Below are 57,164 nucleotides of genomic sequence, written 5' to 3' on the forward strand. Positions count from 1 at the left end.
AGGGCACCATCCTGCGCAAGATCGTTGTGCGGAGGGCCGAACCTCGGGGAGGGCACCATCCTGCGCAAGATCGTTGTGCGGAGGGCCGAACCTCGGGGAGGGCACCATCCTGCGCAAGATCGTTGTGCGGAGGGCCGAACCTCGGGCGGGAGTACCAAAGGATGGGAACGGGGTTGACCAGCAATTTTCGGTCGGAACTCTGATGATCGAGTGCCAGTTCGAGCTGTTCTAGTCGATGCGTTGCTTCGTGTGGGCGGATCGAGCGGTCCGCCCACACTGGGGTTGCGGCTGCGGTGTCTGGAGCGCAGTGCACGTATCACCAGCATCGGGCACAACAGATTCGCGCCGAGCGAAGGCATGTCGGGTGCGCGACGTGTGGCGGACTACTTCGGTTATGAAGGCGTCACCGGGGTGTCGGTATGGCGTGAGACCGCCCAGCTTGCCAAGAGGCGCAGTGCGTCGTCGCCGGGAGAGCCTGCTGGGCGGGGTTCCTCGGCGCGGAGTTCACTTCGGCGTATGCGGCGGCGAAGTTCGGCCTCGAAGGGTGGATGGAGTCCCTTGCACCGGAGGTCGCGCCGTTCGGGATCCGCACCATGATCGTCGAGCCCGGTTTCTTCCGCACCGACCTGCTCACGCCGGAGTCGACCAGCTACGCCGAGTCGAGCGTCGACGACTACGCCGAGCGCACGAAGCAGACCGTGGCCACGTGGAGGGGTATGAACGGACTGCAGGGCGGCGACCCGGCGAAGCTCGCCGCCGCCCTGGTGCAGCTCATCGGTTCCGTCGAGCCGCCGGTGCGTTGGGTTGCCGGCGCCGATGCGGTCGGTGCCCTGGAGCAGAAGGCGAAGACCCTGCTGGAGCAGGCCGGTGCCCACCGGGAGCTGTCCTCGTCGCTGGCCCACGACGCCTGAGCACCACCGCATGCCGCTTCGTCGTGCTGTTCCTCGGCGGCAGCAACCTCATCGTCGCGCTCGCCGGAGTGGGGCTGTGGGGTGTTGGACCCGCCGGCGCGGTCGTCGTCTACTGGCAAGCCATCTTGCTCACCGGCTCCCGCGCGCCCGAGACGGCGACCAGTATCCCGGCCGACTACTCCGCGCCGCACCTCCGGGCCGCGCAGGTGCACCTGAACGGTGTGCGGCTGTCCGGACCGGACCAGCTGCACGTGCCGGCGCTGCGCAACATCGGCGTGGACACCACTTCTCCCGACCACCTGCGCGGTGTGTTGGAGCACCTGGGTTTCGTGGACCTGCCCGAGTCGGTCGTGCTCGACGAAGACGCAACCACGTCCACAGTGGACGCCGTGACCACATGCTTCGACTTCGACTTCGACTTCGACGTTGCGCGTTGGCTCTCAACGGACCTGGTGATCGGCGACCGGGCGCGCATCGCGATGGAGATCGGGCCGGCAGATCCGCGTGCACCGCAACTGCGCACGTGCACGCTGTGGCTGGACGGCGCCATCGCGACTCCATACGACAACACGGTGTACGTGCCACAGTTCGCGCACTCGCTGCGGACGGACGTCGGCCACTACTGGGCGGGACGATCACCGGACTTCGCGTGCTGGGGTCCCACGACCGACGATCTGTCCGCTGAGCTGCACCCGGACGGCACGCTCGCGTACCGGCTGCGCTCGCAGATCGACGGCGTCGGCGACCGCGAAGGAGCGGTGCAGTTGAGCATCGACGAGATCATCGCGGTTCTGGAGGAGACCGCCGACGAGCTGGACAGGCCGTGAGGTCACGGTCGTGAGTACGATCGGGCGGTGGATCGAGCGGCAGCGGGTGGGATGGCTCACGCGCAGGTGATGGCTCACTGCGGAGCGGACTTCGCGGCAGCCGTGCATTACGTGACCTGCGCCATCGCCGCCGAGCCGGAGCCCTACGCGGTCGTCGCCGAGTGATGGTGTGACAGGGCGTTCGAGCTAGGTCAGGTCCTCCAGAGCGCTCCCTCCCTGCAGAACGCGGTCGCGCAGTCGTACGTCAGCTTTCTCGAGAGTGATGTGGATTCCGCCACGATGACGATCGGGTCGATTGGCACCCACACCGAAACCGGTCCTGACGGCATGTCCCCACAGTATAGAAGCTTGATCGAAGAGTGGCGTCGAGCACCCGCAGCGGGAACGCGGCCGCGGCGACCGGACCTCACCCTCGAGCGGCGCTCCTGGGTGACGTCGTCGCAGGAGGTCGTCCCAGACGACGTGCCGACCCACTACGTCGATTCGGCGAACGAGACTGAGTTCCCGCGCAACGCAATCATCCCGAAAGACCTTGCGGCCACGGCGTTGATCGAGTTCGCTGAGACCGGCGTGCGGTCGGAATCCGTTCAGTGGCAACCGTTCGACACGTACTGACTGGGCCTCAAAAAGCGCGCTGATCAGCGCGCAGACGGTGCAGAGGAACGCGTCCACATCCCACGCCGTCAGCACCCCGCGCTCTTCAGGCCGGGCGCGTGGCGCTGTCAGATCGCGCGTGCATCGTTGGATATTCAGTCAGCAAGCGATTTCGTCCTCGAGCGGCTCGGGTTCGTTGGCGTTCATCCGGTCGGCGCGATCACCGTGCAGGACGCGGAGCTTCGTCGGCTTGGCTGCCGGGCCGCGCTCGCCTGCCGACACCATCTCGCAGGCAGGGCTTCCAGCGCGACGCGACAACGAGAGAGGCCCGCGTGGCCGACGATCGCCTCGTCGTTGAGCCCCTCCGGCAACGAGGGGACGAGCTCGTGGGCCATCGCCGTCGCATCAGTTGCACGACACCGCAAGGCGGGTCTTGAGGAGGTTGCCACCGCGCTGCAGGCTTTGACTGGTGAGCCGCACCCGCTGGCGTTGCCTGGGTCGCGGACGGTCGAGGCGTGCACCCGCTGCAGGAGCCGAGCGGAGATCGGCACGGGATCGCGGTGCGGTCTCAGCGTGCCGGCCGTTTGTCGGGACGGGGAGCAGGTATCCAGAGAACCTGGGGCGGCTCCTGCCGCAGACCATGTGCCGCCCTCGGAGGAGGGCACACAACTGCGGTCTACCGGCAAAGGTTGACTTAGGAGGCGCTGCTACCCTCACCGACGTCCAACGTCCCCGTTTAAACGGGGAATAGGGCAAAGAGAAAGGCGGGTGCCGCAGTGCGACACCCGCCAGGGCGGTCAGTTCGCGCTAGCGTCCAAGCACAACGCGAATGACCTTCAGCACCAGCTCGGTTGCCCACGTCGGCACCGGGCTGGTGCCATCTTTGGGCAAGCACATAACTGCCGCCTCTGCCGACCTCAGCAGCAGCACCAGCCAGGCCGGTTTTCTACCTCGCAAACCCATCTGCATCTCCCATCCGCCGCCGCGTCTGCGCCGGCTTCCCCGCCAGAACAGGCCAAGCGGCCAAGGCTTCGGAAGGTGCTGCTGGTCTCGCGAGCAAAAATTTACCGGACGAGTTTCTGTCGCCACTCGGGGGGTTGGGTTTCGCCGGGGCGTGTCGGAAATCCGAGACGCTGCGCCCCATCGAGCGCCCCTGCCGCTGCGGCAAAGTGACGTCAGTTTTGGCGACAAAACGGCCTGCGAGACCAAGCCGGTCGCACCATGGACGGCCTGCCTCGGTGAGGCGTCCACACTCACCGCCTCTTAGGTCAGAAGCGCGGTCATGCCCGCTGACCTGGGAATATTCGTCAGGCAGGGTGTGATGTAATTGCACCCCCCGAATGGATGAATGTGAATCCCTTCGGGGAATGGCGCATGTTAGCCGTTGGCGCGTCAGCTGTTGCTGACTCAGTAACGTTACGACGTAATCGTTACTGAAGGACCCGGCTTCGCACTGAAGGACTTGGCTTCGCACTGAAGGGCGGAACAACCCTGTGAATAGGTGTGTTAATGCGATGATGTGATTCATCTCAGCAACCGCCAACGTCTTGCGGCGCGGCAGGTCAGCGGGCCGAGAGGGCGCCATCGCTCCCTGGAACGGCAGCTCACGAGCAGGGCGGCTACCTCCTGGATAGCGCGTCGCATCCGGGTCCAACCTGCTCCGCCGAGATCCTGCCTGCCGTGTCTGCGAGCACCGCCGCGCGGTTGGGGTCGACCACATTCAGCCCGGTGACAACCACGACGAGTCGAACCTGAAGGGCATTTGCGCCGAGTGCCACGCAATCCAGAGCGCACGCGAAGGCGGAAGAGCGTCAGCGGCGCGACGAAGTTCTGCCCACCGCCAGACGAACCACATCCAGGCCTGCGGTAAAGCACGTTGGCCGACGATTAAGGTGCACCCCGTACAGGTGAAGATTCGTCTTCTCGCTCCGCTCGCCGATCACCCGATCGGCGGAGTGCTCGACCGCGACGAGTTCGGGGTGGGTTGGCAGATCACAGCCCGGCTTGCCCAGGCCGACGAGGTCGAGCCCGATGCCGACGACGTTCCCGACGATCGGGCTGACGACGCGGAGTGCCTAGAGCAGTCCTCGGCGCCTCGGACTCGCACCCGCCCTGGGCTTGCTCGACGGTCGCGACGACCTGCGGGCGGAGAGAAGCGGCGGAGACCAAGTCGTCGGCCGCCCCTTCGAGCTCACGCGACGCGCTCTGCACCTGGTTCGCGACGGTGCGGACGCTGCGCTGCTGTGCGGTGGAGAACTCGGCGTCTACGGCCGTCGTGGGTGCGGTCACGGATATCACCACCAGGTCACCCGGTCGAGGCCATGCCGTGCCGGACCGGCTCCGAGGTCGCAGAATCAGCGGGTGAAGGCTGACGACCGCGTGTTGCTGATCGACCTGGAGAACGCCGTGGGCACGATCCACGTGCGCCCGCGCATCCTGCGGGCGAAGGTTCACGCGCTGTTGCAGGCTGCCGGGTCGGTGCATCACGCTCTGGCCAGCTACGCCCAAGCCGATCCGGCAGGGGACACGGTGGTGAGCGTGCTCGGCGTTGCGGCCTGGCGGGTGGCACAGCACGACAACGCCGCCGAGCACGCGCTAATCAGCCACGCCCGCTACGCCTACCAGCAGGGTTGCCGCACGTTCACGGTCGCCTCAGCGGACCGTGCGTTCACCGCGCTGGCGGACCTCGGCATGTTCGACGTGCTCGCATGGGAGGGACAGCAGGTCGCGGCGAAGCTTGAAGACCGCGCGCAGAATGTCATCCGCGTGGCGCGGTCGGCGGCTACCGAGCTGGTACCGGTTCGATGAACTGCACGGCGGGCGACGGGAGCATCTGGCCGCCGAGCTACCCGGCCGGACGACGCGGCGAGGAGATCGACGGGGTCGCGGGCTCTAGTCGACGTGGCTCGGGGATGGACTTCGCCCGAACTCGGCGGACTGGTCGGCGTCCGCGACGCGCGGATTCGCAGCCTTTCAGGGGTTGGGACGATCATGATCCGGGCTGAGCGGTCACCGAGTCGGTGTGGTGGCCGCTGATCATCGGCGTGGTCATGCGGGGTGCCGCCGCCGGCGTGACGGCCTGGGCAACAGCGGCGGCTAGGTCCAGATCGAGAACGCTCCGCGCGGCACCGGAACGGGCGGACGCCAGAGCTTCAGCTCATCGGCGGTGAAGTACAGGCCGCCACCGTCGTGCGCGAGGGTGCGCGTGTGCCCGCCGATCGCCTCTTCCTCCAACCCCTCGGGCGGAGCGGCGAACGCCCGCAGGACGACGGCGCTGACCACGCCCACCGCCGTGGCGGGCGGCGGGTCGGGCATCGACGGGACGAGCGTGTACGCCATCGCCGAGGCGTCCGCGTACAGGATTGTGACGCGGGCGCGCTCGGTCGGCGTGAACTCGTGCTCGGTGCGGGCTTGGACGTCGTCGGCTGTGGCCAGCGGGGCAGGGGCAGACATGGCACCACCGCGCAAACTCAAGGGCTGGTTTCAGCCGTAGTTGTCCACAGGTGGCGAGTTATCCACAGATCAGTGATCGAGTCCGCCGCCGTGTGCGGTCTGCCTCAACACTGCGAAGCGTTGAAGGGCATGCGCAGGCGTCCGCTTTTCGTCTGGCAGGATTGGGCGTGGGGAGCTTCGAGGTCGCCTTCTTATGCGTAGACGCATCGTTACGATGCGAACGCGTAGGGTGATTGCCGCAGCTCCATCCCCTTCAACTTCTGTTGCGTTGGGTTGAAGGGATCGTGCCCATGTGGGCCTGGTTGGTCGGCGGCTATGCCGTTGTGCTGGCGTTGCTCATCGGCTTCGCCGGGTTTGTGGCGTCCTGGGTGGACGATGAGAAGAAGCGCGCGGATGCGTTCAAGGTCCTCAAGCTGGTGCTGGTGGCCGTCACTGGCACGAGTGGCCTTTTCGCCGCGGCGATGGCCCTGCATCAGGCGGGCCTGATGTGACGACTACCAGCAGCGGATCAGCTCGGCCGGTGTCGGGTGCGGTCACGCAAGAGACCTCCTCGGGTCACGGAGTGGCAGGGGGAACGCCATAGGGAATCTGTGGCGTGCGAAGGGACGCCGCAGGGCTGAGCGCGCGGCGGATCAACAGGCCGGCGAACAGTCGCGCGGCGCGGGGAAGCCCCGTGCCACCATCCGTAGTGCTGTCGATCACCGCGCGCGGCGGGCGGTCGAATCCGGACGGCGAACGGTAGGCGGGAATTTCGGCAATAGCCGGTGGCAGAAGGGGGTTTGACCCACAAAAAACGCCGTCTGGAAACCGGGCTTGAACAGGTGGTGCGAGTCGTTCGGCGGCCTTGCTGCCCCAGAAACACCCCCCATGCGGAGGGGGTGTCTGACCTGCGAAAACGCCCGTTTTTGCTTCGGTGGAGCTGATCGGGGGGACCGATATCCGCGCGGCGGCTCGCCGTAAGACTTCCACCGGTGGGCGCTGTGACGTCTCGTTCCGCTTTGGACTGCGATTAGGTAGGGATCGAGCCCCGGCAGTTCGGCGCGTTCAATGGCTTGAACAGCGCAAACGGCCCCCTTCTGACAAAGGAGGCCGTTCGCGACCTTCGCCGGGGTTGTTCCTACAGGTGCGGCGTGGACCCGATTTGAGACCCGGCCACGCTGCACCGCCCATCCGACGAAGGAGATCTACCGCCTTGACCGTAGGACGCAGACCAAGCGACCCGCCACCCCAAGCGGGTGAGGCCCCCGCTCCGGTCGGTGAACGGCATGAATCCAGTCCACAAAATTGGGCGGGGCTGATGGGCCAAGCCATCGCCAACTGGCCCGCCACCCTGCGACTGGCCGCACTCATCGCGCTGGTCGTCGTGCTGGTGTTCGGCGCGTTGTGGCTGGTGCCGCTCAATCTCACGCTCGGCCCGATCGAGATCGGCCAGTTGTAACAGCGCAGGCAGCAGCGGGCGGCGGGCTCTTGACCCGCCGCCCACTCAGCGAGCCGCGCCGCAGGTCAACAGGCCGGACCGGCGCGGGCGCCCCGAACTCGACAGAGTCGGGTTAGCGATCGTGGAGGCCAAAGCCGCCGCGCTCGTTCCGCTGGCCGCCACGGGCATGCACCATGTGCTGCCGCGACGCTCGGCCTCGTGCCCTGCCTATGTTGCGCCCTCACAAGCGAGCCGCCGAAGCCGGGCTGGTGGAGGCGGCTGTTTACCGGCGGCGTGGCAGTGCCGCTCTCCACAATCGAGTCAGAGGGCCTGGTAAACGAATGCCGACGAGGCGACTCGCACCCGTTCGCGGATCGACCTTCTTGTGCAGCCGCACGGTTGGTGCAAGCCAGGCTCGCCAGCAAGGTTCTGACGTATCAGTGTCACCAAGGATGGCCTGCAGCCAGGCGTGCCTCACCCGCGCCGGAGCTCAAACCACGCTGCGGCAGCTGCGGCAGCGATGCGCTGCCAACAATTGCGGGCCGGCCGTGCACCGACCGGGTTCGCCAGGGCGGCTTTGACGGTCGCCGCGTCGCGGCGGGCGGCAGGTTCGGGCGCGATCAGAGCGAGGACCGCCAGTGCGCGGATCGCGGCCGCGGCGTTGAGAGCGTCGATGTCGTGGGTGAACCCGTGCGCGGTTAGGTTGCGCACGTTGGAGCCGTCACCGAGCAGGAAGGTGCGTAGGAAGCGTTCCCAGTCGGGGTCGAAGCCGTTGTCCGCGAGATAGGACAGCAGGACGCCCAGACCGGGAAATGTACCGGTAGCGTCACCGACCGCCGCCCGGTAGACCGGCTCGTTGAGCTCGAGCAGCAGCGCCCGCGCGGCGGCTTCGACCTTGGGCACGGCCAGGTGCACGGCCGAGTCGTACTCGGCGAGCCAGAAGTGCTGCATCGCGGTGGCGAGCACGTTCATCAGCGCGGGGTCGCCGCCGGAGCCAAGCAGAAAGTCCTTGATGTCGGCGCGCGACGGGATCCCGAAGCGGTCGGCGATCATGTACAGGGCGTTGGCCAGGTAGATGCCGTTGATGCCGAGGTAGTGCAGCTCGGTGTGGGCGAGGTCGCGCGCGAAGATCTCGTCGTCGCCGGTGAGGGTGCGCGCCGGCATGTCGTTGTCGCGGAAGACCACCGTGGTGGCGAGGTAGCGGATCACCGAAGCCTGCTGCGTCAGCCGGGTGGTCTCCAGGTTGGTCTCGTGACGACCGGTCGGCGCGGTGGTGTGTAGCCAGATGCCCAGCGCCTCCTTCCAGGTCGGCGCCTTGTGAAAGCCGGGCAGGTACATGTCGAAGAACGACGCGGGCGCGGTGATCGAGTACCGAGTCGATTCCCAGGTCAGCGAGGGTGCCGCCTGTAGCTCGGCAATCGCGATGCGTTCCAGGTCCATGACGCCGAGCTGCCGCGCCACCGAGGCGGCCTCGTTGAACCGCGCACGGATGACCATCGGTTCGGTGGCGGCGCGTGCCTCGTTCAGCATCGTCTCGATGAGCCGCCGGTTGACGGTGTCGATCCGAGTGCTGTCTCCAGGGGCCCGCTTCCGCACGATGGCGGCAAGGTCTCTGAGGACATGCGTCTGCGGGTAGGTCTCCAAGGCGCGGTTGAGCACGGCGTCGACCGCGGGATCGATCGCGTCTGGCTTGCGGCCTCGGGGCGGCGTGACCAGCGCGCACAGCATCGGAATGACCGCGTAGGGGTACTCGTCGCGGTCGACCAGGTCGCCAGCCACGCAGAGCATGACTTCGGTGATCTCCTGCTCCAGCGCCGTGGCTCCCACTGAACGGGCCAGCGTCCAGGCACGGACCAGGCCGTAGGCCTGGGCTTGAGCGTTCTGGCTGCCTCCGACGCCGTCGAGGTAGGCGCGTGCCGCCAGCTCGGCGGCCTGGCGGCTGTTGGGCATCAGGCGCAGCGTGAACACGATGTCGTAGAACCGGGCCCGCGCTACGGGATGGGTGACCTCGCCGGCGAGCGCCAGCCATGCCTCCCGCACGTCGCTGGAGGCGTCGCGCATCGCGATCGGAAGCAACGCCGGACCGTCCATCGGCGCCAAGGCCGCCCCGGCCTGCGGGATCTCTTCGCCGTGCAGCGTGTAGAGGAACGCATTCACCAGCACGTTGACCACAGACCGATCCAATGGAGGGTCGTTGCGCTCGGCCAGCAGCTGCACACGCCAGCCCGCGTCGTGCGGATCGCCGACGTCTCGGGCAGCGGCGTCGGCCAGCTTCGCCATCACCGGCACGAGAGCAGGATCGTGCTGATACGGCTGCGCCGGCCTGCTCGCATCGATCGGCGGAACGGCTGCTGACGGCTCGGGATCGGGCTCGGTCACGTTCGGTCTCCATCACAGTGGCAAGACCGATCAGTCAACCAGTTGGCAGCGGGCGCTCAAACCGAGTTATACGCGAAACCAACAGGACCGATTCCGTCGATTGCGGATACCGAGGCCTTGTCGAGCTGTCTGTGAGACGCCGGGGCTGCGGCGCAAGATCATCGCTGCTCAGCGAGCTGGTCGTGGATCATGGCGTGCTGAAAGCGGTAGCGGGTTCCTGATGCGCGAAGGATTCCGCGTTCGCGGGCGTTCTCCAGCGCCTCACTCAAGCTGCGATCAGGGGTCGGTATCCGGCGTGCCAGCACCAGGCTCCATAGGCACCACCGGCTCCAGGCCATGCCGGGTATCCGTCGTTGCACTCTTATGGAGAGAAGGAGGGTCAGTACCAGCATCCACGAGAACTCAGACCACTGTCCCAGCGTCGCGCAGTACAAGGCGGTGTAGGCGAGGGGGAGAGGGAAGTGAGCGAGCAGCGCCAGGCCGTCCGCGCCCAGCGCGTCGAGAGGTTCAACAACTTGGCCGTCGTCCAAGGGTTCGGTAAGGCTGTGCCGGCCGAACACGCTCAGGGCAGCGAAGAGAAGGATGAGGACCACTAGACCCACCACAGTTTCTAGCCTGAGTTGCGCGGTGTTCTGGGGTGAGAACACAAAAAAAAAGCTCATGATCAACCCCATGCTGACTGCGCTCCCGGCGCCACCGAGGACCCGTCGCAGCTTAATCCTCAAACGGAACGGCGTGGCTTCGTCGACCTGGCGGTAGGCGAGTCCCAGGATCACGTAGCCGACCAGAACGGCCGTCCACACCAAGCAACCAGCCAGCACGTCCGCACGTGAACCGCTCCAGTCGACCAGCTGACCGAAACCGGCCGCGAGCACCGCAGCACCTCCGCCAACCACGAAGGCCACCGCGAATCCGCGCAAGCGACCCCAAGCCGCAGGTATCAGCGGTCCGCTCACATCCAGATGCCGCGATCCGCGCCGAGCAAGATAGCGGGCGAGGCCGACGAGCCAGGCGAGGCTGTCGTCCCGCCTGTACGCGGCATCGATCAGGTGACGTTGCACAGCGTCCGCTGTACTCAGGGCCAGCAGCTCGTCGGGGTCGGAATCAATGCGGGCGTAGGCAGTACGTGCCAAGCCGCTCACCAGGGGCGACGCCAGCGCCTCGCGCAGCGGCCCCTGCTCGCTCAGCCGCGTCGTCACACGAGCCCACCGGCCGTCGACGTCGGCGATGCCCGCTGTCAGGTGTGTGACGATTTCTGTGAGAGGCAAGGGAGCCAAACGCACCACGAGTGCTCGAGCAACCGTCACGCCGGTGGCGCGGATCGCCTTCTCGTACGCCTCCGGCGAACTCGTCAGCACGAACGGGCGGCTCCAGGTCCGCACCTCGTTGATCACAGCCTCCCGCAGGGGCGCGGGCATCTCGTCGAGACCGTCGAGCACCGGCACGAGTTTGCCGTGTTCGACGAGCCGGGAGGTGACGACGCTGGCGGCTGCCACCGACAGTTCTGCAGGCAGGACTGCCCTCAGTCTGTTGATCATGTGATCGTCCAGGCTGCGGACATCGGGATCCCACTCGGCCAGATCGACGATGAGCGGAACTCGGCCCGCCTTGAGCATGTGCAGGGAAAGCAGCAGCACTGTGGACGTTTTGCCGGACCCTTCTTCGCCTAGGACTACCACTTGCCGAGATGGCAGGGCATCGACGACCCCGGCAAGGGTGGTCACGTCTCCGCGCAGCCGCAGTGCGGTGCGCCTAGCGCCTGGCAGCCGGCCCAGAACCACGTCCGGAGCGGCGGCAGTCGGCCCGTCCACCGACGACCACGGCACCCGCAGAGGTTCGGGAAACACCAACCCGCGGACTGTCGCCTCCTGTCGAACATGCGCAAACACACGCTCCGCAAGAGTCCCCACGGCGGAGACTGCTATCTCGTCGTCGACATGGCCCTGTGGTCTTGACGTGGCCCATGTCAGCGCCAGCGTGATGGCACCGACCAGGCAGCTGACGATGCTGGCAACCTTGTCCCCGACATCCAGCGCGTCGAGAGCGAGACCAATCCCGAGTACGACTGCCGTCAACGCGAAGAACAACACCCACGGCCACCAGAGCGCGCGTCGAGAACTCACCTGCCGCCCTTCCGCATGTTCAGAGCGGCCGATCGTAGCGAGAGGCAGAAAGACGATAGGGAAGGCGTCGACCTCGGCCCAATCCACGCGAAAGCGGAAGAGCGACAGCGGGGCGACGCAGTTCTGCAGGGCATTGCCCGTCCCGCGTCCGACACCCACCTCGGTGGCGCGGTGCGGAACGGCGAGATCGTTCGCGAGTCGCCGCCCGCACGAGGTGGCGCGCCACGGCCGTGCGCTGTTCACCGGTCGCGCATGCCCTGTATGCATGCATGCCCCGGACGCGCGCCGCGCGCCACGACCGGCCGGCACGCCATGAAGCGAGACCCTCCGCGCGTTGTCAGGTCGAGAACGCGACAAGGGCGGCCAGGGTTTCCGAGCGGATCTGGTTCTGCTGATCTGTCTTCAGCTCGTCCCACGAGAACCCGCGAGAATGGGCCACGGATACTGTTGCCTTCTCCAGCCGCCGAGCCCAGTGGGCGGCCTGCTGCGCGCCGTCCTCTTCCTGTGTGACCACGTCCGGGTGGGTCCCGTGAAGCAGCCACTCGGCAAGCCTCAGGATGTGGTCGACGGGGGTCTCCCTTCCCAGAAGGGTGCGTGCGTCCGAGAACGCCAGATACCGCAGATCTTTGGAGACGGACATAACAGCGTAAACCTTCCTGTGAGGCGACCGGGTCCATGGCGGCACGGCCGGGAAAGTGTGCCCAACTGATCAACATGACGGCCGCGCGGGCCCGGAATTCACGGGTTCGAGCACCGTCCCTGTCGCCACTCTCGTCGGCCGGACCACTGGCCCTTCCGCACACCGTGGCGACGCTGTGCGCTTGGACGATCACCGCTGACGACCCCAGCGAACAGGCTCGTCCTGTCCGCTCTCGCCCGGCGGCCGACGTCAGGGTGGCGTCTGCGATGCTCGCAGACGGGCCCGGTGCGTTAGATCCAGACTTCTGCTGGTGATCATGGCGCGCCACACCACGGTCCGGCAGGACGCAGAGCCCACGCCGTGCGCGGGTCGTTCGCGGCCGTGAACCAGCCCGTTCACGGCCGCGACTAGACGCCTGTGCCCGACGTGGCCTACGTTTCCTTCCGACGATCGCCTTGTCGGGCAGCACCACCGTGTCCTCATAGGAGGAGGCGGGCGGGCACACCAGGTGGGACCGCTTCCGACGACGTACCTCTGCCGGAGCACCCTCTGGATCCCCTCGGGTCGGCCATGTGCAGGCATCGCTCCACGCCTCACAAGGTCCATCGGGGGCCGTACGGGCAACGGAGGTCGCCGCAGCCCGCGGGTTCGTTCCCGAACCCAGGTGTCACGGGACCACCGTGACACGGCACCGCCAGTGCGGTGGTGTCGACCGGACGCCTGTCCGGGCCTGCACCGAAGGGAACACGTTGGTGGAAATCACCGACCTTGAACGCACCGAACCCGCAGTCGGTCTGCCGATCTCCGCATTCGACTGGATCCCGACTCCCGCCGCGCACAGCGCGGTCACGAAGGCCTACGAGTCGGCCCGCAAAGCCGGGCTCGCGGACGACATGGCGTTGGTGCTCGCCGAGGCGGCAATGGACCCCGCACGGCTGCGGGCCGACCTCGGTAATCCCAAGCAGCGGCACTTCGACGGCTGCACGATCACCTACATCACGACCGACCTGTGGTCGCCTAGTGTCGTGCCAAGCCTGGAGAACGTGCGTTTCGAGGACACCCGCGGTCACTGGCTGTCGGCCCCGGACACGAAGCTGTTGCCGCGCTTCGGCTCGGCGGAGGACGCCGCCGTGCTGACCCTGGCCGCGGACAGCCCGGAGCACGTCGTTGATGTGGTGTCCCCGCTCGTCGTGAAGGCGCTCGCGTCCAACGAGAAGGTCAAGACGATTCCGCTGCGCGGGGTCGAGGAACCGGTCATGCTCGCGTTCGCCAGGGTGGCCTTCCGTGACCAGGATCCGGTCACCGTGCTGGAGCCGGTCGACGGTTTCTGCCGCGTCGCACAGACACACGACACCCTTGGCGTCCGGCTGCGCGACGCCCTGGTCACCTTTAACGTCAGGCCCGCCGAGCGGGCGACCCTGATCAAGACGGTCCTGGGCAAGGGCCGCGACGCCGTCGCCGATCCGGACGACGACGAGGCCGCCGCGAAGAAGAAGGCCGTGGCCAGGGCGCGGTTGCGCAGCCTGGTACTGCAGCAGGCGGTCGTGATCATCGGGTTCGAAGGGCCCGACCACGTACCGTTCGACCAGGCTCGCCGGCGGCTCGTCGGCCGGTTGCACCTGTCGCCGCCCCTAGGCTTCACACCTGAGGCCGTGTACAGCGCGAAGGCCCGCGCGGCCGTGGACGCGCTCGCCGCGCGCGGCCGGCTGCCTCAGGTAAACGGCCTGAGCATCAACCAGGTCGAGTACGCCCTGCTGGGCGACGCCACCACGCCGGTGCCTGCCGACGGTGCGCCACGACTGCATACGGACGAACTCGCCGCGCTCGCGCTGCGGACGATGAGGCCGCGTGCGGAGGCCGCTAACAACGACGTGCGGTACGCCCTTCGAGACCTGACCGGGCAACTGCCCACGGCACCCGAGCGGTTGCAGGTCGCCGCAGAGATCGGCCTGCGCGCCGCTCCTGGCATCACCGCGACCGTCGCCCAGCGGGCGGCCCTGGCACGCGCGTGGGAGGTCGGCGCGTTCAGCGGCCCGTCCTGGGCCGTCACGCGCCGCCCGGTCACCGAGCTCCTCGAGGAGGCACTGGAGGAGCACACGAAGGTGCGCCGCGGGACCATGAAGGTCGGCCCCGCCATCACTGAGTTGGCCGCGCTCGCGTCGTGGTACCTCGTGACCGCGGACCCACATCCGCTCGCCCGCTCGGGCTTCGGCACTAAGCGGACCGCGGCCCGCGGCGAGAAGGACAACCGGGAGCCGAACACGCTGCTGCGGGCGATGATGCAGGACACGGACGGCATCAAACAGCTCGCCCAGGTCGTCTACGACGGGCGGGCGGGACGCGTGCTCAAGGTGCTGCCGCGCGGCGGGCGCCCGCTCGACATCCACCGAGCCGAGGCTCCGAATCTCGACGAAGGGGCGCTGCGCCACTCCGTCTCACCCGCCGCCCGGTCGAGCGGTGGCACCGACGGCGCGCAGCACCGCACGGCCGAGGACGACTGGACCGACGCGCAGACGGTCGTCCAGGAAGCCGCCGCCGAATTCCACCGTGCGGTACGCGCGCTGTGCGAAGTCAAGACCTCCAGCGGGCAGAACTTCGCGACCACCGTCGGCTTCCGCGACCAGGACATCAACGACCACCTGGCCAACACGCAGAAGTTGCTGCACGGACTCGACTTTCAGCGCGACAGGTACCTGGAAACGCAGGGCATCGAGCGCGCCTTGGCCGACCAGAACGACGAGGGCACGGCGTGAAGCTCACGCCCGGCACGGAAATCGAGCTGTACCACCGGCTCGCCGACTGCGTCGGTGACACCCTGCTGTCACAGCGCTGGCCGACCCGCCGACTGATCGTCGACGTGCTGACCGCACCCGGCGACGAGCGCTCGGCGGTCTACGTGGTGATCGGCGGCTCTGGCGACGTGCTCTACGTAGGCAGCGTGTGCCGAGCGGCACCCGGCGCGGTCGCCACCCGGCTCCGCGAGCACCTGGCGGAGGGACACAAGGCCGCCTCCTGGGACAGCGTGTGGACGCTCCCGATCCACCTGGAGGGTTCCCAGGAACAGGTACGGCTGGCGGAGGGCCGGGTGGCGACCTTGACAGGTAGACCGCCCCACTGCCGGGCTGTGCCGAACCGCCCACCCCCGTCGCGCGGACAAACACCGGCTCTGCCCGCGTCAACTCCGTAACCAACGAATGGGGCCCTCGGTCGTGGCCAGCGTTAGCCACGACCCGGGTCCTAAGCGGATAGATGCGTCTCCGGGCGCGGGCGCAGGTACTCGCTACAGCAATCCAGCTTGATGCGGGCGGATCGCGGCGGCGATGACACCGCTGCCGCCGAGGACCGCGGTGAGCACGATCTTGAGCATGGTCACGGCGCGCTCGGGGTCGGTTGTAATGAGGCCACCGCCGCCGCAGCGGCAGGTTTTCGTGGTGGGTCCCGCGTGACGTATCCCGTGTTAGGTGATCGCTCGCTGTTACTGCTAGCCTCCCGAACATGACTTCCCGTATTCAGATGAATACGGGATCTGTCCCGGGTTTGAGTGTTGGAATTCCAGTTCTTCAACCTGCTGGACGACCTGTCGGCGCTCGACAACGTCGCCCTCGCCGCCCAGCTGACCGGCATGAAAGCGAGTCAGGCCCGCGCACGCGCCCTGGAGTTGTTCGGCGAGCTCGGCATCTCCAGCCGCAGGAACATCTACCCGGCGCAGCTCAGCGGCGGCGAACGGCAGCGCGTCGCGGTGGCGCGGGCGTTGATGAACCGCCCCGCGCTGCTGCTCGCCGACGAACCGACCGGCGCCCTCGACAGCAGGTCCGGCGAGCAGGTCATGGACCTGCTGCTCGACCTCAACCAGATCGGCCAGACCCTGCTGCTCGTCACCCACGACGAACGCCTCGCCACCCGGTGCGCCACCAGGGTGATCGAGGTCGTCGACGGCCGGATCGCCCGCGAGCACAGCATGGAGCGGGCATGAGCGCGGTGTGGTCGGCGTCCTGGGCGGCGGTCCGGCGACGCAAGCTGCAGACGATCGTGATCGGTGTCGTGGTGTGCGCGGCGAGTGCGACGCTCGTGATGGCGCTCGGCCTGCTGGACGCGTCCGCCGCGCCGTTCGACCGGGCCTTCGCCACCCAGCAGGGCGCGCACGTGGCCGCGGCCTTCGACCCGGCGAAGGTGACCGAGGCCCAGCTGAAGCAGGCAACCGGAAGCACCGCGTCGGCAGGGCCGTTCCCACAGGCCACTGTGGACACTTCGACCGGGGAGGTCTTCCTCGGCGCGCTCACCGTGGTGGGACGGGCGGACCCCGGTGGCCAGGTCGACCGCGTCTCGGTGTGGAAGGGCAGATGGGCCACCGGGTCCGGCGAGATCGTCCTGAACCGCACGCCGGGATCCGTCGGCCGGATGGACGTCGGCTTCGAACTGCGGCTGCCAGGACTTCCGGTGCTGAAGGTCGTCGGATTCGCCCACTCGGTGACGGGATCCGCCGACGCGTGGGTGATTCCCGGGCAGATCGGAGCGCTGCGACCGAACGCGCTGCAGATGCTCTACCGGTTCACGCAGGCCGACACCGCGGCCGGCGTGGCGGCGTTCACCGCGCGGTTGCCACAGGACGGGCTGCTCGGTACGCTGTCGCACCTCACCGTCAAGGACAAGGCGACGTCCGAGCTCGGCGTGTTCATCCCGTTCCTGCTGATCTTCGGGATCCTCGGGCTCGCCGTGGCGGTGCTGATCGTCGCCAACGTCGTGAGCGGCGCCGTCGTCGCGGGCCTGCGGCACATCGGGATGCTCAAGGCGATCGGCTTCACCCCGAACCAGGTCATGGCCGTCTACCTGGTGATGGTCTCGATCCCGGCGTTCGCGGGCTGCGCGCTCGGCACGGTCGCGGGCAACCTCGTCGCCAAACCGATCGTGCAGGACGCGGTCGAGGGCTTCGGCGTCGACGAGCTGAGCTTCGCGCCGTGGGTGAACATCATCGCGGCGCTCGGCATGCCGTTGCTGGTGGCGTCGGCCGCCCTCGTTCCGGCACTTCGAGCGCGAAGGCTTCCGGCGGCACGGGCGATCAGCGCGGGCATCACCGCGCACACCGGAAGGGCGTTGCGCGTTCAGCGCTGGTTGGGAGGCACGCGGCTGCCGCGGTCGATCAGTCTCGGCCTCGGGATGCCGTTCGCCCGCACCGGCCGCAGCGCGTTGACGCTGGCCTCGGTCGTGCTCGGCGTCATGACCGTGACCCTCGCGGTCGGCGTGACCCTGTCGATGACGGCCTACAACGACGCCGTCCGGCCCCACTTCACCGACCGCGTCGAGCTGATGGCCGGATCACCGCCGGGCATGCCCGGCGTTCGTCCGGAAGGTGTGGAGGTGCCCGCCGCGACACTGGGTGACGCCGAGGACGAGTCGATGCTGCGCTCCCTGCCCGGCACGACAGCGGTTCTCGCCTCCACCCAGCTCGACGCCGAGGTCGCGGGCGGCACCCAGAAGGCCACGATCCTGTTCTACCGCGGGGACACCGCCGCGGTCGGCCCGCGCGTGCTCACCGGGCACTGGCCGGACGGGCCGGGGCAGGTCGTGGTGCCGTCGAGGTTCCTCAACCAGCGCGGGCTCGCCGTCGGTGACACGATCACCGTGCAGGCGAGGGGAAACCGGACGCAGATGAAGATCGTCGGTGTCGTGCTGACGAACAACGCCGACGAGATCTTCGCCGACTGGTCCACTGTGGACCTGCTCGAACCCGGTGCCCGTGCTGACACCTACCTGGTGCAGATGGCCGCCGGTACCGACCGCGGCACCTACACCACCGCGGTGAAGGCCGCGGATCCCGGACTGCGCGTCCTGCCGCCCCGCGACGGCACGTCGTCGACCGCGGTGATCATCATCAGCGCCGCCGTCGTGCTGACGCTGGTACTGGGCGCCGTCGCCGCACTCGGGGTGTTCAACACCGTGGTCCTCAACGCCCGTGAACGGCGCCGTGACCTCGGCATGCTCAAGTCGATCGGCATGACCCCGCGTCAGGTCACCGTGCTGCTCGTGACGTCCATGGGCACGTTGGGCGTGCTCGGCGGACTGATCGGCGTGCCCGTCGGCATCGGCGTGCACCAGCTGGTCGTGCCCGCCATGGCCCACGCCGGCCAGGCCGACGCCGTCGACATCCTCATGAACGTCTACCACGCGCCGTTGCTCGCACTGCTGGCCCTCACCGGCGTCGTCATCGCCGTGCTGGGCGCGGTCGTGCCGGCCAGGGGAGCGGCGCGTCTCTCGATCGCCACCGTCCTGCACAACGAATAGGGGGGTCACGAATGCGCAGGTTAATCGCGTTGTCGCTTGTGGCGGCAGGGGTTCTGGCCACGAGCCTGCCCGCCGTCGCCGACAGCGGCACGGTGATCAGACGAACGTCCTACGGCATCCCGCACGTGCTCGCGCACGACTACCGCGGCGTCGGTCAGGGACTCGGCTACGCGTTCGCCGAGGACAACGCCTGCGTCATGGCGGAGATCGTCGTGACGCTGTCCGCCGAACGGTCGCGCTGGTTCGGGCAGGACAACCTGGCCAGCGACCTCTACTACCAGCGCCTCAACCAGTCCGCGGTGGTCGAACGGCAGCTCGGCGGACAGTCGAAGCAGGCGCGCGACCTCGTGCGCGGCTACGTCGCCGGCTTCAACCGCTACCTCGCCCAGAACGGCACGCCCGAAGCGTGCCGGAACTGGGCGCGGCCGATCACCGAGATCGACGTGTGGCGGCGCGTCCACCAGGTCGCCGGGCTGACCGGCGGCGAAAGCTTCCAGGAGCAGCTCGTGTCGGCCCAGCCACCAGGAATCGCACTCGCGGCACCCGCGCGCGTCGAGAAGGAAGGCCCTGCCAGCAACGGCATCGCGCTCGGCGGGCAGGCCACCGCGACCGGTTCCGGCATGGTGCTGGGCAACCCGCACTTCGACTGGGCCGACACCTGGCGCTTCTACCAGCACCACCTCACGATCCCCGGCGAGCTGAACGTCAGCGGCGCGGGACTGTTCGGCGTGCCGGTGGTCAACATCGGCCACAACGACCGGCTCGGCTGGACCCACACGGCGTCCGAAGCGCAGACGATCACGCTCTCGAAGCTGACCCTCGTCCCCGGCGACCCGACCAGCTACCTCGTCGACGGCCAGGCACACCGCATGATCGCCGAACAGGTCACCGCCGGCGGCACCACGAGAACCCTCTACCGCACCCCGGACGGCCCGGTGGTCGAGGACGACCGTACGCTGCAGTGGACGGACACCACCGCGTTCGTGCTGCGCGACGCGAACCTGGGCAACCTGCAGATCATCGACCAGTGGCTCGCCATCGCCCGCGCCCGCAGCGTGCCCGACCTGCACCAGGCACTCGTCCGCCACCAGGCACTGCCGTGGGTCAACACCCTCGCCTCGGACGCCACCGGCACCGCCTACTTCGGTGACGTCCAGGTCGTCCCGCACGTCACCGACGAGCAGCGCGCCCGGTGCCGCGCCGACGTGCCCATCGGCCTGGTGGTCCTCGACGGCAGCCGGTCGGACTGCGGCTGGGGCACCGACCCCGACGCCGTGACGCCGGGCAGGTTCGGCCCTCGTCGGTTGCCCACGCTGATCCGGCGCGACCACGTCAGCAACATGAACGACAGCGCGTGGCTGGCGAACCCCGCCGCACCGCTGACCGGTTACCCGTCCATCGTCGGCGACGTCGGCACCGAACGGTCCGCGCGCACCCGCCTGGGCCTGGACATGATCGGCACCAACACCTTCACACTGTCCACTCTGGAACAGGCGATGTTCGGCAACCGCAACCTCACCGCCGAGCAGGGCCGAGCCGCGGTCGTCGCGATGTGCCAGGCCAACCCGACCCTGCCCGCGAACGACGGCCGGCCCGTCGACGTCCGCGCGGCCTGCTCGGCCCTGGCGGCCTGGCCCGGCACCGGAGACACCGGCTCAGCAAGCCGGGGCGCCTACTTCTGGCGTTCGTTCGTCGCGCTGACCGGCAGGCCGGGGACGAACCTGTGGCAGGTGCCGTTCGACCCGGCCGACCCCGTCCACACCCCGCGCGGCATCAACGCGAGCGACCCCGGCGTCCAACGGGCCTTCGCGGACGCGGTCCGGCTGTTCGGAGACGCCGGTGTCGCGGTGGACGTGCCGCTCGACGCCGTCCAGCAGTACGAGGGCGTCCCGATCCACGGCTGCCGCGGCCCGGAAGGCTGTTTCAACGTCATCTCGGTGCCCGGCCCGCCCCGTCCGGGACTCGCTCCGGAGATCTCGCACGGCTCCAGCTTCGTCATGGCGGTCGAGCTGACGAGGAACGGCCCGCGGATGAGCTCGATGCTGATCTACGGCCAGTCCGCTGACCCGGCCTCCCCGCACCACACCGACCAGGCACGGCTCTACGCGAAGAAGCAGTGGGTGAAGGGCGAGTTCACCGAACGGGAGATCGCCCGCAACGCCGACCTGACGATCCGTCACCTCCGCTGATCGCCCGCACCTCCGGTCCGGCGCCGGACCGGAGGTGCCGGACCTCACCGTTCGCCGCCTTCGTCAGCGAACTTCCCGTGCCGTCCGGCGCCGCCCGCGAACCGGGCGGCGCCGGCCACTCCTTCCCGAGCCACGATCGGCACCCCGGCCGCCCCTTCCGCCCGCAACGCCTCGGCCAGCGGCAGATCGAGCCCGCCGTAGGTCGAGGCCCTATCGGCCAGCACGCAGTCAAACGGGAACCCGGCGATCTGCTCGGCCAGCTCCAGCGCGGCCGCCACCGCCTCACCGGGCTCGACCACCCGGTTGGCCAGCCCGATCGCCAACGCCTCCTCGGCGTGCACCGGACGTCCGGTGAGGATCAGGTCCAACGCCCGCCCCAGCCCCACGATCCGTGGCAGCCGCACGGTGCCACCGTCGATCAACGGCACACCCCACCGCCGGCAGAACACCCCGAACACCGCGTCGCTCTCGACCACCCGCAGGTCGGCCAGCAGCGCGAGCTCCAGACCGCCCGCCACCGCGTAGCCGCTGACCGCCGCGATCACCGGCTTGCTCAGCTCGAGCCGGGTCGGCCCCATCGGGCCGGCGCCGCCACCGGAGGGATCGAGCTCGTTGCGCCGGGCGGGATCCCCGACAACGCTCAGGTCGGCGCCCGCGCAGAACGTCCCGCCCTCGCCCGCGAGCACCGCGACCCGTTGCGAAGGGTCTGCCTCGAACGCGAGGAACGCGTCCCGCAGCTCAGCGGCCATCGGGCCGTCGACCGCGTTGCGCCGGTCCGGGCGATTCATCCGGATCAGCGTCGTGGTGCCGGTGATCTCCACGTGGATGTCCATGTGACCTCCGTGATCAGCAGTGGCGTTCGGCGCGCCGCTGGCGTCTACTGACACGATGCCAATCGTCTCTCCCGGTTTCGCCGGGCGACGCCAGTCACCGGACGTGCAGCTGCCGCCCGGTCAGTACCTGGCAGAGGACTTCCCGGTCCTCACGGCGGGCCCGACGCCGCGAGTGACCACCGACCGCTGGCAGTTCACGATCAACACCGAGGCCGGTCAGCGTTACGACTGGTCGTGGCAGCAGCTGATGGACCTGCCCGCGGAGAAGATCACCAAGGACATCCACTGCGTCACCAAGTGGTCGAAGCTCGGCACCCGCTGGAAGGGCGTCTCGCTGGACGTCCTGCTGGAGGACGTCGAGACGGCGGCGGACTTCGCGCTCGTCCAGTCCTACGGCGGCTACACCACGAACCTGCCGCTGGAAGACCTGATCGACGGCCAGGCGTGGATCGCGTACCGCTACGACGGCGACGAGCTCACGCCCGAGCACGGTGGCCCGGCGCGGCTGCTGGTGCCGCACCTGTACTTCTGGAAGTCGGCGAAGTGGGTCCGCGGGATCCAGTTGCTGCTCGAGGACGAACCCGGCTTCTGGGAAAGCGCGGGCTACCACGACTACGGAGACCCATGGCGCGAGCAGCGGTATCAGGGCGACTGACCTGGCGGGTGGCCTCGGTGGCCGAGTCCACCGACATCACCAAGAGCGCGCGCGGCCTCGTGTTCGACGTGCCCGGCTGGCCCGGTCATCTGCCGGGGCAGCACGTCGACGTCCGGCTGACCGCCGAGGACGGCTACTCGGTGCAGCGCAGCTACTCGATCTCCTCCGCGCCGGACGGGGAGCGGGTCGAGTTGAGCGTCCAGCGGGTCGCCGACGGCGAGGTGTCGCCGTACCTGTGCGACGTGCTCTCGCCCGGTGACCAGATCGAGCTGCGCGGCCCGGTCGGCGGCTGGTTCGTGTGGCGTGCGGCCGATCAGGCGCCGGTGACGCTCGTGGCGGGCGGATCGGGCATCGCGCCGTTGATGGCGATGATCCGCACGCGGGCCGCGGAGGGCAGCCGGGTGCCGTTCCGGCTGATCTACTCGGTGCGCACGCCCGAGGACGTCTACTACGCCGACGAACTGCGCCGCCGTGCCCGTGAGGACGCCGGCCTCGACGTCCACCTCGTGTACACCCGGCAAGCCCCGGAAGGCTCGCCCGAGCCACCGAAACGCCTCGGCCTGGCCACCCTGAACACCCACGCCTGGCCGGCCGACTTCACCCCGAACGTCTTCGTGTGCGGGCCGACCGGGTTCGTCGAGACGGTGTCCGACATCTTCGTGGCGCTCGGCCACGACCCCCGCCGCGTCCGCACCGAACGCTTCGGCTGACAGGAGAGCACCGATGAGCGACGACCACGTCGACGGCAACGCGCTGGCGGGCGACCTGCGGGAGATCTTCGCGGTGGACCTGACGGTGGCGACCGGGCAGTGCTCCGGCTGCGGCTACCGCGGCTCGGTGGCGACCCTGCGCGTCTACCAGAACGCGCCGGGCATCGTCGCGCGCTGCCCGCACTGCGAGGAGGTCGTGCTGAGGCTGGTCCGCGGACGCGACCGCGCGTGGCTCGATCTGCGCGGCACGGTGAGCCTGGAGATCCCGCTGCCGTCCCCGTGAGGACGGCAGCGGGGTGTCTCGTCAGATACCGGAGTTGCCCCCTCCCAGCGTCAGCGCGAAGCCCTGGGCGTTGAGCAGCCCGCCGGAGGACGCGCGGGTGACCTTGGTGCCGGAGATCGTGCCGCTGCCGGCGGCCTGGATCTCGAAGCCCCACGTGGCGCCGTCGATGGTGAGCCTGTCGAAGGTGATCGGGGTCATCGTCTTCTGCCAGCTCATCAGCACGCCCTGGTAGCTGCTGTCGGTGATGGTCAGGTCGCTGATCACCACCGGCGTGCGGATCTCGTGGTCGGCCGTGTAGATCCACAGCGCGCCGATCGCCGAGTTCCAGTTCGGCTCGAAGCTGCCCGCGCGCAGCAGGGTGTTGCGGCGCACCGTCGTCGTGCCGCTGAACGGAACCGGCTGGTGCCAGGTGCTCACCGCGATGCCCGAGCCCGAGGTGACGATGTCCGAGACGTGGTTGTCCTCGATGCGGTTGTCCGCGCCGCCGTAGACCGCGATGCCGTTCGCGCCCGCCGGTAACTGCACCGTGTTGCTGGTGAACGCGGTCCTGGTCACCGGTGCGCCCTCGGACCACATCGCGAGGCCGTCATCACCGTTGTTGCGCGTCGTGGACTGGTCGATCCTGGTGTCGACGACGTCGCCGTTCAGGTTCACGCCGTCCGCGAACGTGTTGCGCACGCGCAGGCCGACCGCGTACAGGCCGTTGGTGCCGTTGTCCGCCCAGAGACCGACCTTGGTGTGCTCGATCCACACGTTCTGCAGCAGCGAGCCTGAGCCGAAGTCGCCTTCCAGCGCGGGATCGGAGCCGTTGTCCTCGCGGACCCGGACGTCGCCGAAGATCGCCAGGTCCGCGATCGTCACCTTGCCGGTGGCGAGGAAACCGCCCTGGGCGCCGGTGCCCTGGACGACCGAGTGCCACGGCCCGGCGCCGATGATCCGCACGTTGCCCACGGTGATGCGCGAGGAGATGCGGAACGTGCCCGCCGGTACCCACACCGGCCGGTTCTGGGCGGCGCCCTCCGCGATCGCCGCGGTGACGGCGGCGGTGGCGTCCGAGCCGTTGTCGGGCACGGCGCCGTGCGAGGTGATCGACACGGCGTTCGCCGGTGCGGCCGCCGCCGCGGGCACCGCCTCGGCCTCCACGAAGTCGAGCACGTAGGCCAGGCCGTTGGCGGTGTCCACCTGGAACTTCAGCTCGGTGCCGGCCGCCCAGTCACCCAGGACCCTGGTCTCGTCGAAGAACCGGTGCCCGCCGCCCAGAGCCGGGTTGTTGAAGTACGGGTAGTCGCCGTACACCCAGCTGTACTCGGACGTCAGCGTGATGTCGCGCTGCTTGGTTCCGTTGGCGTACAACGAGATCGGTGCGCGCTGACCGGTGCCGGCCGCGTTGTCCGGGATCGAGTACCGCAGCACCAGGCCGTTCGCCGGTGCGGTGAGCTTGACCGTGACGTGCTCGCCCACGGCGTCGAGAACCACCGCCCTGCGGCCGCTGGCCTCGGACTGGATCTGCCGGTACGTGCGGCTCGCCGCGAGCACCGTGCCGTTCGTGGTGGCTGCTTCGGCCTCGTAGGTCGTGTACGGCACCGTCGCGCCGCGTTGGGCAAGAACGCCTTCGCCGGCGACGGAGATGCTGTCGATCGCGACGTCTGCGGCGGTCGTGCTGGACAGGCCGACGGTGTTGACCCCCGCGCGCAACGGCACCACTGCCGTCGTGGTGCGCCACCCGCTGCCTGCGGCGAACGAGAGGGTGCCCGCGTCCCGGCCGTTGACCGTCAACGCCAGCGTGGCGTTCGAGGTGCTCTGGAACCGCACGGTGATGGTCGCGTTCCCGGCGGTGTCGGCCTTCACGGTTCGGACCACGCGTGCGCCGACCGTGCCGAACCCGGCGACGTAACCGGAACCCGCGTAGCCCGCGAGTCCTGTGTGGACGGATGCACCGCCGGAGCGGAAGGCCGACTCGGCCTCGCCGGGACCGGCCTGGACCGCGGTGCTGACGGTGAGGCTGTCGAGGTTCATGTTGCCGGAGTCGCCCGAGTCGAACGCCAGCGCGACGTCGTGCTGCCCTGCCGTCAGCGTGACCTGTTCGGTCGTGGTCGCCCAGGTGTCCCAGTTCGCCGTCGCAGGCAGGGTGATCTGCCGTTGTTTCGCGCCGTCGACGTACAACGACAGGGTGCGGGCGGAGCCGGTGCCGTTCGCCAGCCGGATCGCGAGGTCGTGCTGGCCCGCGGTCGCGGCGCTGACCCGGAAGGTGGTGCGCGCGGTGCCGCGGTTCGCGTCGGTGTACCCGCCGACGAATCCGCCGCCGGTGTAGCCGGGGTGGTCGGACTGGACGACCGCGCCGCCGCTGAGCGTCGCGTTCTCCGCCTCGTACGCGGGACCGGACTCGGTCACGGTGTTCGTGACTTCGAGGTGGTCGAGGTTCACGTTGCCGTTGTCGGCCGAGCCGAAGCTGTAGGCGAAGGTGTGCGCGCCTGCCGGCAGTTGTACCGCGATCGGCGCCGAACCCCACGTGTCCCAGTTCGCCGTGGCGGGCAGGGTGATCTGGCGGGGACCGGCGCCGTCGACCCGCAGCGTCAGGGTGCGCGGCGAGCCGGTGCCGTTGGCGTACTTCACCGCGAGCGAGTAGGTGCCGGCGGCCGGTGCGGACCACGCGAACGTCGTGGTGGCGGTGCCGCGGTTCGCGTCGGTGAAGCCACCGGCGAATCCGCTGCCGCTGAATCCGGTGTGATCGGTCTGGACGACCGCACCACCGCTCAGCGCGGCGTTCTCGGCCTCGAGCCGGGTGGTGGCCGCGGTGGCCGTGGTGGGAAGAACTGTTGCCGACAGGGTGATCAGGGCGGTTGCGAGCGCGCGCAACCATGGCGACGTTGCCATGTGGGGGTTCCGTTCGTTCAGCCCTTCACCGCTCCGCTGAGCGCGCTGCCGTTGAGGAACAGGCGCTGGAAGACGAGGAAGAGCGCGACAGGGATGAGGGTCGAGATGGCGAGCGCGGCGAGGAACACGTCGAGCTCGACGAACCGCTGCAGTGCGGGCAGACGCACGGACAACGGCTGCACTGCCGGATCGGGCAGCACCAGCATCGGCCAGAGGAAGTCCTTCCACGACGCGATGACGGCGAACACCGACACCACTCCGAGGATCGGACGGGACATCGGCAACACGATCGAGACGAACAGCCGCAACGGACCGGCCCCGTCCACGGTCGCGGCCTCGAACACCTCGCGGGGCAGACCGTCGAGGAACCGTTGCACCAGCAGGACGTTGAACGCGTTCGCGCCCGCCGGCAGCCACACCGCCCAGAAGCTGTTGATCAGCGACAGGTCGGTGATCGTGAGGTAGAGCGGTACGAGCAGCACCACCGACGGCACGAACAACGTCGCGAGCACCACCCCCGTGACGACCTTGCGACAGCGCGGCCGCAACACGGACAGGGCGAACCCGGCCGTCATCGCGACCAGCAACTGCACCGCCCACGCGCCGAACGCGAGCAGCACCGTGTTCAGGAAGTACTTGTCGATCTCCACCCGCGTCCACGCCGTGGCGAGGTTCGCGAAGTCGAACCCGTTGGGCCACAACGCGAGTGGTGCGCGCAGGGTGTCCTGGGTCGGGGTGATCGCCGCCTTCGCGAGCCACAGCACCGGGCCCAGGCCGATCAGCAGCAGGCCGCCCAGCAGGAGGGTCTGCGCGGTCCGGATGGTCCGGCGGACGGCCGGGACCTTGCGGTCGTGGGTGGAGAGGACTCCGCGGTCGCTCATGGTGTGCTCCGCCGGTGGGTGGGGCCGGGGTGAAGGCCGGAAGGCGGGGTGATCGGCGTGGCGAGCGTGTGGTTGGTAGCGGCCACCGGGTCGCGGCGGCCGATGGTGTGGTGGCCGGGAGGTGGGCCGGCGTGGGAGTGGTGGAGTGGAAGGCCGTGGCGGTCGGTGGTGAGGTGGTCCGCGCCGGCGAGCTTCAGGCTTGGCGCGGTCACCCGAGCCGGTAGCGGTTCCCGCTCTGCCTGAAGTGGCCGCCGCGTGGCCGTGTTCTCATGGCTGCGGTCGGTCATGACGTGCTCCACGAGCGCGTGAGGCGGAAGTACAGGGCGGACAGCAGGGCCAGCACGACGGCGAGCATCAGGCTGAGGGCGGTGGCGGCGCCGTAGTCGCCGCCGAGGCTGGAGGCGAAGGCGTAGTTGTAGATCAGCAGGAGGATCGTGGTGGTCTTGTTCGCCGGGCCGCCGCCGGTGAACAGGAACGGTTCCAGGAACACCTGGGCCGTGCCGACGATCTGCAGGATGAACGTGATCAGCAGGACTCCCCGCAGTTGCGGCAGCGTCACGTGCCAGACCTTGTGCCACACCGAGGCGCCGTCGATCTCGGCGGCCTCGTAGAGCTCCGGCGGTACGCGGGTCAGTGCGGCCAGGTAGATGATGACCGTGCCGCCCATCGCCGCCCAGGTGGACTCCACGACGAGCGACACCATCGCGGTGCCGCCGTCCTGCAGCCACGCGACCGGCGCGATGCCGAGCCAGCCGAGCACCGTGTTGAACAGGCCGTGCGGGCCCGCGTCGTAGAAGAACTTCCACAGCAGCACCGCCACCACCGGTGGGACCACCACGGGCAGGTAGGCGAGCGCGCTGTAGAGGCCGCGCAGCCGGCGCACCTCGTTCATCAGCACCGCCAGCACCAACGGCGCGGGGTAGCCGATGAGCAGCGCGAGGAACGCGAACCACAGGGTGTTGCGCGCCGCCGTCCACAGCAGCGGGTCGTTCAGGACCGTCACGAAGTTGTCCAGGCCGACGAACTCCGGGGCATCGACCAGGTTCGTCTGCTGTACCGACATCACGGCGGTCTGCAGGATCGGAATCCAGGAGAACACGCCGAACACCAAGAACATCGGCAGCAGGAACAGCAGGGCCGCGAGGCCGCCGCGGCGCCGTCGACGACGGGGGTGCGCGGCAGGCCGTGCCGGGCGGGGTGGCGCGGCCTGCCGGGGCGGGGCGGTGGTGGTGGTCACTTGCGGTCCAGCAGCGCTTGCGCCTGGGACTCGGCCTGAGCGAGCAACGCGGTCACGTCGGCGTTCCGGTCGGTCAGCACGGCCTGCACCACCGGGTCGAGCAGCGCGTACACCTGCTGGGTCGACCTCGTGGGCTCGGGCACGAGAGGCTGCGCGAACATCTTGTCGGTGTACGGCTTCATCTGCTGCACCGGCACGTTGACGTACTGCGCGATCCACTGCTGGCGCTGATCGTGCAGGGAGCGGTCGAACACCGGCAGTTCGGGCGAGCCGACTGCCTGTGCCGTCTCGGCCGTGGTCTTCGCGTCGGCCACGGCCTGCTCCTGCGCGGTGAGCTTCGACAGGTAGTAGAAGTCGATCCACTTCACGCCCGCGGACACCACCGCGGCGGACGACTTCGCGCGCACCACGGCGAGCGAGCCGCCGCCGAGCACGCCGGCGGTGCCCTTGTCCGCCAACGGGACCGTGGTGATGCCGTAGTCCTCGGCCTTCAACGCGTTCTGCGCCTTGAGCGAGCCGTAGTTGCCGCCGCCCGAGACGTACATGCCGATGCGGCCGGCGGCGAAGTCCTGGTTGATCGTGGCCCAGTCGTACAGGAAGTTCGCGCCCATGCTGTCGTCCGTCCACCGCATGTCCTGCAGCTGCTTCAGCACGGCCCGCATCTCGTCCGTGTTCAGCGTGGACTTCGCGCTGTCACCGGAGAGCTGCTCGACCCGGCCGCCGAACGCGTAGTCGAGCGTGGCGAGGATCCAGCCGCCGGTGTTGCCCGCCGTCATCTGGGCGTAGCCGGCCTGGCCGGTGCGCTCGGCGATCTGCTTCGCGGCCGAACGCACCTCGGCCCACGTGGCGGGCGGCTTGTCCGGGTCGAGGCCCGCCTGCGTGAACAGCGTGCGGTTGTAGTGCAGGGCCTGGCCGTAGGCGGCGATCGGCACGGCCTGCATGCCGCCGTCCGCGGCCTGACCGGCCTTCGCCACCGACGCGTTGAACCCCTTGGCGTACGGCAGTGTCGCGACCTCGTCGCTGATGTCCGCGATCTGCCTGCGTTCGATGAGCCCGCGGCCGTCGGTGAACGGCGCGGTGAACACGGCGGGCAGCGTGCCGCCCGCGAGCTGGGCGGTGAACGTCGTCGCGTCCCACTTGTACTCCTGGGGCTGCACGTCCACGTCCGGGTGCGCCTTCTCGAACTCGGCGACGCGGGCGTTGAACGCGTCGACCGCGCCCTTCTCCAGACCGGGGTCGATCGCCACGGTCAGGGCGAGGCGGCCGCCCGACCCCTCCTGCTCGCCACCGGCGCACCCGGTGACGGCGAGCGCCGTGGCCAGTACGGCGGCGCTGATTCTCGAGGACTTCATCGTCACTCCTTGCGGGCGGCTTACCCGCGCAGCCAGGCGGCGGCGTCGGGGGAGAGGCGGCCGTCGCGCACTTCGGAGCTGGCGAGCAGCACGTCGGTGTGCGGCGGAAGGGGAACAGGGGTGGAGCCGAGATTCACGACGCAGACGAAGTCCGCGCCACGGCGGAACGCGAGCACGTCCTGGCCCGCGTCCAGCCAGGAGAACTCCGGGTCGCGCGGCCGCAGCGACAGCAGGGCGCGGTAGAGGCTCAGCATCGAGCCGGGGTCGGTCTCCTGCCGTTCGACCGAGTACGCACCCCAGCCGGTGGGCTGGGGGAGCCACGGCGGCGGGACAGTCCCCTGTGGACTGAACCCGAACGCGCTGCCGTCCGCGGTCCACGGCAGCGGGACGCGGCACCCGTCCCTGCCGGGGTCGACCCCGTCGGAGCGGAAGAACATCGGATCCTGCAGCACGTCCAGCGGCAGGTCCTCCACCTCGGGCAGACCGAGCTCGTCGCCCTGGTAGACGTACAGAGAGCCGGGCAACGCACCCGTCAGCAACGCCGCCGCACGTGCTCTGCGCGTGCCCTGGGAGAGATCCGTCGCGATGCCGAACCTCCGCGTCTCGAACCCGAACGAGCTGTCCTGGCGGCCGTAGCGGGTGGCGGGCCTGGTGACGTCGTGGTTCGCCAGCACCCACGTGGCGGGCGCGCCGACCGGCCGATGAGCGTCCAGTGTGGACTCGATCGAGGCGCGCAGCTCGGCTGCGTCCCACGGGCGCGTCATGAAGTCGAAGTTGAACGCCGTGTGCATCTCGTCCGGGCGCAGGTAGCGGGCGAACCGCTGCTGGTCCGCGAGCCAGACCTCGCCGATCAGCACCCTCGGCTCCGCGTAGGAGTCGGCGACCGCGCGCCACCGGCGGTAGATCTCGTGCACCTCGTCGCGGTCGACGAACGGATGACCGGTCGCCTCGGCGACCTCGGGGAACCCGGGATCCTTGACCGGCATGGTCGCCGAGTCGATCCGGATGCCCGCCACCCCGCGGTCGAACCAGAAGCGCAGCACGGCCTCGTGCTCACGCCACACGTCCGGGTGGGTCCAGTTGAGGTCGGGCTGCTGCGGCGCGAACAGGTGCAGGTACCACTCGCCGGGCGTGCCGTCCGGGTTCACCGTGCGGGTCCACGTGCCGCCGGAGAAGCTCGACACCCAGTCGGTGGGCGGGAGTTCGCCGTGCTCGCCGCGGCCCGGCCGGAACCAGAAGCGCTCCCGCTCGGGGGAACCCGGCAACGCCGCCAGCGCCGCCTGGAACCACGCGTGCTGGTCGGACACGTGGTTGGGCACCACGTCGACGATCGTGCGGATGCCGAGTCCGGCCGCCTCGGCGATGAGCCGCTCCGCCTCGGCGAGATCGCCGAACGCCGGGTCGATCGCCCGGTAGTCCGCGACGTCGTAGCCGCCGTCCGCGAGCGGGGAGGCGTACCAGGGCGTGAACCAGAGCGCGTCCACCCCGAGCGAGGCGAGATACGGCAACCGCGATCGCACGCCCGCGAGATCACCCACGCCATCGCCGTCGCCGTCCGCGAAACTGCGCGGGTAAATCTGGTAGATCACCGCGTCCCGCCACCAGTCCGCGCTGTTCACGGGCCTGGTCACGGATGGTGCGACGGAAATGCCACTGCTCACGTCGACCCCGTTCTCGCTGGGAAGGTTGAAAGCAGGTTTAGCGCTCAACCTGAAATGACGGTAATGTGACCCGTGCCATGCTGTCAACCGAGCGGCAACCGGACGGGGAAGGCGGGAACGCGAGCGTGCGGGTCACGTTGAAGGACATCGCCCAGAGGGCGGGCGTCAGCATGATGACGGTGTCGAACGTCATCAACGGCAACAGTGCGAGGGTCTCTCCCGCGACGATCGACCGGATCCAGCGGATCGTCGTGGAGCTGGGGTACGTGCCGAGCCACTCCGCGCGCAGCCTCGCCGCGAAGTCGTCGCGGATGGTCGGCGTGCTGGTGCCGGCGGCCGACGAGGAGAGCCTGACGATCAGTCCGCACAACGTCGCGATCATCGGTCAGCTGGAACGAGAGCTGCGCAAGCGCGCCTACGACGTGCTGCTGCGCGGCATCGCCCGCCCCGGTGAGGTCGCGGAGGCGTTGCGGGCGTGGAACCTCGACGGTGCGCTGCTGCTGGGCTTCCTCGACGAGGAGATCGCCACGTTCACCGCGAGCTCGGCGGGCCGCACCAGGATCGTCGCGGTGGACAGCTACGCGGACAACCCGGTGACCAGGGGAGTGCGCACCGACGACGCCACTGGTGGCCGGCTGGCCGCCGAGCACCTGCGGGCCCTCGGCCACGTCGACGTCGTCTTCGCCGGTCCGCGGTTCGCCGGTCAAGGCGTGGTGTGGCAACGCTTCCAGGGCTTCCAGGAGGCCCTCGGCGGCGACTGCGCGGTGGAGGCGGCCAACACCACCTACGACGACGGCGTCGCGCTGGGCCGTCGCCTGCGCACCGACCACCCGTCGGCCACGGCCGTGTTCGCCACCGCCGACATCCTCGCCATCGGCGTCGTCGCCGGGTTGCAGGAGACCGGGGCGCGCGTGCCGGACGACGTGTCGGTGATGGGCTTCGACGACTTGGACCTGTGCCGGTACGTCCGGCCGACGCTGACCACGATCGCGCAGGACCTCCCGGCGAAGGCCGCGACGGCCGTGGCGATGCTGATCGGCGAGATCGAGCGCGACGAGGAACCGCCGGGGCCCGCCACGCTGGACGTCCACCTCGTGGAGAGGGGGTCGACCGGCCCGGCCCGCTGAGGCGCGGGACGATCAGGCAAGAGCGCGAGAGCATCGTTCACCTCCCGGCCCCCGTTCGCTGATTCGATCGGATCAGTCGAAGGGGAGGGCGATGACTGACGCCACTCGCAGCGAGATCTCGTTGAAGGTCAACGGAAAGACCCACCGCCTGACGGTCGATCACCGCAGGTCGTTGCTCGACGCGTTGCGCGAGGACACGAAGAACACCGGCCCGAAGAAGGGCTGTGACCTCGGCCAGTGCGGCGCGTGCACGGTGCTGTTGGACGGCAGGCGCGTGGTGTCGTGCCTGACACTCGCGGTCGCCGCCGACGGCGCCGAGGTCACCACGGTCGAAGGGCTCGCGGCGGACGACGCGCTGCGGCCGGTGCAGGAGGCGTTCCTGCGGCTCGACGGGTTCCAGTGCGGGTTCTGCACACCGGGACAGCTCTGCTCGGCGGTCGGCGTGCTCGCCGAACACCGCGCGGGCTGGCCGAGCGCGGTCACGGCCGACGTGTCGCCTGATCACGTGTGCGAGCTCGACGCCGACGAGGTGCGCGAGCGGATGAGCGGGAACCTCTGCCGATGCGGGGCCTACCCGTCGATCGTGCGGGCCGTGCTCGACGCCGCCGAACGCGAGGAGGTGAAGCGGTGAAGGAGTTCACCTACCGTCGTGCGACGACCGTCCACGACGCGTTGACGTCGGTCGCCGAGGCCGGCACGAAGTTCCTGGCCGGCGGCACGAATCTCGTCGACCTGATGAAGCGCGGCGTCGAGACACCTGCCCGGCTGGTCGACGTGCGGGCGTTGCCGTTGGCCGGAATCAGCGAGGCCTCGAACGGTGACCTGGTCATCGGTGCGACGACGACCAACAGCGAGGTGGCCGCGCATCCGGAGATCCGCCGCCGTTGTCCGGCGCTGTCGCAGGCGGTGCTGGCCGGTGCGTCCGGGCAGCTGCGCAACATGGCGACCGTCGCCGGAAATCTGTTGCAGCGCAACAGATGTGCCTACTTCGCCGACCTCGCCTCGGCGTGCAACAAGCGCGTGCCAGGCAGTGGTTGCGCGGCTCTGGAGGGTGAGCACCACAACCACGCCGTTCTCGGCACGTCGCCGAGCTGCGTCGCGACGAACCCGTCGGACATGGCCGTGGCGCTCATGCTGTTCGACGCGGTCGTGCGGTACGAGACGCTGACCGGCCAGGGCGAGATCCCGATCGCGCGGTTCTTCCAGCCGGTCGGCGACACCCCGCACGTCGAGACCGCGCTGCCGGCCGGTGCGTTGATCACCTCGGTCACGTTGCCGCACAGGGAAAACAGCAGGTCGCGCTACCGCAAGGTCCGTGAGCGCGCGTCCTACGCCTTCGCGACCGTGTCCGTGGCGGCCGATCTGACCGTGGAACTCGGCCGGGTGCGCGAGGTCCGCATCGCGCTCGGCGGCGTCGCCTCGCACCCGTGGCGGGCGAAGATCGCCGAGGAACGGCTGCTCGGCGGCCCGGCCACGCCCGAGATGTTCCGCGCCGCAGCCGAAGCCGAGCTGGCCGCCGCGACCCCGTTGCCGCACAACGGCTACAAGGTGTCGCTCGCGCGCAACCTCGTCCAGGCCGTGCTGACCGACCTGACCCGAGCGGAGTGACACGATGACGACAACCCCCGAGGCGATCGGCTCGTCGTGGACCAGGGTCGAGGGCGAGGACAAGCTGCGCGGTCGTGCCCGCTACACCGCCGACATCCCGGTCGAGGGCATGGCACACGGCGCCCTGGTGACGTCCACGATCACCCGCGGCCGGATCACCGGCATCGACACCGCGGACACTCTGGCGTCGCCCGGCGTGATCGGTGTCGTCGACCACCGCAACGCACCACGCCTCAACCCAGAGGCGGGCTCGCCGTTCTTCGGTCCGGACGGACAGTTCCTCCTGCTGCAGAACGACGAGATCGAGCACGGCGGCTGGCCGGTCGCGCTCGTCGTGGCGGAAACGCCGGAGCAGGCGCGGGCGGGAGCCGAGCGGCTGCGGGTGTCCTATGTGGAGCAATCGCACGACATCGCCTTCTCGGCCGGCCATCCGTCGCTGCGTCCCGCGCTGACCTCGTTCGGCCCGGACGCGAACAAGGGTGACCTCGACGCCGAGCTGGCCCGGTCCGCCGTCACGGTGGACGAGCGGTACTTCACGCCGCCGGAGTCCGCCTGCGCGATGGAACCGCACGCGGCGACGGTCTGGCTGGAGGACGGCAAGATCCGCGCGTTCGACACGAACCAGGCTCCGTTCGGGACGGCGCAGATGTTGTCGGTGCTGTTCGACAGGCCGTTGACGGACGTGCGCGTCGAGGCCGAGCAGCTCGGCGGCGGATTCGGCGGCAAGACGGGCGTGGGACCGCAGCTGATCCTGGCGACGATGGCCGCGCTGGTCTTTCACCGGCCGGTCCGGGTCGCTCTGACCAGGGAAGAGGTGTTCCTGACGACGTCCGCGCGGGCCGCGACCGAGCAGCACGTGCGGCTCGGCGCCGACCCGGACGGCCGGTTGCGCGCGATCGGGCACGAGGCGGCGTTCGAGCTGTCGGTGAAGGCCGAGTACATCGAGAACTGCGTGGAGATCGCCAAGGTCCTCTACGCCGCCGACGCGATCCGCACCCGGATCAACGTGGTGCCGCTGCACATCCTGCCGCCGAACTCGCTGCGCGCGCCCGGTACCGCGCCCGGCTCGTTCGCCCTGGAGTCCGCGATGGACGAACTGGCCGAACGCCTGCGGATCGACCCGCTCGACCTGCGCCGCCGCAACGAACCCGAGGCCGGCCCGGTGAGCGGGCATCCGTTCACCAGCCGCAACTTCCTGCGCTGCGTGGAGGAGGGCGCGCGGACGTTCGGCTGGGCCGGTCGCGACCACCGGCCTCGCCGGCGGCGCGAAGGCCACCTGCTGATCGGCACCGGGATGGCCGGAACCTCGTTCCTCACCACCGCCTTCCCGTCGTCGGCGACGATCACCGCGGAGCCGGACGGCACGTTCACCGTCGCGATCGCGGCGATGGACATCGGCACCGGCGCGCGCACGGCGTTGACCGCGATCTCCGCCGACGTGCTGCACGTCGACCGCGCGAAGATCCGGCTCAGGATCGGCGACAGCGCCCTGGGACCGGCCTGGGGCGCGGGCGGTTCGCTCGGCACCACGTCGTGGTCCTGGGCGATCTCCTCGGCGGCCAAGGAGTTGCTGGGCCGGTTGGAGTCGAAGCCGCCGCTGCCGGTGTCGGTCACCTCGGACACGACCAACGAGATCTTCAGCCTGCCGCCGCGCGAACGGCACGCCTACAGCGCGATCTTCGCCGAGGTCGCGGTCGATCCCGCGACCGGGGAGGTGCGGGTGCGCAGGCTGGTCGGGCGGTTCGCGGTCGGCCGGGTGGTGAACCCGCTGATGGTGCGCAGCCAGCTGGTCGGCGGCATGATCATGGGGCTGTCCATGGCGTTGCACGAGCAGGTGGTGCGGGACGAGGTGACGGGCAGGCAGGTGAACGCGGACTTCGCCGGCTACCACTTCGCCGCGAACGCGGACGTGCCGTTCATCGACGCCGACGTCGTGGACGACCACGAGCCGGACAACCCGCTGGGGCTCAAGGGACCCGGCGAGATCGGCACGGTGGCGGTCGCCGCGGCCGTCGCGAACGCCGTGTGGCACGCGACGGGCAAGCGGCAGCGCCGGTTGCCGATCACGCTCGACCGCGTGATCGAGGACTGACCGTGCTGCGCGAGGTGTGGCCGTTCGTGCTGGAGAAACGGGACTCGCCGATGGTGCTCGCCCGGCTCGTCGATCGCGACGGACCGGGTGCGCGCCCGCTCGGCGCCACCATGGCGGTCGCGGCGGACGGAACGTGGCGCGGGTCGGTGTCCGGTGGCTGCGTCGAGGGGATGGTGCTCGACGCGGCCCGTGCCGTGCTCGACGGCGAGGCACCCGGGGTTGCCGTCGTCGCGCCGGGCGCGCACCTCATGCCGTGGGAGGAAACCCCTGCCTGCGCCGGGGAACTGCGAGTGCTGCTCACGCACGTGCCGGACGATCCGGTGCGTGCGGCGATCACCTCGGCGATCACGAACGACCGGCCGCTGTCGGTGCGGATCGACCTGACCCCGCCGTACGCGTGGTCAGTGGGCACCGCTCCCGGAGACGGCCCGGCGTTCGTCGAGGAGTTGCCGGGCCGGAACACGCTCGTCCTGGTCGGCGCCACCGACCTCGCCGCGGGCGTGGCCGAGCTGGCGGAGTCGTTGCACCGCAGGGTGGTCGTCCTCGATCCCCGGCCCGGCCACGTCGCCTCGGGGGCGTTTCCGGTGTCCTGCGAGGTGATCCGCGCCTGGCCGGACGAGTGGATCACCTCGCTCGGACCGGGAGACGCCGTGGTCGCGCTCACGCACGACCCGCGCATCGACGACCTGGCGATCCGTGCCGCGCTGGGCAGCGGGGCCGGGCACGTCGCCGCCCTGGGCAGCAGAGCCACGCACGCCCAGCGGTTGCGGCGGCTGGAGGGAGTGCCCGGCCTGGAACGGGTGTGCGGTCCTGCCGGTCTCGACCTCGGTGGCGCGTCGCTCGCCGAGACCGCGCTGTCGATCCTCGCGGAGGTGGTGGCGGTGGGCAACGCGCGGTCCGGGCGGCGGCTGCGCGACGGCCGTGACTCGATCAGGGCGACGTTGCCGGCGTGGTGAGGAGAACGATGCACCTTGCCTGCCGGGGTGTGCTGTTCGACGTGGCCGCCGAGCGCGCGTGGACGCGGTGGGCGCATGAGTTCGGCGTCGACCCCGGCCAGGTCCTGCGCGGCATGCAGGGCCGGCGTTCGGCGGACACCGTCCGGCTGCACTTGCCCGCCGTCGTGCACGCCCACGCGGTGCGGCGCATCGACGCCATCGAGATCGCCGACGCCGGCTCGACCGAACCGGTTCCCGGAGCCCGCGGGCTGCCGGGCACGTGGGCCGTGGTCACCTCCGCCTCACGGCCCGCCTCGGAGCGGCTCGGATGCCGAAGCCAGTGATCATCAGCAGCGACGAAGTGCCGCGGGGGCAAGCCAGCCCCGAGGTTGTCTCCGCGCGGCGGCCCGGCTCGGCGTGCCGATCGGGGAGCGTGCGGTCTTCGAGGACAGCGTCAACGGCCTAGCGGCCGAGCCCGCTGCGGTCGTCGGCGTCGGGATGGCCGCACTGCCACCCCCATCGTCGTGCCTGACCTGCGGTCCGTCCGGTGGTCCGGTCGCGGACCCGAGGTGTCCGGGAGCTCCGGCGGCAGGGCCGAACGATCCAGTCGCCTTCCGTAACTTCCCGGAAACTTGTCCGGTTTGACATGCCGGATACCTCCATTCGGCCGTAGCACGGCGTCAGAACCGTGTGCGTGGATGTATGGGAGCGCTCTTACAACGTTGTAAAATCGAAGGGGATCTTCGCTGATGAAGAAAGCCGCCCCCGTACTCGTCGCTCTGCTGCTGGCGTTGGGCATAGCGCCCGGACTGCCGTCCGCGAGTGCCGCCGAGCCCGTGCACGGCCTCAAGGGCGAGTACTTCAGCATGTCGGCACCGGGCGCGCGGGACTTCGCGACCCTGGGTGGCACCGTGCTGGACGCCGACATCAACCAGGGCGACCTGACCGGCGTCTTCGGGTTCCTCAACGGCCGCACCGAGCACACGACGGCCCGCTGGACCGGGCAGATCGCGGTGCCGCAGTCCGGCGACTACACGTTCCACGCCATCGGCGACAACGGTTTCCGGCTGCTGATCGACGACAAACCGGTGATCGACCACTGGGTGCCCGACTGGGACCGCGAACAGACCAGCGCGCCGGTGACGCTCACCGCCGGGCGCCAGTACGCGTTCAAGCTGGAGATGTTCCAGGACGTCGGCGGCGCCAACATGTTCCTGCGCTGGTCGAGCCCGGCCATCGCCAAGCAGCTCGTGCCGGAGTCCGCGTTCACTCCGCCCGCCGACTTCCAGGTCGTGCCGCGCACGGCCGAGGTCTCCAAGGACGGTCGCACCCTCACCGCGGACTTCGGTGGCCGCGTCACGGGCGTGAACGACCTGAAGGACCATCTGCGCATCGACGTCGACGCCACCCCGATGCCGATCTCGGTGATCACCACCAGCCGCGACCGCGTCACGATCCGGTTGGCCGAGCGGGTGCTGAAGGGCCAGCGGGTCCGCGTCTACTACGACGGCGCCGGCGCGCTCGCGGTGGACGGCAAGAAGGTCGAGAAGACCGCCCGCTCGACCGGCAACGTCTCAACGGAACGGCTCAGGACGCCGTGGGGCGAGAAGGTCGACACGCGCAACCCGTTGCCGGAGTACCCGAGGCCGCAGCTGGAACGCGACAAGTGGCTCAACCTCAACGGACCGTGGGAGTTCGCGGGCGCCAAGGCCGGCGAGCAGCCGGTGTTCGGCAAGAAGCTGCGCGAGAAGGTCGTCGTGCCTTACCCGATCGAGTCGCAGCTCTCCGGACTCGAACGGCACGAGGACCACATGTTCTACCGCCGCACGGTGTCCGTCCCGCACGACTGGAAGATCGGTTCCGGGCAACGGCTGAAGCTCAACTTCGGCGCGGTCGACTACGAGGCCAAGGTCTGGGTGAACGGCAAGCTGGTCGCCGAGCACACCGGCGGCTACACGGCGTTCAGCGCGGACATCACCGACGCCCTCAAGCGCGGTGAGCAGGAGATCGTCGTCGCGGTCACCGACACCACCGGCCCGCACCAGCCCAAGGGCAAGCAGTCGCCCAACCCCAGCGGCATCTTCTACACGCCGTCGTCGGGCATCTGGCAGACCGTGTGGCTGGAACCGGTGGCCGACAAGGGGATCGACGAGATCAAGACGACCCCGGACCTCACCACCAGTTCGCTCGCGATCAACGTCAAGTCCGCCGGCAACGCCACCGTCACGGCCGTGGCCAGGGACGCCAAGGGCAAGCAGGTCGGCACGGTCACCGGACCGGCGAACTCCACCCTCAAGCTGCAGGTGCCGAACCCGCACCTGTGGACGCCGGACGACCCGTACCTCTACAAGCTCGACATCACGCTCGGCAAGGACAAGGTCAAGAGCTACTTCGGCATGCGGTCCACCGGGATCGCGAACGTCGGCGGCACGCCGAAGCTGACCCTCAACGGCCAGCCGATCTTCAACCTGATGCAGCTGGACCAGGGCTTCTACCCGGACGGCCTGAACACCGCGCCGAGCGACGAGGCGCTGATCTTCGACCTGAAGGCGCAGAAGGACCTCGGCTTCAACGCGGTCCGCAAGCACATCAAGGCCGAACCCGCCCGCTGGTACTACCACGCGGACCGGCTCGGACTGCTGGTGTGGCAGGACTTCGTGTCCGTCGAGGACGGCAACGACCCGCAGGCACAGCAGGCGTGGCTCAGCCAGGGCCGCGAGCTGATGGAGCAACTGCACAACTACCCGTCGATCTACGCCTGGATCGTGTTCAACGAGGGCTGGGGCGAGTGGGACCGCACGGTGACCGGCCAGATCACCGACGAGGTCAAGGCCGCGGACCCGAGCCGGATCGTCAACGCGCACAGCGGCGTGAACTGCTGCGCCTCCAAGGGCGACAGCGGCAAGGGCGACGTCATCGACCACCACGACTACAACAACACCGACCCGGCCCGTCCGGACGGCAAGCGCGTCGTGATGGACGGCGAGCACGGCGGCTTCACGCTGCGCACGCCGGGACACCAGTGGCCCGGCGCGCCGATCGCGATCTACAGCGGTGTGGCGGACAAGGCGGCGCTGACGGCGAAGTACGTCGACAACACCCGCACGTTCTACCTCGGCCAGGCACGCCAGGAGATGTCCGCGTCGGTCTACACGCAGGTCACCGACCTCGAAGGCGAGCTCAACGGGCTCTGGACCTACGACCGCAAGCGCATCAAGGTCGATCCGGGTCCGGTCCGCGAGATCAACCGGCGGGTCATCGAGGCCGGGGCGAACGCGGGCAAGCCGTACCCGTACGCGGGCAGCGGCGAGTGGAAGCTGAACGAGACCAAGGGAACCACGGCCAAGGACTCGACCGGCAAGAACCCGCTCACGCTCAGCCCGAGCGGCGCCACCTGGAAGGACGGGGCGCTGGAGTTCCGCAACGGTTCGGCGGAGACCTACGGACCCGTCGTCGACACGACCAAGGACTACACGGTGTCGGCGAAGGTGCGGCTGAACGAGGTGCCGGGCGGCTACGTCACCGCGGTGAGCCAGGACGGCCGGGAGCGGGAGAACCCCTTCTACCTGCAGTACGGCCAGGGCGCGTTCGCGTTCAGCACTCCGGGAGGCAACCGCGCCCGGTTCGAGACCACGCCGGAGATCGGCCGCTGGTACGAGCTCAAGGGAGAGAGGAAGGGCGGCGAGATCCGGCTCTACGTCGACGGCGCGCTGGTGGCCACGGCCCCGGCGGGACCGGCGATCGTGAGCACCGGTGCGCTCGCGGTGGGACGTGCCAAGTACAACGGCCAGAACGTCGATCACTGGCCTGGTGCGATCAAGGACGTGGTCGTCACCTCTTGATGTTGGGAGAACGCTCTCCGCTCGTGGTACAACCGGTGCATGAGCAAGGTCGCACCCACGTTGGAGGACGTTGCCAGAATCGCGGGCGTGTCCCGCGCGACGGTGTCACGGGTCGTCAACGGCACGCGCAACGTCGATCCTGAGCTCCAGGAGACGGTGCGCAACGCGATCGAGCAGACCGGGTACACGCCCAACCGCGTGGCCCGGTCTCTCGTCACCCGGCGCACCGGCACGGTCGCGCTGGTGATCTCCGGCGCCGGCGGGGGATCGGACGTGTTCACCGACCCGTTCTTCGGCCGCGTGACGGCGGGTGTGGTGGACTTCCTGCGCGGACACAGCGTGCACCCGGTGCTGATGCTCGCCGACTCGGACCACGCGCGGACCGAGGTCGTCGAGTTCCTCAGACAGGGCAGCGCCGATGGCGCGCTGCTGGTGTCCACGCATCCCGCCGACCCGTTGCCCGCCCGGCTGCTGGAGGCCGGTGTCCCCTCGGTCCTCTACGCGCGGCCCGGCAGGCCGATGCCGGTCAGCTACGTCGACATGGACCACCGCGCGGGCGGCAGGCTCGCCGCGGACCACCTGGTGGCGGCGGGACGGTACAACATCACCGCGATCTCGGGTCCGATGGACGTGCTCGCGAGCCAGGACAGGCACGCCGGCTTCCGCGACGCCATGGCCCGCCACGGTTTCCCGTACGTCCCGACCGTCGAGGGCGGCTTCACCGCCGAGAGCGGCGCGGCCGCGATGCACCGGCTCCTCGTCGAGTGTCCGGACCTCGACGCGGTGTTCGCCGCGAACGACCTGATGGCGCAGGCGGCCGTGGACGTGTTGCACGAGCACGGCCTGCGCGTTCCCGATGACGTCGCCGTGGTCGGGTTCGACGACAGCGCGCCGGCCCTGGCCTGTCGCCCGCAGCTCACCACGATCCGTCAGCCGGTGGAGCGGATCGCCGCGCAGATGGCCGACCTGCTGCTCGCGGACCTCGAAAAACCGGGACAACGGCCGAAATCCGTCATCTTCGAACCGGAACTCGTCGTACGGGCCTCTGCCTGATTGACCTGTTCGACACCCGGCGTTAACGTCCCTTGGGAGAGCGCTCTCACGCCCCTGTCCAAGGCTTTCAGCCCTTCCCCCGTCAGGCAGGATCATGGGCTCAACCCTGTCCAGGGCCGCCGCGTTCGCCGCTGCCGCTCTGTGTCTCGTGACAACGATCAGCGTTACCTCCCAAGCGGGTGCCGCCGCGTGCGGCACCTCCAACGTCGCTCTCAACCGCACCGCCACCGCGTCCTCCACGGAGAACGGCGGCACCCCCGCCTCCGCCGCCGTCGACGGCAACGCGGGCACGCGGTGGTCCTCGCAGTTCTCCGACCCGCAGTGGATCCAGGTCGATCTGGGCTCCAGCCAGCAGGTCTGCCGCGTCTCCCTGAGCTGGGAAGGCGCGTACGGCAAGGCGTTCCAGGTCCAGGTGACCGACAACGCCGCCGACTCCGGCTCGTGGCGCGACGTCTACTCGACGACGACCGGCACCGGTGGCACGCAGTCGGTCGACGTCACCGGGACCGGGCGCTACCTGCGCGTCCTCGGCACGCAACGCGGCACCGGCTACGGCTACTCGTTGTGGGAGCTCGGAGTCTTCACCACCACACCCGACACCCCCGGCGTCACGCCGACGGACCCGCGCAATCCCGACTTCGGCCCGAACGTGTTCGTCTACGGACCGGGCTCGTCGCAGTCGGAGATGCAGTCGCGGCTCGACTCCATCGCCACGCAGATGAAGACCAACCAGTTCGGCCCGCAGCGCTACGCCGTGCTGTTCAAGCCCGGCAGCTACAACGCCGACGTGAACCTGCGCTTCTACACGCAGATCGCCGGTCTCGGGCTGATGCCGAACGACGTGAACATCAACGGCCACATCCGCGTCGAGGCCGACTGGCTGCAGCAGGGCGACGACCCGAACAACCTCGGCAACGCCACGCAGAACTTCTGGCGCGGTACCGAGAACCTCTCGGTCACGTTGCCTCCCAACCAGATCGAGCGCTGGGCCGTCTCGCAGGCCACCGCGTACCGGCGGATGCACCTGCGCGGCCAGGCGCACCTGTGGAACGGCTACGACGGCTGGGCCAGCGGCGGCCTGATCGTGGACAGCAAGATCGACGGTGTCACCGTCTCCGGTTCGCAGCAGCAGTTCCTGACCCGCAACAGCAACCTCGCCGGCGGCTGGTCGGGCTCGGTGTGGAACATGGTGTTCGCGGGCACTCAGGGCGCACCGCCCAACAACTTCCCGAACCCGTCGCACACGACCGTGGACAGCTCGCCGGTGACGCGCGAGAAGCCGTACCTGTACTTCGACAACTCCGGTGAGTACCGCGTCTTCCTGCCCGCGCTGCGCCAGAACTCCCGCGGCACGAGCTGGGAGAACGGCAACCCCGGCACGTCGGTGTCGCTCGCGGACTTCTTCATCGTCAAGCCCGGCACCTCGGCCGCCACGATCAACGCGGCGTTGCAGCAGGGCAAGCACCTGCTGCTCACGCCGGGCATCCACCAGCTCGACGACACGATCCGGGTGACCCGCCCGAACACCGTCGTGCTGGGCCTCGGCCTCGCGACCCTGACGCCGACCACCGGCAAGGCCGCGCTGACCACGTCCGATGTGGACGGTGTGAGGCTGGCCGGGTTCCTGGTCGACGCAGGCGTGCAGAACTCCCCGGTGCTGCTGGAGATCGGCGACTCCACCACTACCTCGCACGCCGCCAACCCGACCTCGCTGCACGACGTGTACCTGCGCGTCGGCGGGTCGCAGGCGGGCAAGGCGACGGTCAGCATGCGCGTCAACAGCCGCAACACGATCATCGACCACACCTGGGTGTGGCGGGCCGACCACGGCGCCGGCGTCGGCTGGACCGCCAACCCCGGCCAGAACGGCGTGGTCGTCAACGGCGACAACGTGATCGCGTACGGGTTGTTCGTCGAGCACTACCAGCAGCACAACCTGGTGTGGAACGGCAACGGCGGCCGCGTCTACCTCTACCAGAACGAGCTGCCGTACGACCCGCCGAACCAGGCCGCGTGGATGAACGGGTCCAAGCGGGGCTGGGCCGGTTACAAGGTCGCCGACTCGGTGACCACGCACGACGCGTTCGGAGTCGGCGTGTACGCCTTCAACCAGGCCGATCCGAGCATCGTCACCGACAACGGTTTCGAGGCGCCGAACCGGTCGGGAGTCCGGTTCACGCACCTCGTGGCGGTGTCGCTGGGCGGCGTGGGCACGATCGCCAACGTCATCAACGGCACCGGCGGTCAGGCGGACCTGGCGAACCAGGTCCGGTACGTCGTGAACTACCCCTGACCGAGCCTGGTGAGCTGATCCCTGCGGGATGACTCGACGGACGCCGCGAACTCCTTGGTCGCGGCGTCCGTTCCGTTTTCTTGTTCACTGCGAGCGAGTTTCGCCGTCTGGTCCAGGTGCTCGTGCAGCTTCTTGGCGAGCGCCGAAGGATCTGTTCTGATGGCCAGCAGGTCGGCCTCGGAGACGAGACCCGGCATCTGGTGGCCCGCGTGCGGGTTGGTGTCCGGCAACCCTGCCCGGTCCCGCAGGCGGACGAGCTCGTCCGCCTGCGATGCCCTGAGTTCCGCGGCGAACCGCGCGAGCGGGGCGACGTCGAGTGCAGGCAGGAGCTGTTCGTTCATGGGGATCATCGGGATTCCTCCGTGGATACCCGACCTTCAGGCAGGGAGGAAACGGACCCCTGCGGGGCAGGACAAGGACGGGGGTTTCGGCTGCAGGGCGAAAGACCGTGCTCTGACGCCCAGGTTGGGCGGTTGGTGGAGCGGCTTGTAGACTTGTCGTGCCCGGTCGGCGATAGCCAAGTCGGCCGGGTCTACCGCCGGGCTGGTGGGATGTCAGGTCTGTGGAGCTCGTGTAAGACCGTGGGCGGTACACCGTCCCTGTGCTGGTAACCCCAGGCGGCAACGGGCTGCGAAGCAGAAAACTCGACCCGCGAGGGAAGAATCTCCCTGCTTCAGCTGGGAGAGAGGTCAAGAAGTCGTAGTGCCAGCTGTACCCGCGACCGGTGACTCGGCGGGCAGACCAGCGTCGCTCGGTCCGGATAGGTCATGTGCGACTTGTGGTCCGCCGAGTCGAGGTCACGGCCGTTCCAGCAACTCGGCGCCTGGTAACGGACGTTGAGCTGCGTGCCGGGCGTGCAGTAGGCCGGGATGTCCCAGTTGTGGAAGCTGTCGCCGCACTCCCAGCCCTCGACCGCGCCCGGCGCGGTGCGGAACTGCTCCTGCGTCGCCGTGGGGCTGCCGACCACGAACCGCATGCCCGGCGGGAACGGCACGACGTCCTGGTACCTGAGGATGCCGGACTTGTAGTAGATCACCTGGGGGAAGTCCGGCGGGACGATCTGGTCGCCGTTGATGACCGACGGGAACCAGTACGCGGACTTGTCGTCGGGGGTCCTGCAGTTGGTCTGACCTGCCTTGAGCGAGTCGTTGGTGCTGCTCGCCTTCGTGGACTGGTTGCCGAGGAACGTGTGCATGTGCGACGCGCCCGGCAGTCCCGGGAAGACGATCGGGTCGTCCGGGAGATGGGTCGTGACCGAGCAGTTCGCCTGGAACTCGTGGTGCGTGACCAGGTCGTCGGCCTGAGCCGAGCCGGCCACGACCACGGCTGCCACCAGGGCAGCCGTCATCGTCAACGCGCTGAGTTTTCTGGACACCAATGTCCTCCTGCCGACGTGGGGAACCGGCTTGGAGAGCGCTCTCCCAAACAGCGTCCCGCTAGCCCTCGTGAGGTGTCAAGACCGGTTCTTTTGACACTGCCGACGTCTGGTCGTAACGTTCGGCGGCAGGGTTGTGAGAGCGCTCTCCTCCTACATCCCTACCTGTGGCAGGAGGCGCGATGGTCCGCGTCCGCTCCATTTGCACGGTGATCGCCGTGCTCCTCGGCCTGGCAGTCCTACCGGCTCACGCCGCTCCCACCCTGCTCTCCCAGGGCAGACCCGCCCTCGCGTCGTCGGCCGAGAACGGCGGCACACCCGCGTCGGCGGCCGTCGACGGCAACGGCGACACCCGCTGGTCCAGTGAGTGGAGCGCCCCGCAGTGGCTGCGCGTCGACCTGGGCGCCTCGTCGGCGGTGAGCCGGGTCGAGCTCGACTGGGAGTCCGCGTACGCGACGGCGTTCGAGATCCAGGTCTCCGCCGACGGTGACTCGTGGCAGCCGATCCGTTCGGTGACCGGCGCGACCGGCGGCCGGCAGGGCTACGACGTGACCGGCACCGGTCGCTACGTCCGGGTGAACGCCACCCAGCGCGCCAACGGTTACGGCGTCTCGCTGTGGGAGTTCCGGGTCTACGGCACGCAAGGCGGTGTCGTACCGGGAACCGGGGTGCACGTGACCGGGTCGCAGGGCGACTGGCAGCTCACGGTCGACGGCCGGCCGTGGGTCGTGAAGGGCCTGACCTGGGGTCCGCCGGCAGCGGACGCCGCGCGGTACATGCCGGAGCTGAAGTCCATGGGCGTCAACACCTTGCGCACCTGGGGCACGGACGCCTCGACCCGTCCGCTGCTCGACGCCGCTGCCTCGAACGGTCTCCGCGTGATCAACGGCTTCTGGTTGCAGCCGGGCGGCGGTCCCGGTTCCGGCGGCTGCGTGAACTACGTGACCGACGCCCAGTACAAGGCGGACATGCTCGGGCAGATCCGCCAATGGGTCACCACGTACAAGGACCACCCCGGCGTCCTGATGTGGAACGTCGGCAACGAGTCCATCCTCGGCCTGCAGAACTGCTATTCCGGCGCGGAGCTGGAGACCCAGCGCGTCGAGTACGCGAAGTACGTCAACGAGGCGGCGCGGGCGATCCACGCCATCGACACGAACCACCCGGTGACGAACACGGACGCGTGGACCGGTGCGTGGGTGTACCTCAAGGCACACGCACCCGACCTCGACCTCTACGCCGTCAACTCCTACGGCAACGTCTGCAAGGTGCGCCAGGACTGGATCTCGGGCGGCTACACCTTGCCCTACATCCTGACCGAGGCCGGCCCGGCCGGTGAGTGGGAGGTGCCGAACGACGCCAACGGCGTGCCCGCGGAACCGACCGACGTGCAGAAGCGCGACGGCTACACCCAGGCCTGGAACTGCATCGTCGGCCACACCGGCGTGGCCTTCGGCGGCACGCTCTTCCACTACGGCACGGAGTACGACTTCGGCGCTGTCTGGTTCAACCTCACGCCCGCGGGCAAGAAACGGCTCTCGTTCTACTCGGTCCAAAGGGCGTTCGGTGGCGCCACTCCCGCCAACACCCCGCCGGTGATCTCGTCGATGACCGTGCCGCAGACCGTCGCGGCGGGCGCGCCGCTGACGATCGACGTGGCCGCGTCCGATCCGGACGGCGACGCGATCCAGTGGTCGGCCGCGTTCAACAGCAAGTACGTCGACAACAGCGGCGGACTGGCGGGCGCTCCCGTCCAGGTGAACGGAAACCGGCTCACCGCCACCGCCCCGGACCGCCTGGGCGTCTGGAAGGTCTACGTGATGGCGGAGGACGGGCGCGGCAACATCGGCATCGAGACCCGGTCGGTACGGGTCGTGGCGCCGCAACCGTCCGGCGTGAACGTGGCCCAGGGCAAGCCGGTGACCGCGTCCTCGTACCAGCAGGTCGGCGACGGCGCGCCGTTCCCGCCGTCGAACGCGGTGGACGGCAGCGGAACCTCGCGCTGGGCCACCGACTGGGCCGATCCGCAGTGGATCAGGGTCGATCTCGGCGCGGTGACCACGTTCCAGCACGTGCAGCTGGTGTGGGAGGGCGCTTTCGGGCGTGCGTACGAGATCCAGGTGTCCGACGACGGCAACGACTTCCGTTCCGTCCACGGCACGACCACCGGCAACGGTGGAGTGGACTCGATCGACGTGACGGCGACCGGCCGCTACGTCCGGCTGCACGCCACGCAACGTGGAACCGGCTGGGGCTATTCGCTGTACGAGTTCGGGATCTACCGGCGCTGATTCACACCTGCTCCACGCACACGACCACGCCGTCCGACGGCTCGACGGCGCTGGTGCTGAGCAGATCGCCGTGACGAACCCGCCCGTCGCCGCTCACGTCGATGTGAGCGGCGACGTTCAGCATCGGCCCATCAGCCAGGCCGAAGTCGAACGGCAGGCGCTGCTCGGCGGTGTCGTCGCGGCGGAACTCGCTGACGTGCTCGGCTTTCGTGACGGCCGGCGCGTCGGCGAGGGAGACGTCGAGCAGCCGCACCCGCAGCACCGCCCGGCCGAACGCGGGCGTGCCTGCCGGGATCACGACGATGCCGTGCACCTGGTCAGTTCAGCACGGCGAAGCGGGCCTCGACGTCGACGGGACCGCCGGTGAGGTTGCGGATCTCGATGAAGTACTTGATCAGCCCGGCGGCCTGCCGGTCGACCTGGACCTTCCACTCGATCTGCTGGGCGCCGTCGACCATCGGCCACGTCGGCACCACCATCCACACCACCCGCCAGGCCTCCGGCCAGCTGTGGGTGAACCAGCGCCGCGACGACCCGCCGGGCACCTGTCCTCGGAACTGCACACCTAGTCGCATCGGGGTTCCCCCTTCACTCTTGTTCCGGCGCGGGACCGGCGTCCTCGGCCTCAGGCAGGGTCTCGACGTCGGCGGCGTTTTCGTTGTCTTGCAAGGCATCCGGTGCCGCACCACCGTTGCCCGCGGCTTCGGCGGGCTCGGCCACGATCAGGTCGTCGAGCGACGCGGGGGCGGCCCCGCCGTCGAGGTCGGCGCTCATGGCAGCTCCTCTCACAGTGCGTCCGGCGACCAGCCGAGCACGTCGTAGCGGGCCTCGATCTCGACCTGGCCGGCGGTCAGGTTCCTGATGGCGAGGAAGTACTTGAGCAGCCCACCGGACTGCCGGGTGACCTGGGTCGTCCACTCGATCTGCGCCGGGCCGTCGACGGCGGGCGCGGTCGGCACGACCGTCCACAGCACGTACCAGTGGGCGGGCCAGCTGTGCGTGAACCAGGTCCGCGTCGAGCCCGCCGCGACGGAGCCGGTGAACTGCACGCCCCGGAACACCGCGGCCGGTTCGAGGCCGCTGTACATCGCGCGCACCGCCGCGCAGTCGCCGGGACTGAGCCCCTCGCGCTGGCCGATCGTGACGTTCTGGGTCGGCGTGATCGTGTTGCGGCTCGTGTCGATCGCGAACGCCCGCGGCGGATAATGCATGATCGAGTGGTAGTCGTACGGCCCGACGTCGTCCCCGTCGGTGATGTGCTGGTTGAAGTTGTGGGCGTTCTGCTGCTGGACGTTCGTGAAGTCGATCGTCACGAAGTTGTTGCGGTCCTCGCGGCTCTGCTCGTGCCACAGACCGACGCCGTGCCCGATTTCGTGAATGGTCGCGCCGGTCGGGCATGTCGGCGCCAAGGTGATGTTCTGGCGGTTTCCGCGCATGCCCACGGGAGAACTGCATCCGTCGCCAGGCTGGAAACGAATGAAATTCGTGTCTGTCGCGTTCCTTGGGACCAGACGAATGCGCGTGTTGCGTTCCCAGTGCGCGATGGCGTTGTGCACGCGGGCCTGGTCCGGCAGCGTCGGGTCGATCTCGAACGGGACCCGCCCACCCGGCCAGCGGAACTGCTGACCTGGGATGACCACGCCCTCCGGGTGCAGCTCGCCTTCCTGCACGAGGGTGAGCACGATGTCGCCCTCGACCATCGGCTCGCCGTCGACCTCGGTGTACAGAACGGCTTTCGCACCCTGGTTCTGCGTCTGGATCATGCCGGTTCTGAGTTCGGGGCCGACGCGGAACTGGCCGCTGCCACTCGATTCGGTCATCGTGTTCACTCCCGTCCACGCAGAAGACCAACAAGCCTGACCCCGAATGGCCGGATCCCCCAGGGCCGAAAGTCTCCGCGGCATTCGCGGAATTGATGAGAGCGCAAAGTGGCGGTGTAACGGCAAAGCGGTGAAGGGCGACCACCACGTCGGGCCTAAGGTGGCGACATGCCTTCCGCTGTCATCGTCGAATACGACGCCGCCTGGCCCGTTCGTGCACGAGAGCTCCTCACCGAGGTGCGTTCGGCGTTGGCGTCGCTGCCCGGAGCGGACGGCTTCGTCTACGAGCACATCGGCTCGACCGCCGTGCCGGGCCTCGGCGCGAAGCCGATCGTCGACCTGCAGGTGCGCATGCCCGATCTGCCACCACTCGCAGAACTGGCCGAGCTGCTCGTGCCCACGCCGTTCGTTCCGGCCCACGGCGCGCGGCCGAACTCGCCCGGCGTGCACCGGGACGGCAGGAGGCCCGGCGATCAGGCGGACGACGCCGCCTACGAGAAGCGCCTCTTCCACTCGCCGGCGGAGAGCGCAATCCTGCACGTCCGCCGCGCCGACTCGCCGTTCGCGCGGTTCGTCGTGGACTTCCGCGACTGGCTGCGCTGCCACCCCGAGCAGGCCCGGCGCTACGAGCAGATCAAGCGCAGGCTCGCCGACCAGCACGCGGGCGGGCCGGACTACGACGACTACACGCGCGCCAAGACGGCGTTCTTCACCGAGATCGGGCCGCGACTGCGTGACTGGGCAGCCGGATCGTGACGCGCAGGCCGCCTTCCGGCCGCGGCGCGATGTCGAGTGCGCCTTCGTGCGCGCGGACGATGCTGTGCACGATGGCGAGTCCCAGGCCGACGCCCGCGTGATCGTCGTCGCGGACGCGCTTGCCACCGCGCTGGAACGGTTCGGTGAGCGTCGGCACCACGTCGGCCGCGAGCACGGGGCCCGTGTTCTCGACCCGCACGACGCACGCCTGGTGCTGCGGTTCGGTGTGGACGGTGATCGAGCCGCCGGACGGGAGGTTGTGGACGATCGCGTTCTGGACCAAGTTCGTGATCACTCGCAGGAGCAGTTCCGCGGAACCGGTCGTGGTCGCCTTGCCGCCGGTGACGTCGAGCGTGATCCCGCGCCGTTCCGCCAGGGGGAGAAGGGTTTCGGCGGCTTCCTCGGCGATCAGGGAGAGATCGACGGGCTCCCGGCTGAACACGCCCCGGTCGCCGCGGCTGAGCAGCAGCAGGGCCTCGGTGAGGTCGATCGCGCGGCGGCTCGAGGTGTGCAGGCGGTCGAGGAACTCGCCGTCGACCAGCGCCGGGTCCTGGCGGGCGAGGTCGAGCAGCGACTGCGAGATCGCCAGCGGGGTGCGCAGTTCGTGCGAGGCGTTGGCGGCGAACCTGCGCTGCTCGGCGACGTGCGATTCGAGTTTGCCGAGCATGTCGTCGAAGACGTCGGAGAGTTCGCGGAACTCGTCCGTCTTGCCGGGAAGCCGGATCCGGTGCGACAGCGACCCCTTCGCGGCCAGCCGGGCGGCGTCCGCGATCTTGTCGAGCGGCGAGAGCATGCGACCGGCCAGGAGCCATCCGCCGAGCAGGCCGAACGCCACCAGGAACAGCATGGCGACGGCGGCGGCACGGCCGAAGATGCGGGAGAGCAGGTAGCGGTTGGGGCTGGTGAAGAGCAAGCCCTGGTCCTTGTCCGGGACGAAGCGCAGCAGGTACCACCAGGCCACCGCGATCAGGACGGCACCGGCCACGACGACGATGCCCGCGTAGCTGAGCGTGAACTTCAGGCGGGCGCTGAGACCGGGAGGCCTAGCCATCCGCGTCGATGCGGTAGCCGACGCCCGGCACGGTCGCGATCAGCCACGGTTCACCGAGCCGCTTGCGCAGTGCCGAGACCGTGATGCGGACGGCGTTGGTGAACGGGTCGGCGTTCTCGTCCCAGGCCCGCTCCAGCAGCTCCTCGGCGCTGACGACCCCGCCCTGCGCGCCGACCAGCACCTCGAGCACCGCGAACTGCTTGCGGGTCAGCGCGACGTACTGCCCGTCGCGGAACACCTCGCGCCGGAACGGGTCGAGCCGCAGGCCACCGATCTCGCTGACCGGCGGCCGTGCGTACGCGCGCCGGCGAGCGAGCGCCCGCAGCCGCAACACCAGTTCCCGCAGCTCGAACGGCTTGGTGAGGTAGTCATCGGCGCCGAGCCCGAACCCGGAGGCCTTGTCGTCGATCCGGTCGGCCGCGGTGAGCATGAGGATCGGCATGCCGCTGCCGGACGCGACGATCCGCCGCGCGACCTCGTCCCCGGACGGACCGGGGATGTCGCGGTCGAGCACCGCGAGGTCGTAGGAGTTGACGCTCAGCAGTTCCAGAGCCGTGTCGCCGTCCACGGCGATGTCCGCGGCGATCGCCTCCAGCCGCAGCCCGTCCCGGACGGCTTCGGCCAGGTAGGGCTCGTCCTCCACGATCAGCACGCGCATGCCGTCAGCCTAGGCAGCGCGACATATCGCGCGCATATTCAAATCGCGACCAGCTGCCGTTCCGGCGTTGAAGCCCGCTTGGGACGCCACCACCGCCAGGACAGCAGCGACGCCAGCGCCGCGCCGACGGCGTTGAGCAGCACGTCGTCCACAGAGGACACCCGGTCCAGCCGCAGCACGAACTGCAGGATCTCCAGGAACGCGGAACACGCCGCCGCCAACGCCAGCACCCGCCACACCGACCGCAGACCCGCGAACCTCAGCGGCGCGAAGAACCCGAGCGCCGCGAACACCAGCATGTTGCCGACGATCTGACCCATGTCGCGGTGGGAGAGGAGATCGAGGATGTCCGCGAACGGCACCAGGCTCAGCTTGCCCTCGACGCCCGGCTCCTCGCCCGGCAGCATGATGATCCAGACCCACGGCAGCGTCCCGTAGACGAGGCCGACCTCGGCGAACGAGTTCCGCCACGGCCGCGCGGTGCCCTTGAACCGCCGGTACAGCGCCAGGAACAGCATCACGAGCACGGCCACCGGTAACCCCAGCACCGAGCCGAGCACGACCCCGGTCTCCGTACCGACCCACTCCTGCCAGGTGTTGAGCACGCCTCAACTCAAGCCGACCGGGCGTTGCGAGGGCGTACGCGTTTTTCGATATGCGGACGATATGTGGACCACTTGGGCAGCGGGGCTCAGCGCTGGGCCCGGCCGGGCGGTCTGGGAACGCCTCACGCAGAATGCCTGACGTGCTCGAAGCCAGGCTGCTTGCGACGGTGTCCCGTCTCGCGGGTCCCGTCCGCGGCGCCGGCGTCGTCCTGATCAGCCTGTTCGGCGCGATCTCGCTGAACTCCCCGCTGGGCTGGGCCCTCTGCGCGCTGGTGGCGGCGAGCACGGTGGCCGACTTCCGCTTGCCGCGCGTGGCGTTGCCGGTGGCGTTCCTCCGCGTCGTGGTGCTGTCGGTGTTGCTGGGGACTGATGCCGATCAGTGGGTGCTGACGGTGCTGACGACGACGTTGATCACGTGGCAGTGGCAGTGGCCGCTCAAGATCACGGTGCCGGCGACGGCGGCGTTGCTCGCGGTGCAGGTGGTGACGACCGGGCCCGGCGTGCTGGTGCGGGCGGTGCTGGAGTCGGTGCTCGCGCGGCTGGCGTACGAGTTGTTGCGCCGGTCGAGCCGGAGAGTGGATCTGCTGCGGGAGCGGGCCGCTGAGCAGCGACGGGCGGCGGCGGTCGCCCTCGACCAGGGGCGGCGGGAGCGGGAGTACCTGGCGCTGTTGCACGACACGGCTGCCGCGACGTTCCTGATGGCCGCGCACGGAGGTGATCCGGTGGCGGTGGCCGCTCAGGCGCGCCGGGATCTGGTGGTGCTGGCCGAACGGGGGCACGGGCAGGGGACGGTGGACCTCGGGGCCGCGCTGGCGGCGGTGGCGCGGGACAGTTCCGTGCACGTGCGGGTGGAGGCCGAGGTCGTGCCGGTGCCGGCCGGGGTCGCGCTGGCGTTCGTGCGGGCCGCGCGCGAGCTGCTGACCAACGTCGAACGTCACGCGGGTACCACCAGCGCTGATCTGACAGTGGAGCGAGGCGCGGTCGTCGTCATCAGGGACGACGGCAGGGGGTTCGTGCCCGCGGACGTGCCCGGACACCGGCGTGGCCTGCGCGGATCGGTGGTCGATCGGCTCGAAGCGGTGGGCGGGTCCGCGGTGATCGAGTCGGCCGAGGGGCGTGGCACCACCGCACGGCTGAGGTGGCCCGATGCCTGACCACGCGGTTCTCATCATCACGCGGCGAGTGTTGCTCGTCGTGGTCCTGGCCATTCAGCTCGTCCTCACGCTGCCCCAGCTCGTCGGGTTCCCGCACGGCCTGACGGCGTGGGTCGCGTACGTCCTGCTGACCTCGGCACTGGGGATCGTCGCCGGGAACGTCGCGGCGGCCCGCCCGAGGCTTCCCGCGTGGCTGGCCGTCGCGCCTCTCGCCGCGTCCGTGCTGGCGACGACCGCCCTGCCCGCCGGAGCGTCGTTCAGCCCGGCCGACTGGGCGTTCGGGCTCGTCGGCTGGTACCTGCTGCTGGTGCTGGTCGAACGGCCGGTGGTGCTGCTGGCGGCACTGAGCGCGCACATCTGCTTCAGCATCGCGTGGTTCGCGCACGCGGGAACCGGCGACGTCGGCACCGCCGGAGTCGTGATCCTGAGCGGCACGAGTTTCCAGCTCGGCGTCCTGGTGATCACGCGCGTGCTGCACCGGGACGCCCGCCTCGCCGCCGAGGCCGCCGCCGAGCACGACGCGGCCCGCACCCGCGAAGAGCTGGCCCGCCAACGGGAACAGGACCTGAAGGCCGGGTTCGAGGGCCAGCTCGGCGCGGTGCTGCCGCTGCTCGCCGACCTGGCCGACGAGCAGGTGAGCGTGGCCGACCAGACGACCAGGCTGCGGTGCTCGGTGGCAGCCGTGCAGTTGCGAAGGCTGTTCGCGGAGAACGACGACGTGCCCGACCCGTTGCTGCACGAACTGACTGCGTGTGTGGACGTCGCCGAACGGCGCGGTGTCGTCGTCTCGCTCGCTGTGAGCGGCACGGCCACGCCGGTCCCGACGGAGGTTCGTCGTGAACTGGTCGCCCCGATGGCCCAGGCACTCGCCGTCGCGAACGGACGTGCGAAGGTGAGTCTGCTGCGCACCGCCACCGAGGTGCGCGTGGCCGTCGTGGCGGACGCGCCGGAGACCCTGCCGGAGGCGGGCACGGCAGCCGCGGTCACCGTCGAGACGAGTGTCCACAGCGGACTGGTGAGGAGCGAGGCGAGATGGCGGACGGCGTGACGGCGGTCGTGGTCGACGACCATCCCGTGGTGCGCGCGGGAGTCGCGCACTGGCTGTCCACGGCGGACGTCGAGCTCGTCGCGAGCGGCGAGGACCCGGGGGTGGCCTGGACCGGACCCGGTGCCGCGGCGGACGTCGTCGTGCTCGACCTGCACCTCACCGGAGGAGCGCCCGCCACGTCCGAACTGCGCAAGCTCGTCGAGGACGGCCGCAAGGTGATCGTCTACTCGATGCGCGACGACGACGAGATCGCCCTGCAGTGCCTGGAGATCGGCGCGCTCAGCTACCTGACCAAGGCCGAAGGCGCCGACCACCTCGTGCAGGCGGTGAAGGCGGCAGCCGTCGGCCAGTCGTACACGCCACCGGCACTCGCGGGCGCGCTGGCGGGCGACAGGTCGGACACCAGGCCGGCCCTCTCGCCACGCGAGACCGAGGTCCTGGTCGAGTGGTTCCAGTCCGAGTCGAAGGAGTTCGTGGCGCAACGCCTGAACATCACGCTCAGCACGGTGAACTCCCACCTGGAGCGGATCAGGGTCAAGTACGCCGCCATCGGCAGGCAGGCCCCCACTAAGGCGGCGCTGGTGGCCAGGGCGATCCAGGACGGACTGATCGGCCTCGACGACCTCTGAGCAGCCGTGTGGTGTGAACGACCGATACCGCCACTCCGGCATCCGGCCTAACGTCCTGGGCACCCAGGTTCCGCAGTCCGAGGAGTCCCGCAGTGACGCACGCCCGTGGCCCCCTGTTCATCGCCGCCGCCGCGACGGCGGGCCTGCTCCTGTCGGCCTGCGGTTCCGAGACCACCGGTTCGGCGACGCCCGCCACCGACACGACCACGAGCACCGCCACGAGCACCAAGGAGACCAGCGCCTCGAAGGAGGTGCCCGCCGTCCCCGCCGGTGGCGACGTCACCGCTCCCGGCTCGAAGCTCAAGGTCGGCACCCGCGCGGTCATCCCCTTCGTCACCGGCGACAAGACCGGCACCATCGCGGTCACCGTCACGGCCATCGAGGCGGGCGCGAAGGAGGACCTGGCGAAGTTCGGTGACAAGGCCAAGAACATCACGCCGTTCTACCTGCGGGCCAAGGTCGAGAACCTCAGCGGTACCGACCTGAGCTTCACCTCGATCGGCCTGCGCGGCCTCGGTGAGGACGGCAAGGGCACCGGCGTGATCATCAGCGGCGACACCCCGAAGTGCGACTCCACCAGCGCGCCGAAGACGTTCAAGGCGGCCGGCGAGACGTACGAGACGTGCGTGCTGAGCGCGGCTCAGGACGGCTTGAAGGTCGCGGGGGCCGAGTACAACCGCGGCGACGACTACGTCAAGTCGCCGATCGTCTGGCAGAGCTGACCGGCTGGGCCGCGGGGTGGACGAGGGGTCCCCGCGGCTCAGCGGCGGTTCTGCACCAGCCCGTTGATGTGCGCGTACGCCACGGCGTGCACCCGATCCCGCAGCCCCAGCTTCGACAGCACCCGCGAGACGTGCGTCTTCACCGTCTCGTCCCCGACGTGCAGCCGCGCGGCGATCTCGGCGTTGCTGCAGGCCGCCGCGACCAGGAGCAGCACCTCGCGTTCGCGTGCGGTGAGCAGTGCGAGCTCCGGCGGCGTCGGGGGAGGCGCGAGGCTGACGGCGAACCGCGCGATCAGCCGTTGCGTCACGGACGGGTCGATCAACGCATCACCGCGTGCCGCCACCCTGACCGCCGAGATCAGCTCCTCCGGCGGCAGCGACTTCAGCAGGAACCCGCTGGCCCCTGCCTTCAGGGCGCGATAGACGTACTCGTCGGTGTCGTAGGTCGTGAGCAGCAGGACCTTCGTGCGGTTCGCGGGGTCGGCGAGGATCATCTCCGTCGCGCCGAGGCCGTCCAGCTTGGGCATGCGGATGTCGAGCACCGCCACGTCCGGCCGCAGCCGCGCGACCTCGGCGACCGCCGCCCGCCCGTCCGCGACCTCCGCCACGCACCGGAGGTCGTCCTGCGTGTCGAAGATCGCGCGCATGCCGGAGCGCAGCATCGCGTGATCGTCGGCGAGCAGCACCGACAGGGTCATGACGCCTCCAGGGGGAACGTGACGACGGTGCGCCAGGTGCGGCCGTCCGGTTCGAACCCGGACCGGGTGGTGCCGGCGAACATGCCCGCGCGGTTGCGGATGCCGACCA

51 protein-coding genes and 1 pseudogene (1 of these 52 cut by a window edge) are annotated in these 57,164 nt (G+C 69.5%); 30 read left to right on the top strand and 22 right to left on the bottom strand.

From position 1 onward, the window contains the following. Positions 1-494: 494 nt before the first annotated feature. From ACIRG5_RS41390 to ACIRG5_RS41410, 5 genes and pseudogenes are all read left to right on the top strand, one after another. Positions 495-911 (top strand): annotated as a pseudogene (locus ACIRG5_RS41390) (SDR family NAD(P)-dependent oxidoreductase); the annotation flags it as partial. A gap of 23 nt (positions 912-934) precedes the next feature. After that, positions 935-1,738 carry a hypothetical protein gene (locus ACIRG5_RS41395; RefSeq protein WP_402915702.1) on the top strand — a complete coding sequence of 268 codons (804 nt, stop codon included), beginning with the start codon at positions 935-937 and terminating at the stop codon, positions 1,736-1,738. A 27-nt stretch (positions 1,739-1,765) separates the two neighbouring features. Then, positions 1,766-1,903 carry a hypothetical protein gene (locus ACIRG5_RS41400; RefSeq protein WP_402915705.1) on the top strand — a complete coding sequence of 46 codons (138 nt, stop codon included), beginning with the start codon at positions 1,766-1,768 and terminating at the stop codon, positions 1,901-1,903. 114 nt (positions 1,904-2,017) lie between these two features. Further along, positions 2,018-2,353, top strand: coding sequence for an Imm1 family immunity protein (locus ACIRG5_RS41405; RefSeq protein WP_402915708.1), 336 nt, complete (start codon positions 2,018-2,020; stop codon positions 2,351-2,353). 2,358 nt (positions 2,354-4,711) lie between these two features. Next, a complete protein-coding gene (locus ACIRG5_RS41410; protein ID WP_402915710.1) occupies positions 4,712-5,140 on the top strand; it encodes a hypothetical protein in 429 nt (142 codons plus the stop codon). Positions 5,141-5,428: 288 nt separating this feature from the next. Here the strand turns inward: ACIRG5_RS41410 and ACIRG5_RS41415 are convergent, their stop codons facing one another. Further along, positions 5,429-5,785 carry a hypothetical protein gene (locus tag ACIRG5_RS41415; RefSeq protein ID WP_402915712.1) on the bottom strand — a complete coding sequence of 119 codons (357 nt, stop codon included), beginning with the start codon at positions 5,783-5,785 and terminating at the stop codon, positions 5,429-5,431. 290 nt (positions 5,786-6,075) lie between these two features. Between ACIRG5_RS41415 and ACIRG5_RS41420 the strand changes: the two genes are divergently transcribed. Then, a complete protein-coding gene (locus tag ACIRG5_RS41420; RefSeq protein ID WP_402915714.1) occupies positions 6,076-6,276 on the top strand; it encodes a hypothetical protein in 201 nt (66 codons plus the stop codon). Between the two features lie 806 nt (positions 6,277-7,082). Further along, positions 7,083-7,223, top strand: coding sequence for a hypothetical protein (locus tag ACIRG5_RS41425; RefSeq protein WP_402915716.1), 141 nt, complete (start codon positions 7,083-7,085; stop codon positions 7,221-7,223). Between the two features lie 453 nt (positions 7,224-7,676). Here the strand turns inward: ACIRG5_RS41425 and ACIRG5_RS41430 are convergent, their stop codons facing one another. The 3 genes from ACIRG5_RS41430 to ACIRG5_RS41440 form a co-directional block, all read right to left on the bottom strand. Beyond that, positions 7,677-9,581, bottom strand: coding sequence for a hypothetical protein (locus ACIRG5_RS41430; RefSeq protein ID WP_402915718.1), 1,905 nt, complete (start codon positions 9,579-9,581; stop codon positions 7,677-7,679). Positions 9,582-9,739: 158 nt separating this feature from the next. After that, positions 9,740-11,947, bottom strand: coding sequence for a hypothetical protein (locus tag ACIRG5_RS41435; protein ID WP_402915720.1), 2,208 nt, complete (start codon positions 11,945-11,947; stop codon positions 9,740-9,742). 94 nt (positions 11,948-12,041) lie between these two features. Then, the gene (locus ACIRG5_RS41440) at positions 12,042-12,389 is read right to left on the bottom strand and encodes a hypothetical protein (RefSeq protein ID WP_402915722.1); all 348 of its coding nucleotides are present in this window, start codon (positions 12,387-12,389) and stop codon (positions 12,042-12,044) included. Between the two features lie 707 nt (positions 12,390-13,096). Between ACIRG5_RS41440 and ACIRG5_RS41445 the strand changes: the two genes are divergently transcribed. The 5 genes from ACIRG5_RS41445 (at position 13,097) to ACIRG5_RS41465 (ending at position 20,812) form a co-directional block, all read left to right on the top strand. Continuing rightward, positions 13,097-15,097 (top strand): hypothetical protein, encoded by a 2,001-nt coding sequence (locus tag ACIRG5_RS41445; RefSeq protein WP_402915724.1) that lies wholly within the window; start codon positions 13,097-13,099, stop codon positions 15,095-15,097. Then, positions 15,094-15,531 carry a hypothetical protein gene (locus tag ACIRG5_RS41450; RefSeq protein ID WP_402915726.1) on the top strand — a complete coding sequence of 146 codons (438 nt, stop codon included), beginning with the start codon at positions 15,094-15,096 and terminating at the stop codon, positions 15,529-15,531. Before ACIRG5_RS41445 ends, ACIRG5_RS41450 begins: the two co-directional genes overlap by 4 nt. Positions 15,532-15,888: 357 nt before the next feature. Next, positions 15,889-16,317: an ABC transporter ATP-binding protein gene (locus ACIRG5_RS41455; RefSeq protein WP_402915728.1), complete on the top strand. Its 429-nt coding sequence runs from the start codon at positions 15,889-15,891 to the stop codon at positions 16,315-16,317. After that, positions 16,314-18,623, top strand: a complete 2,310-nt coding sequence (locus ACIRG5_RS41460) for an FtsX-like permease family protein (RefSeq protein WP_402915730.1) — start codon at positions 16,314-16,316, stop codon at positions 18,621-18,623. Before ACIRG5_RS41455 ends, ACIRG5_RS41460 begins: the two co-directional genes overlap by 4 nt. An 11-nt stretch (positions 18,624-18,634) precedes the next feature. After that, complete coding sequence (locus ACIRG5_RS41465; RefSeq protein ID WP_402915732.1) at positions 18,635-20,812, top strand: penicillin acylase family protein; 2,178 nt, start codon at positions 18,635-18,637, stop codon at positions 20,810-20,812. Between the two features lie 44 nt (positions 20,813-20,856). On the opposite strand, the gene ACIRG5_RS41470 is transcribed toward ACIRG5_RS41465, so the two are convergent. Beyond that, on the bottom strand, positions 20,857-21,645 hold the full coding sequence (locus ACIRG5_RS41470) for a crotonase/enoyl-CoA hydratase family protein (RefSeq protein ID WP_402915734.1): 789 nt from the start codon (positions 21,643-21,645) through the stop codon (positions 20,857-20,859). A gap of 55 nt (positions 21,646-21,700) precedes the next feature. On the opposite strand from ACIRG5_RS41470, the gene ACIRG5_RS41475 reads away from it, so the two are divergent. Genes ACIRG5_RS41475 through ACIRG5_RS41485 form a run of 3 tightly spaced genes read left to right on the top strand, consistent with a single transcriptional unit; the run spans position 21,701 to position 23,293 of the window. After that, on the top strand, positions 21,701-22,300 hold the full coding sequence (locus ACIRG5_RS41475) for a sulfite oxidase-like oxidoreductase (protein ID WP_402915736.1): 600 nt from the start codon (positions 21,701-21,703) through the stop codon (positions 22,298-22,300). Further along, a complete protein-coding gene (locus ACIRG5_RS41480) occupies positions 22,270-23,010 on the top strand; it encodes a ferredoxin reductase (RefSeq protein ID WP_402915738.1) in 741 nt (246 codons plus the stop codon). Before ACIRG5_RS41475 ends, ACIRG5_RS41480 begins: the two co-directional genes overlap by 31 nt. A 13-nt stretch (positions 23,011-23,023) precedes the next feature. After that, on the top strand, positions 23,024-23,293 hold the full coding sequence (locus tag ACIRG5_RS41485) for a DUF6510 family protein (protein ID WP_093601719.1): 270 nt from the start codon (positions 23,024-23,026) through the stop codon (positions 23,291-23,293). A 21-nt stretch (positions 23,294-23,314) separates the two neighbouring features. On the opposite strand, the gene ACIRG5_RS41490 is transcribed toward ACIRG5_RS41485, so the two are convergent. Genes ACIRG5_RS41490 through ACIRG5_RS41515 form a run of 6 tightly spaced genes read right to left on the bottom strand, consistent with a single transcriptional unit; the run spans position 23,315 to position 31,268 of the window. Continuing rightward, complete coding sequence (locus tag ACIRG5_RS41490) at positions 23,315-26,149, bottom strand: CBM35 domain-containing protein (protein WP_402915740.1); 2,835 nt, start codon at positions 26,147-26,149, stop codon at positions 23,315-23,317. 35 nt (positions 26,150-26,184) lie between these two features. Continuing rightward, on the bottom strand, positions 26,185-27,048 hold the full coding sequence (locus ACIRG5_RS41495; RefSeq protein ID WP_402915742.1) for a carbohydrate ABC transporter permease: 864 nt from the start codon (positions 27,046-27,048) through the stop codon (positions 26,185-26,187). Next, entirely contained in the window at positions 27,045-27,335 is a 291-nt protein-coding gene (locus ACIRG5_RS41500) for a hypothetical protein (RefSeq protein WP_402915744.1), read from the bottom strand. Before ACIRG5_RS41500 ends, ACIRG5_RS41495 begins: the two co-directional genes overlap by 4 nt. Then, positions 27,332-28,285: a carbohydrate ABC transporter permease gene (locus ACIRG5_RS41505; protein ID WP_402915746.1), complete on the bottom strand. Its 954-nt coding sequence runs from the start codon at positions 28,283-28,285 to the stop codon at positions 27,332-27,334. Before ACIRG5_RS41505 ends, ACIRG5_RS41500 begins: the two co-directional genes overlap by 4 nt. Continuing rightward, positions 28,282-29,637 (bottom strand): ABC transporter substrate-binding protein, encoded by a 1,356-nt coding sequence (locus ACIRG5_RS41510; protein WP_402915748.1) that lies wholly within the window; start codon positions 29,635-29,637, stop codon positions 28,282-28,284. The genes ACIRG5_RS41505 and ACIRG5_RS41510 overlap by 4 nt, the downstream gene beginning before the upstream one ends. Positions 29,638-29,657: 20 nt before the next feature. Continuing rightward, positions 29,658-31,268, bottom strand: coding sequence for a glycoside hydrolase family 13 protein (locus ACIRG5_RS41515; RefSeq protein ID WP_402915750.1), 1,611 nt, complete (start codon positions 31,266-31,268; stop codon positions 29,658-29,660). 107 nt (positions 31,269-31,375) lie between these two features. Between ACIRG5_RS41515 and ACIRG5_RS41520 the strand changes: the two genes are divergently transcribed. The 9 genes from ACIRG5_RS41520 (at position 31,376) to ACIRG5_RS41560 (ending at position 44,248) form a co-directional block, all read left to right on the top strand. Beyond that, positions 31,376-32,425 (top strand): LacI family DNA-binding transcriptional regulator, encoded by a 1,050-nt coding sequence (locus ACIRG5_RS41520; protein ID WP_402915752.1) that lies wholly within the window; start codon positions 31,376-31,378, stop codon positions 32,423-32,425. Positions 32,426-32,516: 91 nt separating this feature from the next. Next, the gene (locus ACIRG5_RS41525) at positions 32,517-33,056 is read left to right on the top strand and encodes a (2Fe-2S)-binding protein (RefSeq protein ID WP_402915754.1); all 540 of its coding nucleotides are present in this window, start codon (positions 32,517-32,519) and stop codon (positions 33,054-33,056) included. Next, complete coding sequence (locus tag ACIRG5_RS41530; RefSeq protein ID WP_402915756.1) at positions 33,053-34,033, top strand: FAD binding domain-containing protein; 981 nt, start codon at positions 33,053-33,055, stop codon at positions 34,031-34,033. Before ACIRG5_RS41525 ends, ACIRG5_RS41530 begins: the two co-directional genes overlap by 4 nt. A 4-nt stretch (positions 34,034-34,037) precedes the next feature. Then, a complete protein-coding gene (locus ACIRG5_RS41535) occupies positions 34,038-36,125 on the top strand; it encodes a xanthine dehydrogenase family protein molybdopterin-binding subunit (protein ID WP_402915758.1) in 2,088 nt (695 codons plus the stop codon). Between the two features lie 2 nt (positions 36,126-36,127). Beyond that, positions 36,128-37,081 carry an XdhC family protein gene (locus ACIRG5_RS41540; RefSeq protein WP_402915760.1) on the top strand — a complete coding sequence of 318 codons (954 nt, stop codon included), beginning with the start codon at positions 36,128-36,130 and terminating at the stop codon, positions 37,079-37,081. A gap of 8 nt (positions 37,082-37,089) precedes the next feature. Continuing rightward, positions 37,090-37,404, top strand: a complete 315-nt coding sequence (locus ACIRG5_RS41545) for a hypothetical protein (protein WP_402915762.1) — start codon at positions 37,090-37,092, stop codon at positions 37,402-37,404. Between the two features lie 405 nt (positions 37,405-37,809). After that, complete coding sequence (locus ACIRG5_RS41550; protein ID WP_402915764.1) at positions 37,810-40,902, top strand: PA14 domain-containing protein; 3,093 nt, start codon at positions 37,810-37,812, stop codon at positions 40,900-40,902. A 39-nt stretch (positions 40,903-40,941) separates the two neighbouring features. After that, positions 40,942-41,955, top strand: coding sequence for a LacI family DNA-binding transcriptional regulator (locus ACIRG5_RS41555; RefSeq protein WP_402915766.1), 1,014 nt, complete (start codon positions 40,942-40,944; stop codon positions 41,953-41,955). Between the two features lie 94 nt (positions 41,956-42,049). Next, positions 42,050-44,248, top strand: coding sequence for a discoidin domain-containing protein (locus ACIRG5_RS41560; protein ID WP_402915768.1), 2,199 nt, complete (start codon positions 42,050-42,052; stop codon positions 44,246-44,248). On the opposite strand, the gene ACIRG5_RS41565 is transcribed toward ACIRG5_RS41560, so the two are convergent. Both ACIRG5_RS41565 and ACIRG5_RS41570 read right to left on the bottom strand, forming a co-directional pair. Continuing rightward, entirely contained in the window at positions 44,239-44,598 is a 360-nt protein-coding gene (locus tag ACIRG5_RS41565; protein WP_402915770.1) for a hypothetical protein, read from the bottom strand. The genes ACIRG5_RS41560 and ACIRG5_RS41565 overlap by 10 nt on opposite strands. Positions 44,599-44,921: 323 nt before the next feature. Further along, positions 44,922-45,623, bottom strand: a complete 702-nt coding sequence (locus tag ACIRG5_RS41570) for a DUF1996 domain-containing protein (protein ID WP_402915772.1) — start codon at positions 45,621-45,623, stop codon at positions 44,922-44,924. 182 nt (positions 45,624-45,805) lie between these two features. Here ACIRG5_RS41570 and ACIRG5_RS41575 point away from each other — a divergent pair, with 182 nt between their 5' ends. After that, positions 45,806-47,914 carry a discoidin domain-containing protein gene (locus tag ACIRG5_RS41575; RefSeq protein ID WP_402915774.1) on the top strand — a complete coding sequence of 703 codons (2,109 nt, stop codon included), beginning with the start codon at positions 45,806-45,808 and terminating at the stop codon, positions 47,912-47,914. Position 47,915: 1 nt separating this feature from the next. Here ACIRG5_RS41575 and ACIRG5_RS41580 read toward each other — a convergent pair whose 3' ends face one another. From ACIRG5_RS41580 to ACIRG5_RS41595, 4 genes are read right to left on the bottom strand one after another with little or no spacing between them, the layout of a single operon-like run. Beyond that, positions 47,916-48,227 carry a YbaY family lipoprotein gene (locus ACIRG5_RS41580; RefSeq protein WP_402915776.1) on the bottom strand — a complete coding sequence of 104 codons (312 nt, stop codon included), beginning with the start codon at positions 48,225-48,227 and terminating at the stop codon, positions 47,916-47,918. Positions 48,228-48,231: 4 nt separating this feature from the next. Next, a complete protein-coding gene (locus ACIRG5_RS41585) occupies positions 48,232-48,489 on the bottom strand; it encodes a hypothetical protein (protein WP_319979526.1) in 258 nt (85 codons plus the stop codon). 13 nt (positions 48,490-48,502) lie between these two features. Next, entirely contained in the window at positions 48,503-48,688 is a 186-nt protein-coding gene (locus ACIRG5_RS41590; RefSeq protein ID WP_402915779.1) for a hypothetical protein, read from the bottom strand. Between the two features lie 11 nt (positions 48,689-48,699). After that, a complete protein-coding gene (locus tag ACIRG5_RS41595) occupies positions 48,700-49,734 on the bottom strand; it encodes a M12 family metallopeptidase (RefSeq protein WP_402915781.1) in 1,035 nt (344 codons plus the stop codon). Positions 49,735-49,902: 168 nt separating this feature from the next. Here ACIRG5_RS41595 and ACIRG5_RS41600 point away from each other — a divergent pair, with 168 nt between their 5' ends. After that, the gene (locus ACIRG5_RS41600) at positions 49,903-50,490 is read left to right on the top strand and encodes a GrpB family protein (RefSeq protein ID WP_402915783.1); all 588 of its coding nucleotides are present in this window, start codon (positions 49,903-49,905) and stop codon (positions 50,488-50,490) included. Here the strand turns inward: ACIRG5_RS41600 and ACIRG5_RS41605 are convergent. Genes ACIRG5_RS41605 through ACIRG5_RS41615 form a run of 3 tightly spaced genes read right to left on the bottom strand, consistent with a single transcriptional unit; the run spans position 50,444 to position 52,804 of the window. Continuing rightward, complete coding sequence (locus ACIRG5_RS41605; protein WP_402915785.1) at positions 50,444-51,541, bottom strand: sensor histidine kinase; 1,098 nt, start codon at positions 51,539-51,541, stop codon at positions 50,444-50,446. The genes ACIRG5_RS41600 and ACIRG5_RS41605 overlap by 47 nt on opposite strands. Then, positions 51,534-52,199: a response regulator transcription factor gene (locus tag ACIRG5_RS41610; RefSeq protein WP_402915787.1), complete on the bottom strand. Its 666-nt coding sequence runs from the start codon at positions 52,197-52,199 to the stop codon at positions 51,534-51,536. The genes ACIRG5_RS41605 and ACIRG5_RS41610 overlap by 8 nt, the downstream gene beginning before the upstream one ends. Before the next feature lie 38 nt (positions 52,200-52,237). Beyond that, complete coding sequence (locus ACIRG5_RS41615; protein WP_402915789.1) at positions 52,238-52,804, bottom strand: VanZ family protein; 567 nt, start codon at positions 52,802-52,804, stop codon at positions 52,238-52,240. A gap of 131 nt (positions 52,805-52,935) precedes the next feature. Between ACIRG5_RS41615 and ACIRG5_RS41620 the strand changes: the two genes are divergently transcribed. The 4 genes from ACIRG5_RS41620 (at position 52,936) to ACIRG5_RS41635 (ending at position 56,357) form a co-directional block, all read left to right on the top strand. Next, on the top strand, positions 52,936-53,958 hold the full coding sequence (locus tag ACIRG5_RS41620; protein ID WP_402915791.1) for a sensor histidine kinase: 1,023 nt from the start codon (positions 52,936-52,938) through the stop codon (positions 53,956-53,958). Further along, the gene (locus ACIRG5_RS41625; protein ID WP_402915792.1) at positions 53,951-55,006 is read left to right on the top strand and encodes a hypothetical protein; all 1,056 of its coding nucleotides are present in this window, start codon (positions 53,951-53,953) and stop codon (positions 55,004-55,006) included. The genes ACIRG5_RS41620 and ACIRG5_RS41625 overlap by 8 nt, the downstream gene beginning before the upstream one ends. Continuing rightward, positions 54,991-55,635 (top strand): response regulator, encoded by a 645-nt coding sequence (locus tag ACIRG5_RS41630; RefSeq protein WP_402915794.1) that lies wholly within the window; start codon positions 54,991-54,993, stop codon positions 55,633-55,635. The genes ACIRG5_RS41625 and ACIRG5_RS41630 overlap by 16 nt, the downstream gene beginning before the upstream one ends. Before the next feature lie 92 nt (positions 55,636-55,727). Then, positions 55,728-56,357 (top strand): hypothetical protein, encoded by a 630-nt coding sequence (locus ACIRG5_RS41635; protein WP_402915796.1) that lies wholly within the window; start codon positions 55,728-55,730, stop codon positions 56,355-56,357. A gap of 38 nt (positions 56,358-56,395) precedes the next feature. On the opposite strand, the gene ACIRG5_RS41640 is transcribed toward ACIRG5_RS41635, so the two are convergent. Continuing rightward, positions 56,396-57,055, bottom strand: a complete 660-nt coding sequence (locus ACIRG5_RS41640; RefSeq protein WP_402915798.1) for a response regulator — start codon at positions 57,053-57,055, stop codon at positions 56,396-56,398. Beyond that, positions 57,052-57,164, bottom strand: the final stretch of a protein-coding gene (locus tag ACIRG5_RS41645) for a sensor histidine kinase (protein ID WP_402915800.1). Its footprint extends 1,021 nt past the window's final position; only the last 113 of its 1,134 coding nucleotides appear in the window; its start codon lies beyond the right edge, outside the window; its stop codon occupies positions 57,052-57,054. The genes ACIRG5_RS41640 and ACIRG5_RS41645 overlap by 4 nt, the downstream gene beginning before the upstream one ends.

The organism is Lentzea sp. NPDC102401 (genome assembly GCF_044765805.1).
Classification (GTDB): domain Bacteria; phylum Actinomycetota; class Actinomycetes; order Mycobacteriales; family Pseudonocardiaceae; genus Lentzea; species Lentzea sokolovensis.

Coding starts and splice junctions, on each gene's coding strand:
- ACIRG5_RS41405 (WP_402915708.1), top strand. CDS start 2,018: ATGACGATCGGGTCGATTGGCACCCACACCGAAACCGGTCCTGACGGC.
- ACIRG5_RS41415 (WP_402915712.1), bottom strand. CDS start 5,785: ATGTCTGCCCCTGCCCCGCTGGCCACAGCCGACGACGTCCAAGCCCGC.
- ACIRG5_RS41420 (WP_402915714.1), top strand. CDS start 6,076: ATGTGGGCCTGGTTGGTCGGCGGCTATGCCGTTGTGCTGGCGTTGCTC.
- ACIRG5_RS41425 (WP_402915716.1), top strand. CDS start 7,083: ATGGGCCAAGCCATCGCCAACTGGCCCGCCACCCTGCGACTGGCCGCA.
- ACIRG5_RS41460 (WP_402915730.1), top strand. CDS start 16,314: ATGAGCGCGGTGTGGTCGGCGTCCTGGGCGGCGGTCCGGCGACGCAAG.
- ACIRG5_RS41465 (WP_402915732.1), top strand. CDS start 18,635: ATGCGCAGGTTAATCGCGTTGTCGCTTGTGGCGGCAGGGGTTCTGGCC.
- ACIRG5_RS41470 (WP_402915734.1), bottom strand. CDS start 21,645: ATGGACATCCACGTGGAGATCACCGGCACCACGACGCTGATCCGGATG.
- ACIRG5_RS41475 (WP_402915736.1), top strand. CDS start 21,701: ATGCCAATCGTCTCTCCCGGTTTCGCCGGGCGACGCCAGTCACCGGAC.
- ACIRG5_RS41480 (WP_402915738.1), top strand. CDS start 22,270: ATGGCGCGAGCAGCGGTATCAGGGCGACTGACCTGGCGGGTGGCCTCG.
- ACIRG5_RS41485 (WP_093601719.1), top strand. CDS start 23,024: ATGAGCGACGACCACGTCGACGGCAACGCGCTGGCGGGCGACCTGCGG.
- ACIRG5_RS41495 (WP_402915742.1), bottom strand. CDS start 27,048: ATGAGCGACCGCGGAGTCCTCTCCACCCACGACCGCAAGGTCCCGGCC.
- ACIRG5_RS41500 (WP_402915744.1), bottom strand. CDS start 27,335: ATGACCGACCGCAGCCATGAGAACACGGCCACGCGGCGGCCACTTCAG.
- ACIRG5_RS41510 (WP_402915748.1), bottom strand. CDS start 29,637: ATGAAGTCCTCGAGAATCAGCGCCGCCGTACTGGCCACGGCGCTCGCC.
- ACIRG5_RS41520 (WP_402915752.1), top strand. CDS start 31,376: ATGCTGTCAACCGAGCGGCAACCGGACGGGGAAGGCGGGAACGCGAGC.
- ACIRG5_RS41525 (WP_402915754.1), top strand. CDS start 32,517: ATGACTGACGCCACTCGCAGCGAGATCTCGTTGAAGGTCAACGGAAAG.
- ACIRG5_RS41535 (WP_402915758.1), top strand. CDS start 34,038: ATGACGACAACCCCCGAGGCGATCGGCTCGTCGTGGACCAGGGTCGAG.
- ACIRG5_RS41545 (WP_402915762.1), top strand. CDS start 37,090: ATGCACCTTGCCTGCCGGGGTGTGCTGTTCGACGTGGCCGCCGAGCGC.
- ACIRG5_RS41550 (WP_402915764.1), top strand. CDS start 37,810: ATGAAGAAAGCCGCCCCCGTACTCGTCGCTCTGCTGCTGGCGTTGGGC.
- ACIRG5_RS41555 (WP_402915766.1), top strand. CDS start 40,942: ATGAGCAAGGTCGCACCCACGTTGGAGGACGTTGCCAGAATCGCGGGC.
- ACIRG5_RS41560 (WP_402915768.1), top strand. CDS start 42,050: ATGGGCTCAACCCTGTCCAGGGCCGCCGCGTTCGCCGCTGCCGCTCTG.
- ACIRG5_RS41565 (WP_402915770.1), bottom strand. CDS start 44,598: ATGATCCCCATGAACGAACAGCTCCTGCCTGCACTCGACGTCGCCCCG.
- ACIRG5_RS41575 (WP_402915774.1), top strand. CDS start 45,806: ATGGTCCGCGTCCGCTCCATTTGCACGGTGATCGCCGTGCTCCTCGGC.
- ACIRG5_RS41585 (WP_319979526.1), bottom strand. CDS start 48,489: ATGCGACTAGGTGTGCAGTTCCGAGGACAGGTGCCCGGCGGGTCGTCG.
- ACIRG5_RS41590 (WP_402915779.1), bottom strand. CDS start 48,688: ATGAGCGCCGACCTCGACGGCGGGGCCGCCCCCGCGTCGCTCGACGAC.
- ACIRG5_RS41595 (WP_402915781.1), bottom strand. CDS start 49,734: ATGACCGAATCGAGTGGCAGCGGCCAGTTCCGCGTCGGCCCCGAACTC.
- ACIRG5_RS41600 (WP_402915783.1), top strand. CDS start 49,903: ATGCCTTCCGCTGTCATCGTCGAATACGACGCCGCCTGGCCCGTTCGT.
- ACIRG5_RS41605 (WP_402915785.1), bottom strand. CDS start 51,541: ATGGCTAGGCCTCCCGGTCTCAGCGCCCGCCTGAAGTTCACGCTCAGC.
- ACIRG5_RS41610 (WP_402915787.1), bottom strand. CDS start 52,199: ATGCGCGTGCTGATCGTGGAGGACGAGCCCTACCTGGCCGAAGCCGTC.
- ACIRG5_RS41620 (WP_402915791.1), top strand. CDS start 52,936: ATGCCTGACGTGCTCGAAGCCAGGCTGCTTGCGACGGTGTCCCGTCTC.
- ACIRG5_RS41625 (WP_402915792.1), top strand. CDS start 53,951: ATGCCTGACCACGCGGTTCTCATCATCACGCGGCGAGTGTTGCTCGTC.
- ACIRG5_RS41630 (WP_402915794.1), top strand. CDS start 54,991: ATGGCGGACGGCGTGACGGCGGTCGTGGTCGACGACCATCCCGTGGTG.
- ACIRG5_RS41640 (WP_402915798.1), bottom strand. CDS start 57,055: ATGACCCTGTCGGTGCTGCTCGCCGACGATCACGCGATGCTGCGCTCC.